49 protein-coding genes, 1 tRNA gene and 1 pseudogene (2 of these 51 cut by a window edge) are annotated in these 57671 nt (G+C 59.7%); 27 read left to right on the forward strand and 24 right to left on the reverse strand.

Annotated features, from left to right (window positions below):
• The 6 genes from GTA51_RS04785 to GTA51_RS04810 form a co-directional block, all read left to right on the forward strand.
• Positions 1-22 carry the final stretch of a hypothetical protein gene (locus GTA51_RS04785; RefSeq protein ID WP_160959146.1) on the forward strand. Its footprint begins 215 nt before the window's first position, so 22 of the gene's 237 nt are visible here — the last part of the coding sequence; the start codon falls outside the window, past its left edge; it ends in the stop codon at positions 20-22.
• A gap of 339 nt (positions 23-361) precedes the next feature.
• Positions 362-973, forward strand: a complete 612-nt coding sequence (locus GTA51_RS04790) for a hypothetical protein (protein WP_160959147.1) — start codon at positions 362-364, stop codon at positions 971-973.
• 1 nt (position 974) lies between these two features.
• Entirely contained in the window at positions 975-1223 is a 249-nt protein-coding gene (locus GTA51_RS04795) for a hypothetical protein (RefSeq protein ID WP_160959149.1), read from the forward strand.
• 4 nt (positions 1224-1227) lie between these two features.
• Positions 1228-1560 (forward strand): hypothetical protein, encoded by a 333-nt coding sequence (locus tag GTA51_RS04800; RefSeq protein ID WP_160959150.1) that lies wholly within the window; start codon positions 1228-1230, stop codon positions 1558-1560.
• Between the two features lie 604 nt (positions 1561-2164).
• On the forward strand, positions 2165-2851 hold the full coding sequence (locus GTA51_RS04805) for a hypothetical protein (RefSeq protein ID WP_160959152.1): 687 nt from the start codon (positions 2165-2167) through the stop codon (positions 2849-2851).
• A gap of 92 nt (positions 2852-2943) precedes the next feature.
• Positions 2944-3477 carry a hypothetical protein gene (locus GTA51_RS04810; protein ID WP_160959153.1) on the forward strand — a complete coding sequence of 178 codons (534 nt, stop codon included), beginning with the start codon at positions 2944-2946 and terminating at the stop codon, positions 3475-3477.
• Positions 3478-3613: 136 nt separating this feature from the next.
• Here GTA51_RS04810 and GTA51_RS04815 read toward each other — a convergent pair whose 3' ends face one another.
• From GTA51_RS04815 to GTA51_RS04825, 4 genes and pseudogenes are all read right to left on the reverse strand, one after another.
• Positions 3614-5209 carry a DNA modification methylase gene (locus tag GTA51_RS04815; RefSeq protein WP_160959155.1) on the reverse strand — a complete coding sequence of 532 codons (1596 nt, stop codon included), beginning with the start codon at positions 5207-5209 and terminating at the stop codon, positions 3614-3616.
• 121 nt (positions 5210-5330) lie between these two features.
• Positions 5331-6863: a site-specific integrase gene (locus GTA51_RS04820; RefSeq protein ID WP_160959156.1), complete on the reverse strand. Its 1533-nt coding sequence runs from the start codon at positions 6861-6863 to the stop codon at positions 5331-5333.
• 30 nt (positions 6864-6893) lie between these two features.
• Positions 6894-7085, reverse strand: a pseudogene (locus GTA51_RS21485) (DUF6538 domain-containing protein); the annotation flags it as partial.
• A 97-nt stretch (positions 7086-7182) separates the two neighbouring features.
• A tRNA-Leu gene (locus GTA51_RS04825) sits at positions 7183-7269 on the reverse strand.
• 199 nt (positions 7270-7468) lie between these two features.
• On the opposite strand from GTA51_RS04825, the gene GTA51_RS04830 reads away from it, so the two are divergent.
• The 5 genes from GTA51_RS04830 to GTA51_RS04850 all read left to right on the forward strand — a co-directional run bounded on the left by GTA51_RS04830 (position 7469) and on the right by GTA51_RS04850 (position 16368).
• Positions 7469-8407, forward strand: coding sequence for a bifunctional riboflavin kinase/FAD synthetase (locus GTA51_RS04830; protein WP_160959158.1), 939 nt, complete (start codon positions 7469-7471; stop codon positions 8405-8407).
• A 6-nt stretch (positions 8408-8413) separates the two neighbouring features.
• On the forward strand, positions 8414-10261 hold the full coding sequence (locus GTA51_RS04835) for a chloride channel protein (RefSeq protein ID WP_160959160.1): 1848 nt from the start codon (positions 8414-8416) through the stop codon (positions 10259-10261).
• A 256-nt stretch (positions 10262-10517) separates the two neighbouring features.
• Positions 10518-12608, forward strand: coding sequence for a methyl-accepting chemotaxis protein (locus GTA51_RS04840; protein WP_160959161.1), 2091 nt, complete (start codon positions 10518-10520; stop codon positions 12606-12608).
• 206 nt (positions 12609-12814) lie between these two features.
• Positions 12815-14923 (forward strand): SpoIIE family protein phosphatase, encoded by a 2109-nt coding sequence (locus tag GTA51_RS04845; protein ID WP_160959163.1) that lies wholly within the window; start codon positions 12815-12817, stop codon positions 14921-14923.
• A gap of 158 nt (positions 14924-15081) precedes the next feature.
• Positions 15082-16368 (forward strand): diguanylate cyclase, encoded by a 1287-nt coding sequence (locus GTA51_RS04850; protein WP_160959164.1) that lies wholly within the window; start codon positions 15082-15084, stop codon positions 16366-16368.
• 76 nt (positions 16369-16444) lie between these two features.
• Here the strand turns inward: GTA51_RS04850 and GTA51_RS04855 are convergent, their stop codons facing one another.
• Both GTA51_RS04855 and GTA51_RS04860 read right to left on the reverse strand, forming a co-directional pair.
• Complete coding sequence (locus tag GTA51_RS04855) at positions 16445-17305, reverse strand: class I fructose-bisphosphate aldolase (protein WP_160959166.1); 861 nt, start codon at positions 17303-17305, stop codon at positions 16445-16447.
• 24 nt (positions 17306-17329) lie between these two features.
• Positions 17330-18607 (reverse strand): RsmB/NOP family class I SAM-dependent RNA methyltransferase, encoded by a 1278-nt coding sequence (locus GTA51_RS04860; RefSeq protein ID WP_160959168.1) that lies wholly within the window; start codon positions 18605-18607, stop codon positions 17330-17332.
• Positions 18608-18755: 148 nt separating this feature from the next.
• On the opposite strand from GTA51_RS04860, the gene GTA51_RS04865 reads away from it, so the two are divergent.
• Positions 18756-19421 (forward strand): DedA family protein, encoded by a 666-nt coding sequence (locus tag GTA51_RS04865; RefSeq protein ID WP_160959169.1) that lies wholly within the window; start codon positions 18756-18758, stop codon positions 19419-19421.
• Here GTA51_RS04865 and GTA51_RS04870 read toward each other — a convergent pair.
• Complete coding sequence (locus GTA51_RS04870) at positions 19418-21097, reverse strand: alpha-L-arabinofuranosidase (RefSeq protein WP_246197988.1); 1680 nt, start codon at positions 21095-21097, stop codon at positions 19418-19420. The genes GTA51_RS04865 and GTA51_RS04870 overlap by 4 nt on opposite strands.
• Before the next feature lie 302 nt (positions 21098-21399).
• Between GTA51_RS04870 and GTA51_RS04875 the strand changes: the two genes are divergently transcribed.
• The 7 genes from GTA51_RS04875 to GTA51_RS04905 all read left to right on the forward strand — a co-directional run bounded on the left by GTA51_RS04875 (position 21400) and on the right by GTA51_RS04905 (position 29330).
• Positions 21400-23061, forward strand: coding sequence for an FG-GAP-like repeat-containing protein (locus tag GTA51_RS04875; protein ID WP_160959171.1), 1662 nt, complete (start codon positions 21400-21402; stop codon positions 23059-23061).
• Positions 23062-23149: 88 nt separating this feature from the next.
• Positions 23150-24016, forward strand: a complete 867-nt coding sequence (locus GTA51_RS04880; RefSeq protein WP_160959173.1) for a branched-chain amino acid ABC transporter permease — start codon at positions 23150-23152, stop codon at positions 24014-24016.
• 3 nt (positions 24017-24019) lie between these two features.
• A complete protein-coding gene (locus tag GTA51_RS04885; RefSeq protein ID WP_160959174.1) occupies positions 24020-24925 on the forward strand; it encodes a branched-chain amino acid ABC transporter permease in 906 nt (301 codons plus the stop codon).
• 167 nt (positions 24926-25092) lie between these two features.
• Entirely contained in the window at positions 25093-26097 is a 1005-nt protein-coding gene (locus GTA51_RS04890; protein ID WP_160959176.1) for a hypothetical protein, read from the forward strand.
• A 3-nt stretch (positions 26098-26100) separates the two neighbouring features.
• Positions 26101-26751: a hypothetical protein gene (locus GTA51_RS04895; RefSeq protein WP_160959178.1), complete on the forward strand. Its 651-nt coding sequence runs from the start codon at positions 26101-26103 to the stop codon at positions 26749-26751.
• Positions 26752-26901: 150 nt separating this feature from the next.
• Entirely contained in the window at positions 26902-28071 is a 1170-nt protein-coding gene (locus GTA51_RS04900; protein WP_160959179.1) for an ABC transporter substrate-binding protein, read from the forward strand.
• A 155-nt stretch (positions 28072-28226) separates the two neighbouring features.
• Positions 28227-29330, forward strand: coding sequence for an RluA family pseudouridine synthase (locus tag GTA51_RS04905; protein ID WP_160959181.1), 1104 nt, complete (start codon positions 28227-28229; stop codon positions 29328-29330).
• Here the strand turns inward: GTA51_RS04905 and GTA51_RS21375 are convergent.
• The gene (locus GTA51_RS21375) at positions 29287-30807 is read right to left on the reverse strand and encodes a TrmH family RNA methyltransferase (RefSeq protein ID WP_343039467.1); all 1521 of its coding nucleotides are present in this window, start codon (positions 30805-30807) and stop codon (positions 29287-29289) included. The genes GTA51_RS04905 and GTA51_RS21375 overlap by 44 nt on opposite strands.
• 174 nt (positions 30808-30981) lie before the next feature.
• On the opposite strand from GTA51_RS21375, the gene GTA51_RS04915 reads away from it, so the two are divergent.
• On the forward strand, positions 30982-33144 hold the full coding sequence (locus tag GTA51_RS04915; protein ID WP_160959183.1) for a LysM peptidoglycan-binding domain-containing protein: 2163 nt from the start codon (positions 30982-30984) through the stop codon (positions 33142-33144).
• Positions 33145-33360: 216 nt separating this feature from the next.
• Here the strand turns inward: GTA51_RS04915 and GTA51_RS04920 are convergent, their stop codons facing one another.
• The 8 genes from GTA51_RS04920 to GTA51_RS04955 all read right to left on the reverse strand — a co-directional run bounded on the left by GTA51_RS04920 (position 33361) and on the right by GTA51_RS04955 (position 39835).
• Complete coding sequence (locus tag GTA51_RS04920) at positions 33361-33858, reverse strand: DUF1499 domain-containing protein (RefSeq protein ID WP_160959184.1); 498 nt, start codon at positions 33856-33858, stop codon at positions 33361-33363.
• Complete coding sequence (gene aroE / locus GTA51_RS04925; RefSeq protein WP_160959186.1) at positions 33855-34700, reverse strand: shikimate dehydrogenase; 846 nt, start codon at positions 34698-34700, stop codon at positions 33855-33857. Before aroE ends, GTA51_RS04920 begins: the two co-directional genes overlap by 4 nt.
• Before the next feature lie 287 nt (positions 34701-34987).
• Positions 34988-35539, reverse strand: a complete 552-nt coding sequence (locus GTA51_RS04930; protein WP_160959187.1) for a 2-oxoacid:acceptor oxidoreductase family protein — start codon at positions 35537-35539, stop codon at positions 34988-34990.
• Positions 35536-36294: a thiamine pyrophosphate-dependent enzyme gene (locus GTA51_RS04935; RefSeq protein ID WP_160959189.1), complete on the reverse strand. Its 759-nt coding sequence runs from the start codon at positions 36292-36294 to the stop codon at positions 35536-35538. Before GTA51_RS04935 ends, GTA51_RS04930 begins: the two co-directional genes overlap by 4 nt.
• Before the next feature lies 1 nt (position 36295).
• Positions 36296-37357 (reverse strand): 3-methyl-2-oxobutanoate dehydrogenase subunit VorB, encoded by a 1062-nt coding sequence (locus GTA51_RS04940; protein ID WP_160959191.1) that lies wholly within the window; start codon positions 37355-37357, stop codon positions 36296-36298.
• Positions 37357-37596, reverse strand: a complete 240-nt coding sequence (locus GTA51_RS04945; RefSeq protein ID WP_160959193.1) for a 4Fe-4S binding protein — start codon at positions 37594-37596, stop codon at positions 37357-37359. The genes GTA51_RS04940 and GTA51_RS04945 overlap by 1 nt, the downstream gene beginning before the upstream one ends.
• Positions 37597-37690: 94 nt before the next feature.
• The gene (queA, locus tag GTA51_RS04950; protein WP_160959194.1) at positions 37691-38803 is read right to left on the reverse strand and encodes a tRNA preQ1(34) S-adenosylmethionine ribosyltransferase-isomerase QueA; all 1113 of its coding nucleotides are present in this window, start codon (positions 38801-38803) and stop codon (positions 37691-37693) included.
• A 99-nt stretch (positions 38804-38902) separates the two neighbouring features.
• Positions 38903-39835: a DHH family phosphoesterase gene (locus GTA51_RS04955; RefSeq protein ID WP_160959196.1), complete on the reverse strand. Its 933-nt coding sequence runs from the start codon at positions 39833-39835 to the stop codon at positions 38903-38905.
• A gap of 165 nt (positions 39836-40000) precedes the next feature.
• Here GTA51_RS04955 and GTA51_RS04960 point away from each other — a divergent pair, with 165 nt between their 5' ends.
• Complete coding sequence (locus GTA51_RS04960) at positions 40001-41212, forward strand: hypothetical protein (RefSeq protein WP_160959198.1); 1212 nt, start codon at positions 40001-40003, stop codon at positions 41210-41212.
• 157 nt (positions 41213-41369) lie between these two features.
• Here the strand turns inward: GTA51_RS04960 and GTA51_RS04965 are convergent, their stop codons facing one another.
• Complete coding sequence (locus GTA51_RS04965; RefSeq protein WP_246197981.1) at positions 41370-42080, reverse strand: methyltransferase domain-containing protein; 711 nt, start codon at positions 42078-42080, stop codon at positions 41370-41372.
• A 188-nt stretch (positions 42081-42268) separates the two neighbouring features.
• Here GTA51_RS04965 and GTA51_RS04970 point away from each other — a divergent pair, with 188 nt between their 5' ends.
• Together GTA51_RS04970 and GTA51_RS04975 are read left to right on the forward strand one after the other, a co-directional pair.
• Positions 42269-43726, forward strand: coding sequence for an MBOAT family O-acyltransferase (locus GTA51_RS04970; RefSeq protein ID WP_160959201.1), 1458 nt, complete (start codon positions 42269-42271; stop codon positions 43724-43726).
• Between the two features lie 8 nt (positions 43727-43734).
• On the forward strand, positions 43735-44910 hold the full coding sequence (locus tag GTA51_RS04975; RefSeq protein WP_160959203.1) for an alginate O-acetyltransferase AlgX-related protein: 1176 nt from the start codon (positions 43735-43737) through the stop codon (positions 44908-44910).
• A gap of 30 nt (positions 44911-44940) precedes the next feature.
• Here the strand turns inward: GTA51_RS04975 and corA are convergent, their stop codons facing one another.
• The 4 genes from corA to GTA51_RS04995 all read right to left on the reverse strand — a co-directional run bounded on the left by corA (position 44941) and on the right by GTA51_RS04995 (position 48403).
• Positions 44941-46032 carry a magnesium/cobalt transporter CorA gene (gene corA / locus GTA51_RS04980; protein WP_160959204.1) on the reverse strand — a complete coding sequence of 364 codons (1092 nt, stop codon included), beginning with the start codon at positions 46030-46032 and terminating at the stop codon, positions 44941-44943.
• Between the two features lie 28 nt (positions 46033-46060).
• Positions 46061-46729, reverse strand: coding sequence for a (d)CMP kinase (gene cmk, locus GTA51_RS04985; protein WP_160959206.1), 669 nt, complete (start codon positions 46727-46729; stop codon positions 46061-46063).
• Entirely contained in the window at positions 46719-47828 is a 1110-nt protein-coding gene (gene hisC, locus GTA51_RS04990) for a histidinol-phosphate transaminase (RefSeq protein ID WP_160959207.1), read from the reverse strand. Before hisC ends, cmk begins: the two co-directional genes overlap by 11 nt.
• 125 nt (positions 47829-47953) lie before the next feature.
• Positions 47954-48403 (reverse strand): universal stress protein, encoded by a 450-nt coding sequence (locus tag GTA51_RS04995; RefSeq protein ID WP_160959209.1) that lies wholly within the window; start codon positions 48401-48403, stop codon positions 47954-47956.
• A 282-nt stretch (positions 48404-48685) separates the two neighbouring features.
• On the opposite strand from GTA51_RS04995, the gene GTA51_RS05000 reads away from it, so the two are divergent.
• Both GTA51_RS05000 and GTA51_RS05005 read left to right on the forward strand, forming a co-directional pair.
• Positions 48686-49174, forward strand: a complete 489-nt coding sequence (locus GTA51_RS05000) for a hypothetical protein (protein ID WP_160959211.1) — start codon at positions 48686-48688, stop codon at positions 49172-49174.
• Between the two features lie 209 nt (positions 49175-49383).
• Positions 49384-49857, forward strand: coding sequence for a chemotaxis protein CheW (locus GTA51_RS05005; RefSeq protein WP_160959212.1), 474 nt, complete (start codon positions 49384-49386; stop codon positions 49855-49857).
• A gap of 27 nt (positions 49858-49884) precedes the next feature.
• Here GTA51_RS05005 and GTA51_RS05010 read toward each other — a convergent pair whose 3' ends face one another.
• A complete protein-coding gene (locus tag GTA51_RS05010) occupies positions 49885-50493 on the reverse strand; it encodes a tetratricopeptide repeat protein (RefSeq protein ID WP_160959214.1) in 609 nt (202 codons plus the stop codon).
• Positions 50494-50850: 357 nt separating this feature from the next.
• On the opposite strand from GTA51_RS05010, the gene GTA51_RS05015 reads away from it, so the two are divergent.
• Entirely contained in the window at positions 50851-54207 is a 3357-nt protein-coding gene (locus GTA51_RS05015; protein WP_160959216.1) for a PAS domain S-box protein, read from the forward strand.
• Positions 54204-55496, forward strand: a complete 1293-nt coding sequence (locus GTA51_RS05020) for a GGDEF domain-containing response regulator (protein WP_160959217.1) — start codon at positions 54204-54206, stop codon at positions 55494-55496. Before GTA51_RS05015 ends, GTA51_RS05020 begins: the two co-directional genes overlap by 4 nt.
• A gap of 577 nt (positions 55497-56073) precedes the next feature.
• Here the strand turns inward: GTA51_RS05020 and murI are convergent.
• The gene (gene murI / locus GTA51_RS05025) at positions 56074-56880 is read right to left on the reverse strand and encodes a glutamate racemase (RefSeq protein WP_160959219.1); all 807 of its coding nucleotides are present in this window, start codon (positions 56878-56880) and stop codon (positions 56074-56076) included.
• A gap of 78 nt (positions 56881-56958) precedes the next feature.
• A protein-coding gene (locus GTA51_RS05030) for an ATP-binding protein (RefSeq protein ID WP_160959220.1) crosses the window boundary here: on the reverse strand, positions 56959-57671 show its 3' end. It continues 2020 nt past the right edge of the window; the window shows 713 of its 2733 coding nt (coding positions 2021-2733); the start codon falls outside the window, past its right edge — the gene reads right to left on this strand; it ends in the stop codon at positions 56959-56961.

The raw sequence follows: 57671 nt of genomic DNA on the forward strand, positions 1-57671 counted from the left end.
GAAGCAAATGCACCACCAATAACATTCCCGGCCGCCACCCCGCATAATTCGCCATTAGCGCCGCCCTGGTGCGTTTCATTTCCGGGCGACCCAATCATCACCCCGACCATTTCGGGCCGTCCTGGTGGCCCATATCCACGCATTTTCCAGCCACTACCCGCCGAGGCCCAAGCCGCGCATCATCCCGGACCATTTCCGGGTGGTGGTATATTTTATCCATTCAATTTATCATTTCCAATTTTGGCATCTATTACCATGTTAAAAATTATTTGCTTTCAACGCTTGTCACTTTCACTTGTCATTTTCATTCTTATCATTAGGTGGCGGTAAAACATTTACAAAACAATACTGGAGGAACTGAATGAGCAAAGAAAATGATATATTTATGAACCTGGGGTTAATAGATAAAATAGTTTGGGAACAAGCAACATCCGACACTGAAACTATTATAATAATGCCATCACGAGATGACACATATGACGTAATGAGCAAAACAGGATATAAAAGTGTATCCCATTTTGCAAATTACAAAATCAACAATGACCACATTGACATACTACAAAAATCAAAAGTCGAAACAATTGTACTGTTATCATTGCCAAACTACCAAGAACTTGCATTTAAACTAATCAACGAAGGCTATACAATAGTCATTTTAAACCAATCCATTAAAGATATCACCAACTCTACAATAGATAGTATCCACAAAAGTATCAAGACTAAATCAACGCCATACTATGATTATATATACAGTGAGTTTGCTAGATCCAATGACGTTCTAACATTCCCGGCAAAATTAGAAAGCTTTCTGACCCAACTAATTGAAAAAATTGATTTTAACCGTGCCAATCATATACCATTCAACAATTTTTTGATTCATATGCTTGGCTTGGACAACGGATGCGGCGAACCACTGCTTTTCAATTTGATAAAAAAATCATTGATAACTACTTTAAACAAAAGAGGTAAATAAAATGAAACTGAAAAAGAAATCAGGCCAAAGAGTTAATATAAGCAAAACAAAGGGGCTTGCCCTGTCACTTTCTGCACAATCGATCATGTTAGAGAGGGTTAAATTCAAAATTGAAATGAAAAAATTGCTCAATTTATTAAGTAGTTACGGGCTATCCATTATCAGCCTGGAACAAATCAGTCTGTTAAACCAGTCGTTGTCCGACGTCGTAAAGCGTCACGAAGATCTGATCGCCAAAAGGAGAAAGTAAAATAATGCCAGCGAATAAAGAAACTACCAAACGCATCAACGTATATCTAACTATTGCACAGCATAATGCTATTAGTAGGTTTGTCAAAACAAATGGAGTGTCATTATCATCTTTATATTCTATGATGACAGATTCATTTTTATCAAATGAAACCAATCACAGTAACACCTGGATATTATCGCCTGATAGCAAACCATTAACAAAAATCACACCCACCGACAAATCATGCATTACAACCGAACAACTTACTGAAATTATTAACGATAATACCAGGGACGATTACGCTATGGAAATCGCAAGTGTCTGGAATTTATTTAATAATTCGTTGATTGAATAAGAATTGCCGGGCTGATATGGACCCGGCAACTCAATATAAAAGGAAACAACACCATTGAAGTTAAATAATGTTTTTATAGAAAAATTAATTTTAAAAGTAAACAAATTGCACCCACGATTGAATAGTCTGGTGCCACCACCAATTCACCGAAATGGTATCAGCGTATTGACCATTTCCAGGTACCCTACTGGCGTTCACTCTGTTATAGATATGCACCCCAAGTGTAATTTGAATCAATTGAATATCAACAATTTCTTATATGATTTCCTGGAATGGATAATCAAAACAATTATATTGCTTGATTCCACTTATCTCAAACTTAGCACTAGTACAAGTACATATATGATATTAAATCTACCAGTGCAATTGATTAAAGGCGTAAGCGATTTGCTCGGTCCATTCAACACCGAGCGATATCACACCACTATACCATTTAATAATTCTCCATTAAATTTTTACAAAATATTTTGCCATGTTCAGCGTCGTTTATTTTCACAAATTACATAAAAAGATGGCAATTAAATATGATTTAATATATAAATAATACAAATACCGCCATACAATGTGCAAATTATATGGCGGTTAAAACAAAGGAGATACTATTATGACCACGCTTGATAAATATAACGTAGTTTTTAACATTTTGCAAGACAAACTAAACCAACTATCTGAAAACAACAATGAAATATCTTGCGGCATAGATCAGATTGAAGGAATTTGGCATTCTAATGCCAACACCGTAAATTCAATCACAAATCAAATGCATCTTAATGGTGACAAGTTTGTATTATTAATTTCAAAAAAATCACTTGTATGCCATACCATTAAATATGGTACTGGATTTAAAATTACATTAACTCCTGAAAATATAATATTTACATTTACATCAAATTTTTTGAGAAAGATTGGATCGCCTAGCGTTACCATTAAGTGCGTCCAATACTTTTTTTCATCCACCGGCATTGACTATACAACTGATTATATTGAAAAAAAATTACAGACAAACTACGTAGAATCCTATACAGACATCTTGTCTACTCCAACCGTTTTAAAAGACTTAAATAAATTATGCAAATTGATTCATACCGATTTGCTTGGCGAAGCGCCCCCACCAATCAAACGAATTAAAATTGACCAGTTGATAAATCACCGTTCCGCGCAGGATGAAATACAAGCTCGTGCCGGGGACAATCTGAAGTTACTGCAACCATTTTATTCTGAAAATGAAAATGGTGAAATCAAAAAAATGCTCGTTGCCGTGCAAAAATCTACAATAAACTATATCAAATAACTAAGTGTTATAAAAAAACCCGGCATTGGTGGAAATGGTACAAAGAGTATTTCAATTTTTCAGATCATGAATTTCAAATCTTTGACAAACTAATGCAAGATTTACCCCCAAGTTATCTAAAAAAAATTTATAAAAAATTTATCTCAAATTCATTTTCTATTGTACGCCTGGAGTACTGTTTAACCGGAAGCTACATTAAGCAAATAATAAAAAAAACAGGTGATGTACGCTATGAGCAATTCAGTTACCTTATCAATTGCTTAAATAATTTTGCAGATTTATTTTTATTGTCAAGTGCTACATGGGAACCAGAAATCATCTCAGATGATGCAAAATATCATTTACTTCCTATTGTTTCAGATGCAAAAACTAAAATTATTAATGGTGCATACAAATCAATGCCACCCATTATAGAGGAAGATGAAAACTTAATGGAGAAAGTAAAAATACAAAAAGAAAGACAGCTAAATGGTTACTGTACAGGTATCAGCAATATATATTATAACTCGGGTGATTATACAAAGAATGCGGATGAGCGCATTAAGTTGTTACAGGACAGCATGGCAAATCTATCCAGGTTAATGGAGACTGGCCAAGAGATTATCAAAGAGCTGCGTGATAAATAAATCAGTTAAGGTCAGCATCGGTGGGTAACCATTTTACCAGCACAAGACTAGTGCCACCATACCAGTGTAACCAACCGAAATAATTATTTATCAGCGGGCACCATTTAAAAAAAGGTGCCCGCTCTTTAATGGTCAGTTAAATAGCTACCGCAACATTACTTTCATCATCACAAAAAAGATTACAGTAAGCAGTGTTATAAAAATTTTCATCAATTTCCGCACCAGCTATCAATCTATTTTTGTTCAAACAAGCCTTCAGAATGGTTCCTGAGCCACAAAAAGGGTCTATAATCAGATCATTTGGCGAAGAAACTGCATCCACGATAGATTCAATCATTTCAATTGGCTTTTGCATTGGATGCAAGCGATTTGACGGCACAGGATACACAAAACAATTATATGCACCTGTAAGCCAAACAGGATTCCCTTTTTTAAAAATAAAAAAATGCTCACATTTATTTAGCGGTGATGATATCAAATTTCCTTGCCCGTGCCCGTTCTTTACCCATGTCATCTGGTCGCTAAGTGTAAATTGTGCATTCACAAAAGCAGTAACTACAGGTACAATAAATTTTGGAGAGTAGAATACAACAACATACGAATTTTTTTTCATTTTTGCATACAAATTCTTTGCAAGATTTTCATACAATTTCATAGCTTGTTCTGGTATATCATTAACGATTGGAGACGTATTACTTATTCCAATATCATGGAAATTTATCCCGAATGGAGGGTCACTGATACATGCGGTCACACTTTCATCCGCAAGACTTTTAACAAATTCAATCGCATCACAATTGACGAAATTCTTATCAGTGTGATTATTTACATTTAAAATATCACGACAATGATTAATTATTTGACGAAAATTAAAAAAAGTGCGCCCACCCTGGACACGGAATGCATTTTCATTCAACCATTGCTTTAAATCGTTTATTTCATCACCACGCCCGCTTTCCATTAATACTTCTACAGTTTTATTCAATTCTCTAAATGTAGGCTTGATCGTCATTTCACCCGTTTGGTCCTTTAGACTCATTTCCACCATTTTAGAAAAAGGGAAGAAACAATCGCGCCAAACTTGATTATTTTCAATGCTTTCAACAGTTTTAACAAGATTAATGGATTTAGTCAATTTCTCTGCATCAGTGTTATTGGCTATATATTTTGCGAATGAAAACCATGTTTCATTAGGAAAATTTTTAATTTTGCATAAAACAGAACATTTACGAGCTAAAGATCTTTTTTCATCACAATTCAAATTATTTTCTACATGTTTATATATAGTGGCGGCACTGATATATTTTGACAATGACCCCTTATCTATCCCAGTACATCTACATAACCTTGTTCTATCACTAACATTCCCACGTCCTCCCAAACCATTTTCTATCAATAGTCCCGCCAATCCAACAACCAATGGGGTCAGTTCGTGTTGGGTATTTTCACTTAAAAATTCATAAATTCCATCAGTTTCAGAAATATTTTTAACAATACATGGCAGCTTTTCAATTCCAATTTTTTTTGCAAGAATATATCTCAAATTCCCATTGACAATTTGATATTGGTTATTTCCTATTTCACGGACAATGATTGCGTGACTTAAGTCCAAATTTCCATTTTCTTCTATATCCTTACGAATTTTGTTGATTATATGCTCTTCATAAAAATCACTTCTATCACAGGGGGGTGCACTGATATTTTCAATGTTAATCATTCTTATTTGATTCATTGCAACGTCCCGCCCTTGACCTTTTTCAAAAATTTATATATAAGAATCAGGATAATGTCAATTCAATTCCCGTTAAACTGTTGAAAATTTCAACGGTTTTATCGGTAACTTATTGAAATTCCTAGCGAACAATAAATTTGGATCGCAAGACGTGTGAAAAGTCAACAGCATCAAAATTAATTTTAACTATTATATTTTCATATAATACACTTGGCGAGAATTCATTAGCATAAACATCAGCAGTAATATCATTAAGTGCGTGCCCTAAAATTCTTTTATACATGTGCTCATCCAAGTTCAGTCTAACCTTATTCTGCTTACAAAAATTGGCGTACGTCTTTCTAAAAGAATGAAAATTTACACTTCCATTATCAAGCCTCAAACCATTTTTGAGACGCATAAACCAATTGACCAAAGCAGCATTATATTTATTAGAACTTGATAGTTTTAACTCTGGAAATAAGCGGGCATTTCGTGACCTCCGTAATTTATTGACATATTTCAACAACTCCAACTCGGTCAATAAAAATGGATGGATTGGTATTAGTCTTCTGGACGCTTCATTTTTTATCTGCTTGTCAGGCATATTGTTATTTACGTCAAATACCCAAACGCCTTCTACTTCACGGATATCATCTAGATACAATTGACATATTTCATTAGATCGCGCGCCCGTAAACAATGCAATCAATGGAATCCAATAACGATAAGCAAAATTATTATTATCATTTTCTGCATGCACTGATGACGAAAATATTTTATTTAATTCATCGCTTGTAAATGGACGAGCGTCTTTTTTCATCTCATTGCCACCAACTTGCCGAATCATACCTGGAACAACTGGATTACGTTCGATAAACGCTTCGCGAACAGCATAATTAAAATAACTTTGCAGAACACCAAGATACTTATTGACTGTTGTCAATGATATTCTTTCTTCTTCAGGGATTTCAATTTCTTGCAATTCTTTGATTGTTTTGTTTTTGTATTCTTTATGCTTTATTCTGTTTTTTGGCAATTTCAACAGCAATTGACGATAATCACGAATCACTGCACCATTTATTTCATCTACAGGCACATCACCAGCAAATTCAATAAAAAAATTAAATATAGCTCTAAACTCATTAAAACTTGCTTCACGCTTATGTTCGACTTCAATTTTTTCTTTTTGAAATTTTTCCCAAATACATGTCAACGAGTGCTTAGATTTATTTGTTTTTTCTTGTAATTCAATAACTGATTTTTCGTTACTATCATTCTTTGCCTTTAAAACATATTCATTCATTGCGTGTTCAAATGTTTCAAGCGATATTTCCCCATCAACTTTTTCTACTTCGTTATGATACAACTTATTATAGTTTAAGATTACACCGTGTTTCAATATTTTGTACTGATTTGATTCTTTGTCAATTTCAACGCTCAATTCATTCAAGAACCCGTCAATTATTTCTTCTACCACAATATCATTTTCTCTTTTTTGAAGAAGTCTGTTGAAATACCCCTTGCCATATTTAATGGCATTGCATTTTTCTTCAAATTGCCCATCCGTCATCATTCCACTATCAAATATAGCGGCGTTTTCGTTCACTCTCTGAATATGATTAAGATGCTTCTTTATAATTTCACGAATCATTTCAATGCTTAATTCATCCATTATTTTTCCTCCATTTTCCCGCAGCATACCGAACAAGCTATCGACCTGTGCAGTAATACATGTAGCCCGTGACCGGGCCGCCTTGATGCCTACGGCACCCAAGGAATATTTGATTTCAGTCACCCCGAAAAGGGGGCGTAGATCAACCGGGATGAGGCGGCGGAAATAAAACCGGCCGCCCTTGCAAAGGAGGTGATGAGGCGACTTCGAAAAAAATGACACCGCCGTTACCTCTTTGTACCCAATTGAGGTACATTGACGGTAACGGCGGTGTCGAAAAAACGAAAAGTATAACTATCTAAACTTGTTACTTTTCTCTTGGTGCCGAAGGGGAGACTCGAACTCCCACCCCCTTGCGAGGACTAGACCCTGAACCTAGCGTGTCTACCAATTCCACCACTTCGGCGATGCGGTGCAGAAGAAGGTGTTTATAGAACCCGCCCGCCCTTGGCAAGAAAAAAATTCGCCCCGCTCCCATTTTCTTTTCCTGCCCCCAAAATCGCTCTGCCAAAAGCACCCCGGGTTGAAGCCGGTCGCCTTTTGGGATAGCACCATGGGCGAAACGGGCGTTCGTCCGCCACATCTCGCCCATCGGACCACCACCAATGATTGTCGTCACCCGCGTCGAGGAAATCCACGAAGCCCTGCACGGTGCCTGCCTGACCATCGGCAATTTCGACGGCGTGCATATGGGCCACATCAAACTGCTCCAGCGCGTGCGCGACCGGGCCGCCGCCGCCGGACTGGTCAGCGTCGCCCTCACCTTCGACCCCCATCCCCGCCGGGTGCTCCTGGGCAGCGCCGCACCGCCGGCCATCACCCTGCTCGAACACAAGCTCGAATGCATCGAGGCCAGCGGCGTGCAGGTCTGCGTGGTGCTGCCCTTTACCCGCGAACTGGCCGCACGCGAACCCGAAGCCTTTGTGCGCGAAATTCTGGTCGAGGGCCTGTATCTCAAGCATCTGGTCATCGGCTACGACTACGCTTTTGGCAAAGGCCGGCGGGGCAATTTCGAGCTGCTCTCGGCCCTGGGCCAAAAATACGGCTTCGGTGTCGAGCGCCTGGACCCGGTCATCATCAACGGCGCGGTTGTCTCCTCCACCCGCATCCGCGACATGGTGCAGGCCGGCAATGTCTGGGACGCCCGGCCGCTTCTGGGCCGGTTCCATCAGGTACGCGGCTTGGTGGTCCACGGCCAGAAACGCGGCCGCCAGCTTGGCTTCCCCACGGCCAACGTCGGCGTTCGCGACGAACTCGTGCCCCTGTCCGGCGTCTACGCCGTGTGGGTGGAGGTGGACGGGGTCGTGCGCCCCGGGGTGGCCAACATCGGCAAGAACCCCACCTTTGGCGACTTCGAGTTGTCCGTCGAGGCCCATATCCTGGATTTCAAAGGTAAAATCTACGATCAGCCCATCCGGGTCCATTTCGTCCAGCGCATCCGCTCCGAGAAAAAATTCTCCGGTCCCGAGGAACTCATCCTCCGCATCCGCGAAGATATCGGCCTGGGCCGCATGATCCTGTCCGCCCCTGACGCCCGGCCGTAAGCCGCCATGGATGCCGCACCAGCCAGGGCAACGCCCCGCCCGTCGTTTTTCCGGCGACCCCGAATTGTGTGGCGGCGCCTTTCCCGCCGCTACATCCGCGTCGGTCTGGTGCGCTGGCTGGTCCTGGGCATCGTGGCCGGCCTGGGCTCGGGTTTGCTGGCCATCGCTTTTCACGCCGGCCTGGAGGGCCTGACCCATCTGCTGCAAGTCCATCTGGCCGGGCTTTCCCTGCCCCAGCCCTCGGGCGAGAGCCTGGGCGGCGGCCTGCCCGGTCCCTACCGGCCCTGGCTCATCCCGATCTTCACCACCGCGGTCGGGCTTATCACCGGCCTGCTCGTCTCGCGCTTTATTCCCGAGGCCCTGGAAGGGGTCACCGACGGCACCGACGCCATGATCCGGGCCTTTCACCAACAAGGCGGCGTTATCCGGCCGGCCGTGCCGGCCCTGAAAGGCGCAACCGCCATTATGACCATCGCCGCCGGTGGCAGCGCCGGCCAGGAAGGCCCGATCTCCCAGCTCGGGGCAGGGCTGGGGTCGCTTGTCGCCCAGAAGCTGCATCTGACCGCCCGCCAGCGCCGCATCCTGCTCCTGGCCGGGGCGGCCGGCGGGCTGGGAGCCATTTTCCGCGCCCCGCTTGGCGGGGCCATAACCGCCGTGGAAGTCCTCTATTCCGAGGACTTCGAGGCCGAGGCCCTGCTGCCGGCCGTCGTCTCGTCGGTGGTGGCCTACACCCTTTTCGCCTTTGTCTTTGGCGGCAAGGCCATCCTGGCCGCCCCGGGCTACGTGTTTACCAACGCCTTGGAGTTGCCGTTCTACCTCGTGTTGGCCGTGGTCGTGTCCCTGGCCGCGCGCCTGTTTATCCGCACCTTTTTCACCTTCAAATTTGAACTCTTTGGCAGGCTCAAAAAACGCTTCGGGCCGACCCTGCCCATGGTGCTCGGCGGTCTGTGCGTGGGGCTTTTGAGTTGGCGCTACCCGCAGTTGTGCGGTGGCGGCTACGGCTGGCTTGAATTGGCGGCCAACGGCCGACTGGACATGCTCTTTCTGGTGGGGCTTTTTTGCGGCAAGCTCCTGGCCGTTTCGCTGACCATCGGTTCGGGCCTAAGCGGCGGCATGTTCGCCCCGGCGCTGTTTCTGGGCGGCACAGCCGGCAGCATCATCGGTCAGGCCGGGCATATGGTTCGCCCGGACATCGTGACCCAGCCCGGCGGCTACACCCTCGTCGGCATGGCCACCTTTTTCGCCGGCGTGGCCCACGCCCCCATCGGCCCGCTGATCATGGTCTGCGAGATCTCCCAGGGCTATGGCCTGCTGGCCCCGCTCATGCTCTGTTCCGCCGTGGCCCTGGTGCTGTGCGACGACATCCATCTCTATGAAAACCAGGTGGACAACAAATTCGCCTCCCCGGCCCACACCGCCGACGCCACCAACAATATTCTCGAATCCGTGCCCGTGGCCTCGGTCTTCACCCCGGGCCGGCCCACAATCCTTGAGGAAAGCGTGACGTTAAAGGCCCTGGCCGACGTTATTGCCGGCACCAGCGCCTTTGTGTTTCCGGTTAAAAACCACGACGGCTCCTTGACCGGCATCCTGGCCGTGCAGGATGTCCGCCGGGTGCTGTTCGAAGCCAGCCTGCACGAACTGGTGCTGGTGCGCGACCTCATGCGCGCGCCGGTGGTCATCCACCCGGACATGTCGCTCTATGACGCCTTGATGCTGTTTGTCGAAACCGATCTGGGCCAGTTGCCGGTGGTGGACGCACAACAGCCGGACACGGTGCTCGGCCTGCTCGATCGCCGCCATGTCTTTACCGCCTATTCCAGTACACTCAAGGCCCTTAAAAACGAGGAATAAGCCTCGTTGTCCGTTCGGTCGCCCGCACTGGCCGAGCCGAACTGGCCGAGCTGTCAATGCGCTTGACAGTTTGCCCAGCCTCCAGTTAAGGGTATTCTACTGGATATCATATCCTGCATTTGGCTGTTCCTGCGTTGGCGTGTCGCCGCTTCAGTCCGCGTGACCGCTTGTGCCATTGGGTGCTGGCATCCCCTTTGCTTGGAAACGCGATCCATTTTGCACCATTTAAAGCTCAAGCGTCACAGCAGGAGTACGCATGCAGTTAAAAGCGAAATTCATCATACCAACATTGTTGCTAATTGTGTGCGGCATGTCCTTAACCACCTGGCTCACCTACACGCGCAGCACGGATACGTTAGCGGCGCTCTCCGTTGAAAAAGCCAAGACCAACCTGTCGGCCCTGCTGTCCATGGTCGATCTTTGGGTGGACGGCGCGCAAAATGAAATCATCACCCTGGCTCAAACAGACGACATCGCCCAGGCCCTGACCAACGGCGACGCCGCCAGCAAAGCCAAGGCTTTGTCCCTGACCAAGGATGTCGTGGGCCGCTACCCGTCCTTTGACAACATCCTTCTTCTCGACGCCAAGGGCCTCGTCGCCACAGCCACCAACCCGGTCCTCGTGGGTGCCAACCTCTCCGGGCGGGAGTATTACCAAAAGGCCATCACAGGGCAGAACTTCATCTCCAGCCCGATATTAAATAAGGACATCGGCAAATTCGTCTTCGTCATCGCCGCCCCGATCCAGCGCGACGGCAAGACTATCGGTGCCATCGCCGTCGGCGTCCAGATCGAACGCTTCACCGACCAATTCGTCTCCCCCCTGGACAGCCCGGCCGGCAACGCCTTCATCGCCACGGCGGACGGCCTGACCCTGGCCCACCCGGACCGGTCGCTGGTCGGCAAAGTGAACCTCTTGACCGACACGGATTTCGGCCGCCAGATGGCCGGCCAGCCAAGCGGCATGCTCGACGTCATATCCCTGGGCCAACCCAAGCTCATTTTGTTTGAAAAATCGAAACGAACCGGCTGGATGCTCGGCATAACCGTCATCAAGAACGTGGCCTTCGCCGGTGCCCGCAGCCTGGGCCTGCTTATTGTGTGGCTCTCGGTCGGGGTGGCCCTGTTTCTCGCCGCCGGCGTCTGGGTTATCCTCTCCGTCAACGTCTTGCGCCCGGTAGGGGCCTTGGTCGCCGCGGCCAGACGCATCGCCGCTGGCGACCTGGATACGCCGTTGGCCGCCGACCGCCGCGACGAAATCGGCAGCCTCCAGCAGGCCATGGCCGTCATGGTCGTCAACCTCAAGGCCAAAATCGGCGAAGCCGAGGGACAAAGCCTGCGGGCCGCCGAGGAGACCGAAAAGGCCAAAACGGCCACCCACGAAGCCGAGGCCGCCCGCTCCCAGGCCGAAAGCGCCCGGGAACAAGGGATGCTCCAGGCAGCGGCCACCCTTGAAGACATCGTGGCTGCCGTCAGCGACGCCTCCGAGGCAATCGCGACTCAGATAGACCACGTCAGCCATGGCTCCCGCGAACAGTCGCACCGGGTCGGGGAAACAGCCACAGCCATGGAAGAGATGAACGCCACGGTCCTTGAAGTGGCCCAAAACGCCTCCCAGGCCGCCCAGACCGCTGATAATGCCCGGCACAAGGCCAACGCGGGTTCGGACAGCGTCGCCCGCGTCATCCAAAGCATTGCCGAGGTCCAAAACCGGGCTGCACGCCTCAAAGAGGATATGACCGCCCTGGGCCAGCAGGCCGAAGGCATCGGCCGCATTCTGGGCGTCATTTCCGACATCGCCGACCAGACCAATCTGCTGGCCTTAAACGCCGCCATTGAAGCGGCCCGGGCCGGGGACGCCGGACGCGGCTTTGCCGTCGTTGCCGACGAGGTGCGCAAACTGGCCGAAAAAACCATGACCGCCACCAAGGAAGTCGGCCAGGCCATCCGCGACATCCAGCAGGGAACCCGCTTAAATATCGACAACGTCGAAATGGCGGCTGAAAAAATCAACGATGCCACAACACTGGCCAAGGATTCCGGCCAGACCCTGGAGGCCATCGTCGCCCTGGTCGACGCCACAACCGATCAGGTCCGCAGCATCGCCACGGCGGCGGAACAACAATCCGCCACCACAGAAGAGATCAACCGCAGTATCGTGGACATAAACCGTCTGGCCGAAGACTCGTCCACGGCCCTGGAGCAATCCTCCCGTTCGGTGACCGAACTGGCGGAACAGACCCGCATGCTGCGCGGCCTTATTGACGAAATGCAGGCCGGCGGCTCCGGGGGCAACAGCCTGCCGGCCGTGCGCCGTCGCCCGGCCTTGCCGGCAGCGCGCCGCTAAAGCCGTCCGCCGCCCGGACTCCCGCCAGTGGCGGGAGTCCCCAAACGGCCAAGGGACAACAGGCCCTTGGCCGTTTGGGCAGGCCTGTGTCCAGGCCGCCTTCCCGCCCCGGCAACCGCCTGCCCGCAACCGCCAGGATGCTTGCCCCCAGGCCGCTTCCAGCCTATGCCTTTTGGACAATCCCAAAACAGATTCCCGGAGCGGCCATGCGCATACGGACCAAGCTGCTGTGTTTCCTGCTGGTGGTGGTCATAACACCCCTGTGCGCCCTGGGCCTCTATGCCTGGCGGCAGACCGAAACGCTTGGCCAGGAACTGGCCGAAAAAACCGCTGAAGCCCTGGAAGCCAACGCTGCCGGGGAGCTGGTCCAGACCGCCGACATGTTTGGCGAACACTGCGCCGCCACCCTTGACCTGCTGGAAACCTCCCTGGCGCTGACCGCCGACGCCGCCATGCATCTGCTCGACGTGCAAAGCCCCACGCCCCCGCCGCCGCTGATGCCCATGGACAGCGATTTCGACGCCGGGACCGTCACCGACGCCGTCCTCACCCCCATCGGCGGGTCCGACGTGAACGCCAGTTACGACCACATGGTCTTCCATCTCGCCCCGGGACTGACCAAGCAAGCCGCCCTGCCGGAAATGCGGGCCATGTCCGGCCTGACGCCCTTTTACCGCACGCTTTTCGCCCACCACAAAAGCCTCATGCAATTCGGCTACGTGGGACTGGCCTCGGGCCTGCACTGCGCCTATCCCGGCCACGGCGGCTATCCCGTCGACTACGACCCCAGGCGGCGGCCTTGGTACCAAAACGCCGCAGCCAAGCCCGGCGTCACCTGGGACGTCATGACCGACGCTGCGACCCGGCAGGTCGTGGCCTCCATGGCCCTGGCCCTGCGCACGGACAGCGGCCGGGTGCTCGGCGTGGCCGGGCTGGACATCCCCATGGCCCGGCTGTTTCTCCAAAGCGACCTGTCCCGGACCTGGAGCGATAAGATGCGGTCCATGCTCGTTTCCCTGGATACGCAGGGGATGGCAGGCAAGCCGGAACTGGTCATCGTGGCCTGCCGCGACTATGCCCAGAAAAGCCGCGACTGGACCGCGCCGGTGGAACTGGAGCGCATCGATTCCCCGGACACCGCAGTCCTTAGCGAGGTGGCCCATGAACTCGCCGCCGGACGCAGCGGCGTGCGCCGGCTGATCTACCGGGGCGAGGACACCTTCCTGGCTTTTGCCCCGATCGCCAACAAGCGGCTGGCCGTGGTGCTGGCTGCACCGCGCGACGAGGTGGTGGCGGCGGCCGAGCAGGCCGAGGCCCGGGTCATCACGGCCGTTTCAGGGCTGGCCGGACAGATCGGCTGGTTTCTGATCGGGGCGGTGCTGCTGACCGCCGCCCTGGCTGTCACGGCCTCCAAGACCGTGACCCGGCCGGTGCGCGAACTGGCCGAGGCGGCCCGCAAACTGGCCTCCGGCGATTTCTCGGCCCGGGTCGCCCGGTGCGGGCGCGACGAATTGGGCGAGATGGCCCAGTCGTTTAACGACATGGCCCCCCAGCTTCTGGAACGCATGAAACTCAAAAACGACATGGCCCTGGCCATGGAAGTGCAGCAGCATCTGCTCCCGGGCCGCCCGCCTGCCATGGAAGGCATGGATATCGCTGCCTTAAGCCTCTACTGCGACGAAACAGGCGGCGATTACTTCGACTTTCTGGAATTTTGCCAGGACGACGCCACCCACGCCGACATCGTCATCGGCGACGTCACCGGCCATGGCGTGTCGGCCGCCCTTTTCATGGCCACGGGCCGGGCGCTGTTGCGCGGTCGGGCCGTGGGCCAGCCCGGCCCCGGTGCCCTTTTGACCGAAGTCAACGCGCTGCTGTGCCAGGATACGCATCTCACCGGCCGGTTTATCACCCTGTTTTTCCTGCGCCTGGACCGCTCGTCCAAGGAGATGGTGTGGTGCCGGGCCGGGCATGATCCGGGCCTGCTCTACGATCCGGCCGGCGACGACTTCGAGCAGCTCCAGGGCACCGGCATCCCGCTGGGGGCGGTGCCGGACTGGACGTATGCCGAAATGCGCCGGCCATGGATCAAGCCTGGGCAGGTGCTGGTGCTCTATACCGACGGCATCCACGAGGCCAGGAGCCCGGGCGACGCCATGTATGGCAAGGAGCGCATGGAGACCGTGGTGCGCCGGGAAGCGGCCGGGCCGGCCTCGGCCATCGTCAACGCCCTGGTGGCTGATCTCAAAGACTTCAAAGCCGGGCTGCCCCTGGAGGACGACGTGACGCTGGTGGTCATCAAAGCCACGTCCTGATAGCGGCCCGGACCACCGGGAAACGACGCTTTTTGCCCCTTTTCATACGCACCACAACGGCCTATAATCGCCGCGCAACGCGGCATTCCCTTTTGTGGTACCGGGGAGACGCCGCATATTCCCGCCCAACAGATCGTACTGTCGGCAATGGGGACGCCATGGACTCGACCTGCCCTCCCCCGCCCGATCCGGCCCCGCGCCACAGGGTGCTCATCGTTGACGACAGCAAGACGTTTGTTGCCCTGCTGACCCGGCGAATCCAAAACGAACTGGACATTGATTGCGATGTGGCCCGGGACTATGCCACGGGCGTGGCCTTGGCCGCGACGGGCGGCGCGTCCTATCTGGCCGCCCTGCTGGATCTCAATCTGCCCGACGCCCCCAACGGGGAAATCGTGGACGCCGTTTTGGCCCAGGGTGTCGCGCCGCTGATCTTTACCGCCGAAATCAACGACGATATGCGTGATCTGTTCTGGTCCAAGCGCATTATCGACTATGTGCTCAAGCAAAACATCGCCAGTGTCGATTACATTATCGATTCCCTGCGGCGTTTGCGCGACAACCCCAAGCTCAAAGTACTGGTGGTGGACGATTCGAGCATGGTGCGCAACCACCTCTCCGCCTTGCTGGCCGCCCACCGCTACCAGCCGCACTGTGCCCGCAACGCCGGCGAAGCCATGGACGCCCTCGCGGCAGACCCGGACATCAAAATAGTTATCATCGATTACAATATGCCGGACATGGACGGCGCGCAACTGACAAAAATCATTCGTTCGACGCACAGTAAGAAAGATCTGGCCATCATCGGCATTTCCGGCCACGGTGGCGCGTCCATGTCCGTGCGTTTTCTCAAAAATGGTGCCAACGACTACATCACTAAGCCATTTTTGACAGAAGAGTTCTATTGCCGCGTCTCCCAGAACGTGGACATCCTAAATCAGTTCCAAACGATTAACGATTTGGTGAACAAGGATTTCCTAACGAAGCTGCATAACCGGAAGTATCTGACCGAGACGGGCGAAAAGTTTTACGCCAACCTCAAGCGCAACAACATCGGCATGGTGGCGGCGCTTATAGACATCGATGATTTCAAACGCATCAACGACGCCCACGGCCATGACGTGGGCGATGCCGTCCTGCGCCACACCGCAGCCCTCATCCGCAACCGCTTTCGGGAGTCGGACATCGTGGCCCGCTACGGCGGCGAGGAATTCTGCGTCGTCAACATCAACATGGACAAGACCAAGGCCTACGACGTTTACAACGAGCTGCGTCTGGCCATCGTCCAGGAACCTTACATCCATAACTGCCTGCCCGTTCCCCTGTCTGTCAGCATCGGCGTATGCACCAGCCACGAAGACTCGTTTGGACAAATGGTCGCCGTGGCAGACCATTTGATGTACGACGCCAAGCATACAGGGAAAAATCACATTCTGGTGCGCTGAGACGGGCGGGGGTGCCAATGCAAAAGGCCGGGTCGCCCCGGCCTTTTGCCATTCCAAAACGCCAGACGCGCCGCCCCTAATCCCCGGCCGCGTCCCGGGCCGCTTCCGCTGCGGCCGCGTCGGCCGAGACGTCTGCAACGCCCAGCGCCCTCAAGGCTTCTGCAGCCATCTCCAGCACCTCGCGGCCATGCACGATCTCGACAATGCGCCGCATGGCCTCCACCGGATTGGGATGCTGAAACACGTTGCGGCCAATACACGTCCCGCACGCGCCCGCCCCCAAAGCAGCCTCCACCATGGTGGCAAAACTCTTGAAATCCGGCCGCGACGGCCCACCCGTCACCAGCACCCGGGCCGATGAGGCCGCAACCGCCCGGCCAAAACTGCGCGCATCGCCGGAATACGGCACCCCGGTCACATCCGCCCCAAGCTCGGCCCCCAGCCGGATGCAGTGGTTTATAAGGCTCGGGTCCGTCTCGTTGATCACCCGCTCGCCCTTGGGGGCGATAAGCGCCAAGACCGGCACGCCCAGGCCATGGGCCTCGTCCACGATGGCCCCCATGTCGGCCAGCATCCGGTCCTCGAACTCGTTGGCGATATTGACCTGCACCGCCACCATGTCCGCCCCCAGACGCAACGCCTCGGCCGTGGAGCACATAAGGCTTCGGGCATAGGGCGGCTGGCAGTGCCGCGTGCCGCCGGAGAGTTGGGCAATGGCCATGACGTCCACCGGCACGTCGGCCAGATGCGCCCGCAGGGCACCTTTGTTCAGCATGATACCCTGCACCGGAAAATCCCCCACCAGCTCCAACAGCCGTGGCAATTCCTCAAGCCCGGTCAGCATCCCTTCCATAACCCCGTGATCCAGGGGCGCAACAACCGCCTTGCCCGTGACAGGGTGAAAAAGCCGCGCCAGCTTGCGATCGCTCCCGTGCATGCATCCTCCCAAAAAAACCAGTCGTTATCGATCAGACCACAAGGCCCGCGCGCCCTTTCGGGTCAAAAACCCAAGCGGTAATCCGCGCCAATACAGGCCCGCCCGGGACGGCAGATCGCCGGCCGGCAAACTCTGGCCGGCAAGCAGCGCCTCGATACGGGAAAGCGAGTCCTCGGTAAACCCCGGCCCGCCAGCCCCAAGCAGCACCCGCGCCCGGGCCTGGGGGCGAAACACCCCGCTGCGGTACGTGCCCAGGCCAAAGCCCTGGTAGCGCAATCCGGCCGGCAGCAACGCCGCCCCGGCCGGCAGAAAAAACACCTTCTCCCCAAAAGCCCGCACCGCCCCCGGCGGCAATCCCGACGGCTCGCAACCGGCGGCCAAAAGCGCCTTGTCCGGCACAACCTCCCCGGGCAAGGCCCCGTCGGCGTCATACGCCTCGCCCCCGGTCTTTTCATAAAGGGCCATATAAAAGCCCTGGGCCGCCGAGGCCGCGCTGTCCACCCGCAACACCCCGCAGACGTCGCTGCGTTGCGGGGCTTCAAAGACAAAGCCCGCCGGCGCGGCCAGCGGCACGGTCTTTAAAGGAAGATGATCCAGGGCAAAGCGGGTCTGCTCCTCGTTTTCCGCCACATTGGTGGTGCAGGTGGAATAAAGCAGCCGCCCGCCCGGTGCCAGCAGGCCCGCTGCCGTGGCCAGGAGCTTGCGTTGCAGGCTAGCCAGCGGCGCGACTTTGTCCCCGGCCCAGATTTTGGCGGCCTGGGGATTTTTGTCCAAGGTTCCCCAGCCGCTGCACGGCGGATCAAGGAGAATATGGGTAAACGAGCCGGCCGGCAAAAGCGGAGCCAGATCGGCCGCAGCGCAGGTGGCCGTGTTGGCCAGATTTTCCCGGGAAAGCGTTTGCCGCAGCGTGGCCAGCCGGTCCGGCGACGGCTCGTTGCCCAGGACAAAGCCCGCCCTCCCGACAAGCTGGGCCAGAAAACCCGTCTTGCCGCCAGGGGCCGCGCACATGTCGAGCACCCGCGCCCCGGCCGGCGGGTTAAGCAAAAGCGGCGGCAGCATCGACGAGCGATCCTGAATATGGATGTAGCCAAAGCGGGCCGCCATGGACGACCCCAAGGGCGTCGGCTCGGCCACGATGCGCCGGCACCACGGCGAAAAAGGCTCCGGCTCGGCCACATGCCCCGTGGCCGCCAAAAGCGCTTCCACAAGCGCACGCTGCCCCGCCTCGCACACCAGCCGGAAACTGCGCCCGGATGTTCTGCCTGCCCCCGCCGCTGCTGCATCGTCTTCGCAAAATGCCATGCCCGCACCCTACCCCGGCGGCCACGCCTTGAAAAGCCCCGACCCAGCCACACCCCGTCCGGCCGGCGGCGCGAAACGTTCTTGCCAAACGCCATCCCACTGCATAGGTAGAGGCCGCCGACCACAACAATGACCGCGAGGAGCCTGCATGGAATATCTTACGCACATAATCGACGTGATCCTGCACATCGATAAATATTTAAACACCATCGCCGCAGACTACGGTCTGTGGACCTACTTCATTTTGTTCCTGATCATTTTTTGCGAAACCGGATTTGTCGTCACCCCGTTTCTGCCCGGCGACTCCCTGCTGTTCGCGGCAGGGGCGTTGTGCGCCGGCAGCGTCCTGGACCCCCACCTCATGACCGGCCTGCTCATCGCCGCCGCCTTTATCGGTGACAATGTCAACTATTGGATCGGCCGCCGCGTCGGACCGGCCATCTTCGAGCGCGACCACATCCGGTTTTTTAAGAAAGAGCACCTCCTCAAAGCCCACGCCTTCTACGAAAAACACGGTGGCAAAACCATCATCCTGGCCCGCTTCGTGCCCATCATCCGTACCTTCGCCCCCTTCGTGGCCGGCATCGCCCGCATGACCTATCCCAAATTCCAGGCCTACAATATCGTCGGTGCCGTCGTCTGGGTCGCCCTGTTCATCTATTCCGGCTACTTCTTCGGCAATCTGCCCTTTATCAAACGCAATTTCAGCGTTGTCATCCTCGTCATCATCATCATTTCCGTCCTGCCCGGCCTCATCGAATATCTGCGCCACAAACGGGCTGCCACCGCTGCGGCTGCGGCCAAAGCGGACTAAGAACCGGGACGCTGTCCCGGACCCGGCCAGGGCAGCGCCCCGATCTTCTGCCTCCCCGCCTCTTCTTTCTTCCACTTCCCCGCGCTACCTCGCCTCAGACTCCCGTACCGCTGCTCCGCGCCCTCCGCTGACGCCAACGGCACGCTGACGATGGTGAGCGACACGGCCGGCAGGGTGAGCCGCAGTTGGCCGTCGGCCACGGGGACGGCGCGTTGTCCGTGCAACTGCGGCGCTTGATCATCCGGTCCGTTGCCGGCCCAGACGACGCTGGTGGCCGTCTTGCCGGGCCGGGCGCCCTGCACACGGATGACCGCCGGCCGGGAGGCGTCTTTATTGATGAGCAGCAGATCGAGTGTGTTTGTTTTGTCGTTTCGGGTGGCGAAAGTGCGGATTTCCGGGGCGTCGGTCGTGGCGACGATGCGCGTGCCGAGATGCCCGGCCAGAATTTTCAGCGCCATCCCGGTGGGCAGGAGGTTGTTGCGGGCATCGAGGGCATCCCAGAGTTCGGGAGTATTGACGTTATTAAGCCACCTCGTGGCCCAGATCTGGGCCGTGACGACCCGTGGATCGCTGACGGCCTGGGCGAGCATATCCAGAAGCACCAGGGCATGGCCCAGGGTGTTTTCATGTTTCCAGCCGGGGTTTTGGGGGTGTCCGTACCAGTCGGCCGAATTGACTTCGGTCAGCAGGTAGCGCAGCCGCCCGGCCAGATCGGGAGGGCCGTAGGTCCGGGCCGCCTTGTCAATTTCGGTGACGCCAAGCATGGGGGCCGGCTGGGTGCGGTAGGCGTCGTAGCCAAACCACGCGTAGCAAGGGTATTCGTGGACGGACACAAAGTCGATGCTCGCCCCGGCTTCGGCAAAAACGGCCTGCCACCAGACGGTCTGATCGCCGGCCATATTGTCGAGACTCCCGATGTCGGTTGCGCCCGCCGGGCCGTTGGCACCAATTTGGATCGACGGATCGACACCTTTCATGGCCGCGGCAAACAATTTGAGGTCGCGGGCGTAGTCCATGGCCCGGGAACCGCCGTCATAGACATAGAAATACGATTCGTTGCCGATCTCAAAGTATTTGACACCGTAGCCGCGTTCGATATTGGCGTAGCGCACCAGCGACACGGCGTTTTGCAACAGCGTGGCCTTATCCGGGATCACGGAGCCGTCCTGGGCCGGCCGGTACATCGCATCGTGGGGGATGACGACCACGGGTTCGGCCCCGGTCTTGCGGCACAGGCGGATAAAGGCATCGAAATCCATGGGTTTGTGGACGTACTGCCTGGTCTCCAGATTGTAGACGCGGCGGTCGTTGGCCGGCCATTCTGCGGGTCCGAGCAGGGCCAGGGCGGGGCCGGGCTTGCGAAACGGCGGCGTGGCCCACAGGGTGACATCGGATTTGGCACCGCCGGGATAGCGCAGGGAGCCGACGCCAAGATCGGTGACGGCCTGGGCCAGGGGGCGCGCCCCCGGGGGACGGTTGACGTCGTTATCCAGCAGATAATTGAGGTTTATGCCGAGCAGTTTCCGAGTCGTCGGCCGCACGGTTTTGTCGGCGGCGACCGTGATAATTTCGGGTTCGGCGGCAGTCGTCCCGGCCTGGGCGGCGGCCGGAGACGCGGACACGGGAAACAAAAAGGCGACGCCAAGCGCCGCTGCCAGCAACACCATCCGAGCCATGGACACATTTCCCTCCAAAGCAAACGCGCAACGAGGGGTAGCCCTGGCGGCCTGTTCTGGCAAGGCCTGCCCGACGTCGTTTGGGTTACAGCGTGACAAAAGACCGCGCCCCGGGCGCGGCCGGGTGTAACCAGGACGCGCCAAACGCGACATGACGAAACCTGGGCAGCCCAAAGCGCATTGCCGGGCCTTGCAACGCCCCTGGCTTGATAGTAATGCAGGGCCTCGCGGCGATCCGGCCCCGTTTGCCGTCGTCACGCTCCCGGACAACACGGTCCACTACGGACCCGGAGGAACCCCCTATGACGATTTTCCGTCGCCTTGCCTTGCTGGTTGCGGCCTTGCTGTGCCTGCCGGCGACCGCCCTGACCGCCGAGGTCAAAACGTTCGCCGTGGCCCCGTTTACCGTGCACGGACCTGAAAAATACCAATATCTGGGTCAGGGCGTGCAAAGCATGCTCGAATCGCGGATGAACTGGCCGGGCCATCTGGCCCCCATGGACAAGGCCAAAGCCGGGGCCAGATTGGCCAAATCCCCGGCCTCGGAGTCCGATGCCAAAAAGATCGCGGGCGAGCTTGGCGTGGACTATCTGGCCTATGGTTCGGTCACCGTCTCGGGCGAACAGGCCAGCGTTGACATCATGGTCGTTGGCCGCGACGGCAAAAAATGGCCCAAGTCGCTCAACACCAAAGTCTCGGAGTTGATTCCGGCCATGGAGCGCACCGCCCAGGCCCTCAACAACGAAATATTCAAGCGCCCGGCTTCGGCCGCTGCCGGCGGCAAGGGCGGCGAACCCACCTCGCAGCTCAATCCGGATTTCGTGGTCAACCAGACCACCGAAGGTGCCCAGAAGACATACCTCAATCCGAACTTCCGCTATGCCGGCCCGGCCGACACTGCGGGCGTGTGGCGCAGCCAGTCCATGCCCATCGTGTCGCGCGGCATCGCCGTGGCCGACTTCAACGGCGACGGCCAAAACGAAGTGGCCATCCTGGCCCAGCACTCGGTGGAGGTCTTTCAGTACAAAGACCGCCAGCTCATGCCCATCGCCAAGTACGAGACGGCCCCCAACTTTAATCTGCTCAACATCAGCACCTTGGACATCAACGGCGACGGCAAGGCCGAGATCATCGTCTCGGTCAGCTACTTTAAGGAGCCGCGCTCGTTTATCTTAAATCTTGAAGGCAACAAGTTGAGCGAGCTGTACAAAGACATCAAGCTCTATCTCAACGTGGTGCCCGTGGCCCCGGACTTCAACCGCCAGTTGGTCGGCTCCAGGGGCGAACAGAAGGAAATCTTCGTCCCGGGTGTGCACAACGTCATCTTCTCCGGCGGCCAGCCCCAGCTGTCCACCCGCATCACCCTGCCGAGCAAGGCCAACCCGTTCAATTTCGTCTTTATGCCGGAAAAAAGCGGCTACAAGGTCATCATAAACGACGACCAGGACCACATCGTGGTCTACACCGCCAAGGGCGAGCGCGTGGCCGCCACCGAAGAACAATACTGCGGCTCGGCCATCGGACTGGAATTTGACCCGCTCATGGCCCCCATGGAAAAACCCAAGACCGACCACCTCTGGACCTACTACTATATCCCGCTGCCCATGATCGTGGCCAATCTGGGCCAGGACAATCGCTCCGAAGTGCTGGTCAGCAAGAACATCTCCCTGGCCGCCCAGTTCTTCGAGACTTTCCGCACCTTCTCCCAGGGCGAGATCCACTCCCTGTACTGGGACGGCGTGGGCATGAACCTGTTGTGGAAGACCCGGCGCATCAAAGGCACCGTCACCGGCTACGCCCTGGCCGACATCGACAACGACGGCCAGAAAGAGCTGGTGGTCTGCATTACCACCTGGCCCGGTGCCGCCGGACTCTCGGCCCGCCGCACCATTGTCCTGGCCTACAAGCTGGACGGGTCGAGCATGAGCCAGCCGGGCGAGTTCGGCATCGACCAGTCTGAATAGTCCGACCCCTTGACGCCACGACGGGGGAACCGCATTCTGCGGCGGTTCCCCCGTTTTTACGTTTCCAACCCTGGTTGCCGAGGTCGCATTGCTCGCCTTGTATCTGGCCCAGATCATCAATTCGGGACTGGCCCTGGGGGCCGTCTACGGCATCATGGCCCTGGGCTTTTCCCTTATCTTTTCCGCCAGCCGGCTGATCAATTTCGCCCAGGGCGAGCTGTTGCTGCTTGGCGGGCTGTCGATCATGACCCTGGCCGGCGTCATGCAGCTCTCCCCGCTGGTGGCCCTTTTCGCCGCCGGTGCGGCCGGCTATCTGCTGGGCCGGGCGCTGTTTGCCACCACGCTTGGCCTGACGCTTCGGGCCTCGCCGCTGCGCCAGCTCATGCTCACCGTGGCCGCGAGCCTGGTCTTTCAGGGCGTGGCCATCCTGGCCTGGGGCAAAAATCCGCTCATGCCGCCGCGGCTGCTCCCCATCCCGGATCTGCGCCTGGGACCGCTGTTTTTGGGCCGCGATACGGCCACGGCCCTGCTTTTGGCCGTGGTCAGCATGGTGGTGCTGGGCCTGTTTTTAACCCGCACCCGGCTGGGGCGCGCCCTTCGGGCCACCTCCCAAAACGCCGTGGCCGCCCGGCTGCAAGGCGTGGACACGGTATTCTGCCATGCCCTGTCCTTTGCCCTGGCCGGGGCGCTGGCCTCCCTGGCCGCCCTGGCTGTCGGACCGCAGACGGGCCTTCGCTACGATATGGGGCTGGGTCTTGGCCTCAAAGGTTTCGCAGCAGCCACCATCGGCGGCTACACCTCGCTTGGCAAAGTCTTTGCCGGCGGCATCCTTCTCGGGCTTATCGAGGCTGCGCTGGTGCTGACGCTGTCCGGGGAATTTAAGGAAACCGCCACCTACACGCTCATCATCATCCTGCTCGTGATTGCTCCGCGAGAGCACGACGAGCGCCCCTAAGCCATGGCCGTACCGCGCAACGTATCCCTGGCCCTGTTCTTCGCCGCCCTGACCGGGGTCGGCCTTTTCACGCCGGGCTTTGCGCTGCTGGCCGTCAACCAGCATTTGTTTTTGGCGGTCAACGTCCTGGCGCTCAATTTCTGTCTGGGCCTTGGCGGGCAGATTTCCCTGGCCCAGGCGGCCTTTGCCGGGCTCGGGGCGTACGGCTCGGTGCTGCTCCATGCACTCTTCCCCGGGGCCAGCCTGCTCATTGCGCCGTGCGTGGTGCTGGGCACGGGCCTGCTGGCCGCAGCGCTCAGCCGCCCCATGGAACGCCTGGGCGAAGGCTTTCTGGCCATGGCCACCTTGTGCGTCTCCCTGGTCTTTACCAATCTCGTGCTGACCCTGGAGAGCGTCACCGGCGGTTCGGCCGGGCTTATGGTCGAGCGGCCGCTGGCGCTGCCCGGCATCGGGGCGCTTGGGGGCGACAAGCTGACGTTTTTTCTGTTTCTGGGGCTGCTTGCCCTGGGGTCGTATGTGTTTTTGACCCTGCGCGACAGCCGGTTGGGCCGGGCCTTGGCGGCTTGTCGCGACGACGGGCAGGCGGCGTCAAGCCTGGGTATCGACCGGGCAGCGGTGCGGTCCTTGTCCTTTGGCCTGGGCGGCGGCCTTTCGGCAGCGGCCGGGGTGGTCCACGGCCACTACACCGGCTTTATAAGCCCCGAGCAGTTTCATCTGGAACTGTCGCTCAAAGCGCTTTTATTCCTGGTCATCGGCGGCCCGGGCAATCTGTTGCGGCCCCTGGTGGCAGCGCTTGTCCTGGAAACGGCCATGGGCTGGCTGTCGGTGCTTGGCGACGCCCGCACCCTGGTCAACGGCCTGCTCCTGGGCGCCGCACTCCTCGCGGGCTATTGGCGTATCAAAAAATAATCTCCCTTCTTTTCAGCAGTTTCTCGCCTTTTCTCCCCCTTTTTCTGCAAGAGCCATTGACTCTGGTTCTCTATTTGGTATGAAGCGGCCATATATCAAATTGCTTATACTATAATTTATTTACTAGTTATATAATTTAATTAACACTTTTTACGGGAGGCACCACGATGAACGGACTTTGGCGCCAGGAGAGGTCATTATTACGCTGTCTCGTACTTTTGAGTTTCTACCTCGTACTTTTTGGGATGGCAGGCTGTACGTCAACACCTAAAAATGCTGCCAGCCGGTTTGACAGTTTCCAGAAAGTGACGGCATCAATTACGCAGGATATCCCGAAAATAGACCTACTCAGTCTGCCCCAAGCCCAGTACCATGAAACAGATCAGCTGCTCAAAGCGATAGACGACGGAAAGCAACGCCTGAATGTCCTTGAAGATGACTATGGCATCAAAAACTTGAATCCGTTCAAAACAACTTATGCAGAAAATTTTCAAGCCAGAGTTTCCTACCTCCAGTATCTCTCAATGTATTCAAATTCTCTCAAATCAATAATGTCCAGCTCAAGCATATCAGAGCTCAACACAAATATTAAAGATTTTGGCAAAACAATGGATGCGTTCAAGACCAATGTTATGATAAAAGTTGAACCCAGCCTTACAACAACATCATTCTCAGAAATTGCTAATGGCGCAGCCGCAATTATTACGTTTGGCCTTGAGAAAGCCAGAAATGAAAAAGTTAAATACATAATAACCCAAACGACGCCGCCTCTGCGGGATGTTCTTGGACGAATGGCCATGCATATAGGGTCATGCACGTCGAAGAATTTGCCGTCTGGTTCAGTGGCGTTAGCGGTTACCAACTATTACAACGAATCACTAACTCAAGACCAAAAAAAATTTGATGCAATAAATGCACTGGACAAGGAGAAAACTCGCGAAAGATTCAATGCGCTCCAAGCATTAATACAAAAGAAACAAAAACTCCAACTCACTTGCACACTTCTTGATGCGACAAACACCATGCTCGCCAACTATGCCCAGCTTCACGCCGATCTCGAAAAAGCTTTTGATAAAGATAGCGGGGATCTTACTACCTCCATAACAAACGTTTCTCTTCAAATCCAAACCATCGAAACGGCCCTGAACATTCTTGGGGCTAAGGAGAAATAAATTATGAATACGAACATTCAAACGCTTATTCAAAAAGCAATCCATGACGTTAAGATAGAAAAGGATGACCACATTAATGAGGCTAGCAACATAGATGCAGTCATCCATGCTCTTACGCGTTTGAATATTTTAACTAACGACAGCGTGACGAAGTATTTAATTGGAACTCTTATCGATGCACATAAAATTGATTGCAAACTATCAGATATTGAAAAAACTATCACACAAATAAAATCATCAAAAGAAATTAAAGAGCTTCAAACACAAATTATCGAATACAAAAATGCGATATCGGTACCTGACAACTCCACAACTCAGTATAAATACATTTCAAACATGGCTACAAAGGCTACTACACTTGCAACAAGCCTCAACAGTGCATATATTGTTACAAATTACAAACACGACTCGCTGAACACAACTGCAATTTACGCCGCCTCCCTCGCTACGGACCTGTCGACGATAGCCAGCAATATGGACAACCCTATCTTCAATGCGGCCAGCAGCACCCTTCATGAATTTGCCCGCGAACTCAACGCGCTGGATCAAAAGATTAAAACCGTCAGCACAGGCATCGCAAAAGCCTCTGAAATAATAACAACAATCCTCAGCACATTGCCATTTCTAGCGAAATTTTTCCCCTTCCTGTCTTAAGCGCCATTCAATTCGACCCCATCGCCCGCCAACGCCCCTGCGTTGGCGGGCTCCACCCCCGGCCTTGCAAAAAAGATTTACAACGCCCGCCGATACGGTAAAAATTCGCTGCCACGCTCGTCCAGATCATCCCGTATCGGAGGCTTCCCCATGGTCCATGTCCTGCTCCTGCTTGCTGTGCTCCTGTGCTGGCCCGCCACGGGCGTCCTTGCCCAGGCCACCGGCGATCCTATCGTCATCGGCGGCCTTTTCGCCCAATCCGGCCCGGCCGCCGTGGTCGGTACGCCGAGCAAGCTCGTGGCCGAAATGACCGTTGCGCAGATCAACGACATGGGCGGCGTGCTCGGCCGTCCCCTCAAGCTCATCGCCTACGATACCGAATCCTCCCCAGACGTGGCCCTGCGTCAGGCCAGACAACTCGTCGAAGGCGACAAAGTCCTGGCCATCATCGGCCCCACCTCCACCGGTGAAGGACTGGCTGTCAAAAAATACACCGAGGAAAAGCACGTCCCCATCATCATGACCGTGGGCGGCGACGCCGTTATTGCCGGCGGCAAGTTCGGTCCCTATGAATGGACGTTTAAGGCCCCCCAGCGCACCGCCACCGCCGTGGCCAAGATTTACGACTACTTACAGGGTAAAAAAATCACGAAAATCGCGGTGTTAAACTCAAAAGACGCCTTTGGCCAGGACGGCCTGGCAGACCTTAAAGCCAACGCCGCCAAATACGGCATCGAGATTGTGGCCGAAGAGAGCTTCGACAACAAAGGCACGGACTTCTCGGCCCAGGCCTTTAAATTGCAAGCCGCCAAGCCCCAGGCCGCTGTGGTCTGGACCATCGGACCGGCCGGGGCCATCGCTGCCAAAAACTTCGCCGCCCTGCCCGGCGAACGCCCGCTGCTGGTGCAAAGCCACGGCCAGCCCGGCCCCAGTTACCTCGAGCTGGCCGGTGAAGCGGCCGGCGGTACGGTGCTGCCCGGCACCAAGCTCATGGCCCCGGAATCCCTGGCCGACGAAGATCCCCAAAAGATCGTCATCGAGTCCTTCGTCAAGGCCTACAAGGATAACGGTATCCAGGAGAAGTTTCCGCTCAACACCCACTCCGGCTATGCCTACGACGCCCTGACGCTGTTGCGCGCCGGCCTGGAGAAAGCCGGCAAGGCCGACCCCGAAGCCTTGCGCGCCGCCCTGGAAAAACTCGAACGCGTGGTCGGCGTCTCCGGTGTCTACACGCTGTCCGCCCAGGACCATAACGGCCTGGGGCCGGATTCCATGGTCATGCTTATCGTGGATTCCAACCGCTTCAAGCTCGCCCCGTAGGCGCGGCGCGTCGCGGCGAAGCGCAAAACGAAGATGCGAGGGAAACCCCTTTTTGAAAAAAGGGGTTTCCCTCGCGCTCCCTTCCCCAAAAACTTTTCAAGGGGGGTTTTCCAGCCCGACTCCCCGCGCCAATCCGCATCATCCGCCGCCGCACTATGAAAACTCCTGTCCAGACCTTCACCGTCACCCCAGCCGAGGCCGGCCAGAAGCTGTTGCAGTATCTGGCCCGGCGTCTTGGCTCGGGATTGCCACCGGCCGCCTTGCAACGCTTTATCCGCACCGGGCAGGTGCGCCTGGACGGCAAGCGCTGCAAACCCTTTGACCGGGTCAGCCAGGGCCAGCTTGTGCGGGTGCCGCCCTATGAAACCGATGGCACGGGCGGGCCGGTCCAGGCTGTCCCCAACGCCCAGGTGTCACCCCCCGGCGCTGGGGACCGGGCGCAGCAGCGGCCAACGGCCACGACGCCAGGCCCGGCGAAGCAAACGCGGCCAGCCCACACTCCGGCCAAGCCGGCGGCTGCCCGGACCAAAACGCCCCAGCATGTGACGCCGCCGCTCGACATCCTCCACGAAGACGACGAACTGCTGGTGGTCATCAAACCGGCCGGCCTGCCGGTCCATCCCGGCTCCGGCCATCCCTTCGCCCTGACCACGCTGCTGGCCGACCGCTATCCCGATGCGCCCTTTCGCCCCACCCCGGCCCATCGCCTGGACCGCGACACCACCGGCATCCTGCTCGTGGCCAAGAGCTACCGCGCCTTGCGCCATATCCACGACGCCATGCTGACCGGCGAAGCCCGCAAGGACTATCTGGCCTGGGTCTGGGGACGCTGGCTTTTGGGCGAGGTAAACGAATGGGTGACGCTGCGCGACAGGCTGGCCAAGGAAGGCGGACCGGGCCGGGAACGGATGGCGGCGGGCGAGCTGGGCAAGGAAGCCGTGGCCAAGGTGCGCCTTGTTTCGGCCATCCCCACAGCCAGTCTGGTGGAGGTGCGTCTGGAAACCGGCCGCACACATCAGATACGCGCCCAGTTGGCGTCACGGGGCTATGCCATTGTCGGCGACCCCAAATACGGCGGCGGCGCGCCGCCCATGCGGCTGCATGCCTGGCGGGTGCAGTTGCCCGGGGCCGCCTACTGCGCCCCGCCGGCCTGGGAAGCACCCTGGTCGGTTGCCCGACCGCGGCGCGCTTCCCAGGCCGCCTGCAGCGAGGCGCTTAGCTCCCCTGATCCAGAAGCGAAGCCAGACGTCCCAGAATGATCGCCCCGGCCTGGGCCACGTTTATGGAATCGAGCGGCCGGGCCTGGGGGATGCGCAACAGCGCCTGACAGCGCTTTTGTACACCGGCCCGGATGCCCTCGTCCTCGCTGCCAAGCACCAGGATGATCGGGAAAGTCGGGACGGTCGTATAGACGTTGTGGGCCTGGGCATCGCCAGCCGCGCCCAGGATGGTGAACCCGGCCGCAGCGGCCTCGTCCAAGGCCCGGGACAGGTTGGACACCTTGGCCACGGGCAGACGGGCCAACGTGCCGGCCGACGCCTTGGCCGCGCCCGGTCCCAGACGCGCCCCTTCGTGCTTGGGCACAATGAGGCCGCCGCCGCCGAGGGCAAACAGGGTGCGGGCCAGGGTGCCGACATTGCCGGGGTCCTGCACCCGGTCCAGGGCCAGGGACACCTGCAGCGGTGCCGCCTTGGTGGCGGCCAGCACATCTTCCAGGCTGGCCATCTCGCCAGCGGCCAGACGGGCCAGGAAACCCTGATGGTTGCCGGGATAGAGGCGGTCCATGTCGCCGGCGGGCATAAACCGGTAGCGCACGCCGGCAGCGGTACAGGCGGTGACAATGGCGTCCACGTCCGCGCCGCGAAGGCCCTGGCGCAAAATCACATCATCCACGCTCTTCGGGCTTTGCTCGATGATTTCGCGCACGGGCTTGCGGCCCGGCAGGATATCTTCGGGCAACGCCACGGCCTCGGCGCGGCTCTGCATCGGACGCTGCTCGGCCTCGCCACCAGGGCGTTCACCATACCGGCGGCCGGCGTCGTAGCGCTGCTGGCGGTCGCTTTCGGGCTTGCCTTGGGAACCGTCGCGCCGGTCGGACTGACGCTCGGGCCGTTGATCGCCGGTGCGCTCGCGGGAATCCCCCTGCGGGCCGCCGGAGCGGGCCGGACGCTGGTCGCTGTCATAGCGAGGACGCTTCTGGTCGCTGTCGCGCTCACGCGCATCGTTGCGCGCACTACTCGGACGATCAGAGCGCTGGTCGCTGTCGTAGCGGGGACGCTTCTGGTCGCCGGTGCGCTCGCGGGAATCCCCGCGCGGACCGGTGGAGCGGGCCGGACGCTGGTCGCCGTCACGACGCGGGCGTTTTTGGTCGTCGGTGCGGTCGCGCGAATCACCGCGTGCAGTATTCGGGCGGGCCGGACGCTGGTCGCCGTCGCGACGCGGGCGTTTCTGGTCATCGGTGCGGTCGCGCGAATCGCCGCGTGCACCAGCGGGACGGGCGGGTTTCTGGTCACCGTCGCGCCGGGGGCGGCGATTATCGTCGCGCTTGCCGGCACCGGGACCGGACGGACGACTGGACGGACGACCGGGACCGGAGGTATGGCGTTTCTCGGAGCTGGAACCGGACGTCGTGCGTTTATCGGAACCGGAGCCTGCGCGGCTGTCGTCGCGCTGTTGGGAAGGGCCGTCAGACCGGCGCTTGGGAGCTGGCCGGCTATTGCGTTCATTTTTGGTCATGCCTTAAAATGACCCAAACCAGCCAGGACCACAAGCTTTTTTCCTTGCGTTTTCGTCAAGATTCGACTAAACAGTATGGAATTATTAATAGATTAAGTCTATTAAGACACTTTCGACAGACTTCAGGGACGGCGAAACCGCCCCCCGGTCTTTTTTCCTTTTGGAGTAAGGTGCATGGGCCGATCTCTCCTCTACGTCCTTCTTCCCGCCTTCCTGCTGCTGGCCGGGTGTTCCGGCAAGCAATACGACAAATCCAACGCTGACATGAAAGCCAACCTGGAGCCGGAACTCTGGAATACCTCACAGATTCTTGACAATCTCCAGCGCGGCCGGCCGCTGACCGAACAGGAGAAAAAGGCGCTCGCCTCGCGCGGTGCCATCCAGTTCGATCTCGATGTCAAAGAAAATGAAGAAGTGCAGGTGTTTCTCCAGTACTTCTCCATCGACAAACGCGGCTCCATGGACACCTGGCTGCGCCGGGCCGAACCCCATCTGCCCTATGTGCGGGCCGTGCTGGCCAGCTACAACCTGCCGCCGGACCTGATCGCCCTGCCGTTTATCGAATCCGGCTACAACACCATGGCCTATTCGCCCGTGGGCGCGGGCGGCATGTGGCAGTTTATGCCCTACACCGGCCGCCGCTTTGGCCTCACCGTTGACTGGTGGGTGGACGAACGCCGCGATCCCTACAAATCCACCGTGGCCGCCGCCAAATACTTAACCAAGCTCTACCAGATGTTTGGCGACTGGAATCTGGCCCTGGCCGCCTACAACGCCGGCGAAGGCAAGATATCCCGGGTCATGGCCGCCAGCGGCCAGTGCGACTTCTTCGACATCGCCAAAGACCCCAAGCTGCTCAAGGAAGAAACCCGCCACTACGTGCCAAAATTCCTGGCTGTGCTCAAAATCTTTCAGAATCTCGACTCCCTGGGCTTTAAAAAGGTCAACTGGCAGGCCGGCCCCAATCTCAAGGAAGTACCGGCCCCGGGCGGCACCGATCTGGCCGCCCTGGCCCAGGCCTGCTCCATGCCCTGGGAGCAGTTTCGCGAATACAACCCGGGTTTTCGCCGGCAGGTCAGCCCGCCGGACATGACCGTCAACGTCTACGTGCCCGTGGCCAAGGAACAGGTCGCCCTGGCCTTTCTTAAAAATCCCGAGAACTCCCAGCCGACCGGGGGGCAAGTCTACACTGCCCAGGCCGGGGAAACCTGGTGGAATATCGCGCGCAAATCCGGCATGCCCGTGGCTGAATTGCGCCAGTTAAACGCCGGGTTGCCCGAAACCCTGCCGCCCGGACAGGCCGTTCGCATCGCGCTGAGCGCCTCGGGTGCCGACAACGCGAATCTGGCCGAAGGCCCCGATGCCTGCGTCCCCAAACCCCTGGCCGCTTCCGGCAAACCCCAGCGCCACCACGTCAGCAAGGGCGACACCGTCCCCGGCATTGCCCGCAAATACGGCGTGTCCACCCAGGATCTGCTGGCCGCCAACAAGATGAAACGCGCCGGCCGCCTGACCCTTGGCTCCTGGCTCAACATCCCCGGTTCCCAACCGGCCGCACCAGCCCAACCGACTCTCGCCGCAAAGCCCAACGCCGTCCCCGTCCCGGGCGAGGCCGGCAAGACACACACCGTGGCCAGGGGCGAATCTGTCGGCTCCATCGCCGCCAAGTACGACGTGACGACACAGGAACTCATGGCCGCCAACGGCCTGCGCTCGCCCAAGGAACTGCTCGCCGGCAAACGGCTGGCCATTCCGGGCAAACCCGGCCAGAAAACGCCCGAAAGGGCCGCCCCGGAACCGGTCCAGATCGCCTCGGCCGGCTCCTACGTCGTGAAGCCCGGTGACACGGCCCACGCCATCGCCCGCACCCAGGGGGTCGATCCCAAACAGCTCGCCGCCGCCAACCCCGGCCGCCTGGACAAGTTGCGCCCCGGCGACCGGCTCACCCTGCCGGCCTCGGCCAAAGCCCCGGCCCAGGTCGCAGCCGCCCCGGCCAACCGCGAGCCGGCCAAAAACGATACCCCGGCCAAACCCATCGCCGCGCCCCAGTCGCCGGCCGCCAAGACCGTTGCCCAGGCACCGATAGTCCCGGCCGCCAAGGCGTTTGCCCAGGCCTCCAGCCAGCCGGCCCCGGCCGCCAAACAGCCCGCCGCACCCCAGGCCCAGGCGAGCAAAGCCGCTGGCAAGTCCGTCAATTACAAGGTCGGACCCGGTGATACGTTGTGGGGCATCGCCAAAAAATTCAACGTCGATCCGTCGTCGCTCATGGCCTGGAACAACATCAAAAGCAGCAACGCCCTGCAAACCGGCTCCCAGTTGACCATCCATAGTCAATAAAAGAGAAGAGTAGATAAGATAAGAGAAGACGAAGATGCCTCCGGCGGCCAAAGGGGTGGCCCCTTTGGAAACCCTCCTGGAAGGCAAGGGGTTAAAGGGGAACGGCATTGTCCCAGCCCCAGTAACCCCCTAAAAAACTTCTCCAAGTGCAGGGGTCCGGGGGGATCATCCCGGCCGCCGGAGGCATCCGTCTGGAAGGCAACGAGGCGACTTCTGCTACAGCCCGGCTTCCTTAAAAATCTCGGTCAAACGACGACGGTTCATGCCCAGATCGCTGCGCCCCACCCGGGAGGCCGAGCGGGCATGGAGCAGGCCGGCGGCCGGATCGTAGAGAAATTCCATGTCGTCAATGAAGCCAAAGCGGGACGAACGGGCCGTGGCCTGGATGTAACGCTCGGTGACCGCCACAACGGCATAGCCGCCCTGGCGCAACACCGCTTCCAGGGCCGGGATGGGATTTGCCACGCAGGGGCGCGGGGCGATGTAGTGGAGCACGTCGCGTTTCGGGGCCGTGCTCGACACCCAGTTGGGCTTGCTATCACCCGTGCGCAGCGGTCCCCCTGTCGGCGACACCGAGGCCGGCATTTTGCGGCTCACCATGCCAAGCCAAATGAATAAAACCACGCCGACCACCACCGCCACCAGCAGCACAACCGCCGCAACCTGCCCCACTGACTCGAAAAACCGCACCAGGGCGCGAAGCGTATCCATCATGTGATGTCGTCCTCTGTCTCCCCGGGGGAGTCGTTGCCGTACAGGGCTTCCATGATAAGCGGCCGCAATTCATCATCCGGCAGCGTCAGCCCGGTCCACAGCCGAAACTGCTCCACCGCCTGATACAGAAACATCTCGATGCCCGGCACCACGCAGGCCCCGGCCGCAACGCCGTCCAGGACCAGCCGGGTGTCGTGGGGATTATAGACCAGATCGTAGACCACGGTCCCGGTCGTCAGAGCCTCGGCCGGAAACGGCGAGACACCCTCGAACCGCCCGGCCATGCCTATGGGCGTGGCATTGGCCAGCAAATCGGCTCCGTAGCCGCCCCGGTCGTCCCAGGGCACGGCGGCCACACCAAATTCCGTGGCCAAAGCTTGACCCTTGTCCAGGCTTCGCCCGGTCACCCCGACCTCGGCCACGCCCAGGCGCACCAGCCCGGCAACAACAGCCCGGGCCGCGCCGCCGGCCCCAAGCACCAGAGCCTTTTTCGGGGCAATACCGCGCACCAGCAGTGGCCGGCTAAACCCTTCGACATCCGTATTATCGGCCCAAAGCCGGCCATCACGCCAATAGAGCGTGTTGACCGCCCCAACCGAGCGCCCCAGGTCCGTAATCTCGTCCACGTAGGCCATGACCGCCGTCTTGTGCGGTATGGTAACGCTTAAGCCCTCAATGGGCGTCTCCCGAAACCGGGCCATAAAGGCCGGCAAATCCTCGGGCAACGTCGGCCAGGGCCGGTATCTGGCGTCCAGGTCAAAACGCGAAAACCCCCAGTTGTGCACCAGGGGGCTTAACGTATGGCCCAACGGATGGCCAATAATCCCAAATTGCCGTTGCATGGCGAGCACGTCCTTGGGGGGGAGTGAGAGGCGAAGACGTGGGGGAGGGAACCCCTTTTTGGGAAAAAGGGGTTCCCTCCCCCACACCCCCTCCTTCCCCAAAAACTTTTAAAGGGGGGATGGGCAATACCGACTGTCTCGCCAAGGCGGACAATCACCGAAACAACGACCGCAAAACCAAACAGATGGCTTACCCCTCAACTTTTTCCTGGCAAGGGGGTCCGGGGGGGATTATCCCCCCCGGCCGCCGGAGGCATCTTACTGTATTCTCTTCCCTTCTCTTCTTTCTACGCCTTGCCCACTGCCGCAGCGCCGGCGCGCAGGGCTTCGGCGTTTTTGGGGATGAGGTGGCTGTAGTGCTTGGCGATGACGTGGCCGAGGCTGTCTTCGACGGCCGAGAGCGGCAGCACGCCGGTGGCCTCGACGTAGGCACCAAGGGCCACCATGTTGGCCATGCGGGTGTTGCCGAGCGAATCGGCGATTTCGTTGGCGGCCACGGGCACGAGGCGCACGCGCGAAGCGTCGGCCAGGGCCGGGTCCACCAGCGAGGAGTTGACGACCAGCACGCCGCCGTCGATGAGTTGCGGCTGGAACTTGTCCAGGGACGGGCGGTTCATGATGATAAGGCTTTTGGGGCTGCGGATGATGGGCGAGCCGATGGCGTCGTCGGAGACGACGACGGTGCAGTTGGCGGTGCCGCCGCGCATTTCCGGCCCGTAGACCGGGATATAGGTGACGTTAAGCCCATGTTCCATGCCGGCGTAGGCCAGCAGGTTGCCGATGAGCATGACGCCCTGGCCGCCGAAACCGGCGATGATAACGTCCTGGTAGAGGCTCACGACTCGTCCTCCTTGGCTGCGTCCTTAAAGACGCCGAGCGGGAATTCGGGAATCATTTCCTTGCCGATGCGTTCGTTGGACGCAACAGACGAGAGCTTCCAGTTGGTGGGGCAGGTGGCCAGGATCTCGACGAAACCGAAGCCTTCATCGTTTATCTGGGTTGCAAAGGCCCGGCGGATGGCCCGTTTGGTCTGGGCCATGTTTTTCATAGTATTGACGGCCGTGCGGGCGCAGTAGGCCACGCCGCCGAGTGTGGCGATGATTTCGGCCATGTGCATGGGACCGCCTTCGCGTTCCAGGCAGCGCCCGCCGGGGCAGGTGGTGGTCTTTTGGCCGATCATGGTGGTGGGGGCCATCTGGCCGCCGGTCATGCCGTAGACGGTGTTGTTCACGAAGATGACCGAGATGCGTTCGCCCCGATTGGCGGCGTGCATGATTTCGGCCAGGCCAATGGAGGCCAGATCGCCGTCGCCCTGGTAGGCAAAGACAAAGGCGTCCTTGCGGGCGCGTTTGACGCCGGTGGCCACGGCCGGGGCGCGGCCGTGGGGGGCCTCGACGGTATCAACGAGAATGTAGTTGTAGAGAAACACCGAGCAGCCAATGGCGCTCACAGCAATGGTTTTCTCCACCACGCCGAACTCTTCCAGGCATTCGGCCACGATGCGATGCACCACGCCGTGCTGGCAGCCGGGGCAGTAGTGGGTGGGCACGTCGGCCAGCACGTCCGGCCGTTTAAAAACGAGTTGTTCCTGCATGTCAGGCCCCCTTCACGGCGGCGCGGATGGGCGCGTCGAAGTCTTCGGGTGTGGGCATGTTGCCGGGGAGAAAGCCGAAGAAGTCCGAATCGGTCAGGCCGCGCACGGCCAGACGCACATCATCGACCATCTGGCCGAGGTTGTGCTCGATGGTGAGAAACCGCTTGCCCTGCCCGGCCAGGGCGCGCAGCTCGGCCTCGGGGAAGGGAAAGAGCGTAATGGGGCGGAAAAGCCCGACCTTAAAGCCCTGGGCCCGCAGCGAGCGCACCGTGGACTTGGCGATACGGCCGATGGAGCCAAAGGCCACCACGATCAGTTCGGCGTCAGCGGTTTCGAAGGCTTCGTAGCGCACTTCGGCCTGCATGGACCGGTATTTTTGCTGCAGATGCAGATTCTGGCCGGCCAGGGCGCCGTCGTCGAGAAAAAGCGATTTGAGGATGCGCGGAGCGCGCTCGCCGCGACCGGTCAGTTTCCAGTCGGCCCCGGCTTCGGGGTCAAGGGGCAGGGCCGGGCGCGGGGTCACCGGCTCTTTCATCTGGCCGACGATGGCGTCGCCAAGAAGGAGGACGGGGTTGCGGTATTTAAAAGCCAGATCAAAGGCTTCAAAAGTCAGATCGTAGCATTCCTGGCAGGAGGCCGGGGCCAGGACCAGGGTGCGGTAATCGCCGTGGCCGCCGCCCTTGACGGACTGGTAGTAGTCGCCCTGGGAGGAACCGATATCGCCAAGGCCCGGGCCGCCCCGGTTCATGTTGACGATAACGCCCGGCAATTCCGAGCCGGCCATGTAGGAAATGGCTTCCTGCATGAGCGACACACCGGGGCTGGACGAGGTGGTCATGGCCCGCACGCCGCAGGCGGCAGCGCCGAGCAGCATATTGGCCGAGGCCACTTCGGATTCGGCCTGGACAAATTCGCCGCCAGCGGCGGGCATGGCCGAGGACAGCATTTCCGGGATGTCGTTTTGGGGGGTTATGGGATAGCCGAAGTAGCAACGGCAGCCGGCGTCCAGAGCGCCTTGGGCAATGGCTTCATTGCCCTTTATAAAGATGCGTTTGGCCGACATCACTCATTCTCCTTGGCTTTGCTTTTGGCCGTGCGCCAGACCGTGATGGCCACATCCGGGCACATCTGGGCGCAGGAGGCGCAGCCCGTGCATTTGTCCATGTCGGTTTCGGGCAGTTCGGCCACTTTGTAGCCTTTGGCGTTAAACCGCGTTGAAGCCACGACAATGGACTTGGGGCAGGCCTCGACGCAAAGCAGGCAGCCCTTGCAGCGCTGCTCGTCGATGACAATCCGCGACATCTGTTTCTCCTTGGGGGCAGGGGATCGGCGCGACTCCTCCCATGGAGCGCGGCCCAGGCCCAAATAGGCAAGGCGGTGGGGAGACGCCGGCCGGTTACAGCACCAACATGGCGTCGCCGTAAGAAAAAAAGCGGTAGCCGGAAGCGATGGCCTGTCCGTAGGCCGACAGGATTTGCTCACGCCCGGCCAGGGCGGCCAGCATAATCACCAGCGATGATCCAGGCAAATGGAAATTCGTGACCATGCCGTCAACCACGGCGAACTGGTGGCCGGGCCGGATAAAGATATCGGTTTGCCCGGCAAAGGGGGCAAACGCGCCGGTTTCGCGCACAACCCCTTCCAGGGTGCGCGCGGCGGTGGTGCCAACGGCTATGACCGGCCGGCCATCACGCTTGGCCTGGGCCACGGCAGCGGCCGTTTCCGGGGAAATTTCGATCCATTCCCGGTGCATGGCGTGGTCGCGCAGGTCAGGCACGCGCACCGGGGAAAACGTGCCCACGCCCACATGGCAGGTGACGGTGGCAAAGCCAAAGCCGCGCGCGGTCAACGTGTCCAGCAGTTCGACGGTAAAATGCAGGCCGGCGGTGGGGGCGGCGGCGCTGCCGAGCTTGTCATCCCGGGCATAGATGGTCTGGTAGGTGGTGCGGTCGCTAGCGTCATCGGGCCGGCGGATATACGGCGGCAGGGGCACGTGCCCGATGCGGCTGAGGATTTCCGGCAGGCTGCCGCGCCAGGACAGGGTCACTTCGGTGTGGCCATAGGCTCCCCGGGAAACGGTGGTGATGGCCAGATCAGGGGCAAATTCGAAGCGATCCCCGGGCCGGGGCGGCCGGGAGACGCGCAACAGTCCGGCAGCCGGGGCCGATGTCCAGCCCGTGGCCGGATCAGTTGCGGCGGTCAGCAGGGCGACGGGGGTTAAGAGCAGAAATTCGACTGCGCCGCCGGTGGGGCGCTGGCCCAGCAGGCGCACCGGGGCCACCTTGGTGTCGTTGGCGATAAGGAGCGCGCCCGGGGGCAGGAGATCGGGCAGCTCGGAAAAAACGGCATGGCCGGTGGTCCCGGCCGCCCGGTTGACCACCATCAGGCGACAGGCGTCGCGCACCGCGCAGGGGCGCTCGGCGATCAGGCCGTCAGGCAGATCGAAATGGTAGGAAGCGAGCAGATCGTCACCAAAAGCTGGGGACGGGGGGGAAAGCGGCTCGGACAAGGCGGATTCCTGGGGAGAGACGGTTACGGGATCAGGGGAAACCGCGGCGCAGCGGAACGCGTTCCGCTGCGCCGCGAGAAACGTCAGGCGTGCGCGCGCTCAGGCGTTGGCGGCCGGGGGGGCGTCGCCATTAAGCACGGCCACCACATCGGCAATAATCTGCTCGGCCTGCTCCTGCGGCACCTGACAGGTGCCGACGTTTCGATGGCCGCCGCCGCCGTAGGACAGCATGAGCCGGCCGATGTCGGTGGGGTTGGAGCGGTCGAAGATCGATTTGCCCACGGTCAGCACCACATTCTGCTTGGCCTTGCCCCAAATGACCTGGACGCTGACGTTGGCTTCGGGGAAAAGGGCGTAGGCCGAAAAGCGGTTGCCGGTAAAAATTTCTTCCTGCTCGCGCAGATCAATGAGCAGCACCTTATCCACCAGCTTGGAGCGCTCCCAAAGCATGGCCGTAAACTGCTCTTCCTGCTCGAAATAGCGTTTGACCCGCTCGGCCACGTCAGGATCGGCCAGGATGTCTTCCACTGACGCGGTGCGGCACAGTTCGACCAGTTGCATCATGAGCTGGTAGTTGCTGATGCGGTAATCGCGGTAGCGGCCAAGGCCGGTGCGCGGGTCCATGAGAAAGCTTACCAAAATCCAGCCCTGGGGCGCGTCCACTTCCTCGGCGCGCAGATCGCCGCTGTCGCAGCGGTCCACATAGGCCAGCATCTCGTCAAAGCGTTTGGGGAACCGGGCATGGCCGCCGTAATATTCCCAGATGACCCGGGCGCAGCTCGGCAGAGGCTTGGAAACGCCGGTAAATTCAAAATCGCCCAGGCGGTCGGCCTCGCTGGTGTGGTGGTCGAACCACAGCCCGCAACCCGGCGCATACGGCACGTTGGCCAGAATATCGTTCGGGCCGCATTCCACTTTGCCATCCTGGACGTCTTTGGGATGCACAAAGACCCATTCGTCCATGACGCCGGCTTCCTTGAGCAACACCGCGCAAATCAGCCCGTCGAAATCCGATCGCGTCAAAAGCCGCATGTCCCCAACCTCCTTGGCTGCCGCGTCCGCGTTGGCGCACGTTTGCCCTGTTTAGCCCAAGCACCGCGCCGAAGCAACCGCCCCCAAAACGGCGCGCCGCCGGGCGAAACGATATTTCCTTTGCCAGCCGGGACGTTTTGCGGTGAAATACCCTGAGGTAAACGTATGCACCAGCCCCCGCCCCACGCCCAACGCCTGACCAGCCTCGATGACCTGACCAGACTCATGGCCCAGGTCGCAGTCCTTCGCCGCACCGCTGTCGCCGCCCTGCTGGCCGGCCGGCCCCTGCCGACGGAGGTGACGGCGCACTTGGCCCACTCCCTGGAGGAATTGCGGAAAGCCGCCGGCCGCGACCATATCGCCGAACTGACCCGGGGCGACGATGTCTCCCTGCGGCTTGATCTGGCCGAGGAAATCCGCCAGCTCGAAAACGACGGCGTCTACCTGGAAGACGGCCGGGAAGCCCTGGTCAAACGCCTGGGAAAACACCGCTCCGGCCTTCGCGACGCCATCCGCCGCGGCCTTAAAACCATTGCCGGCGAAACCGTCAAGGCCCTGGTGTGCGACTGCGACGCCTTGTTTCGCGCCCCGGACCAACGCGTGCGCACCGCTGTCCAGCCGGCCTGGAACGCCGTGGCCGCCTGTCGCTTCGCCATGGCCCGCAGCCGCAAACCGCTCTTGTGGTCCGAAGCGCCGCTGACCGGTCCCGGCATCGTTGACCGGGCCGTCGTGCCGCCTCAGACCTTTGCCTATGCCGGCTCCCTGGGCCGCCAGTGGCAGGACGCCGAGGGCAATCAGGGGCAGGCCCCGCTCTCGCCGGAAAAAACCGCCCTGCTCGACGCCATAAACGAACGCCTGGCGTCGCTCATGGCCGATCCGGCCTGGCTGGCTTTTACCTATGTCGGCGCGGGCCTGCAATTTCGACGCGGTGAAACCAGCATCACCCGCCAGGACCACGCCAATTCCATTGACGAGGACGCCTCCCTGGCGCTTTTGGAGCACGTCCACGACGTCATCGACGCCGTGGACCCCGAACGCCAGCATTTCCGGGTCGATGACGACGGCCACGACATCACCGTCACCCCCACCGCCGCCAAACGCGATCTGTGGAACGACTTCTCCCCGGCCGAGGGCCTGCGCCACCTTGATGCGGCCTTGGGCCTCAACCTCGCCCACGGACCGCACCTCGTCTGCTGCGCCGGTCCCCAGGGCGTGGCCCTGCTGGCGGCCATGGCCGAATGGAGCACCGATCTGCGGGCCATCCTCGTCACCGACCGCGACGATCTCGCAACGCGCGCCACAGCAATTTGCCCGCGTACCACCGTGGTGCGCCACCCCGACACCGTGGCCGCCATCTTGTCGGCGGCAGCACCCTAAGCGGAAAGCGAAAAAAATCAGGCAGGCGACGCAAGCCCCTCAGAAAACGGTCCGGCCGGAGTCTGGGCGATGCCACGTCCTTTTTCGTAAGCGGGGTCGGCGCTTAAATTCGCCGCGCGTGGCGTCGGGTCTGGGCAATGCCCCTGTTCCGTCGCCGTTAGCGGGAGGCGTGGCGGGTAAACAGCAACGCGGCCTTGTGGCAGCGCTGATCGACGCTTGCGGCAAAGCGCCCGTCGGTCAAATAACGCAATGACCAGTCCGGCCCCAGGGCGTGGGCCAGGGCATCAGCCAGGTAAAACGCGTCGCCGCGCACGAAGCCGGGGTAGTGGGCCTGCAGCAGGTCGGGCGAAGCCGGCAGATCGCTGAGCTGATAGATGGGACGCAGGGTAAAAAAGAGTTCGTGGGCACCCCAGTGTTTGGCGGCGGTGGCGACAAGCCCGATGCGGCCTTTGGTGATGATCCGGCGGCCGATGAAATCGATGAGCAGGGCCATGTCGCAGGGCGATGGCGGGGCTTGGCGCAAAAAGTCGCAGGCAGTGAAGGTGACGTCGGTGAGACGATGCAGCGTAGCGAGTTGGCCGGCGATGTGAATAATCTCCGGGTCGCTGTCCAGGCCAAGGACGCGGGTGGCCCCGCACCGCCGGGCCAGGAACGTAAAGTAGCCCAGATTGCAGCCAAGATCGGCCACAGTTTTCCCGGCCACGTCGAGGTTGCCGAGATAGCCTTCGAGATCCCTGAGGTCGCAGCCGTCGCCCGGGGCCAGCAGGCTGCCGTCCGGGGCCGGGACAGGCCGCCAGATGCGCTCGGGGCCAAGGGCGGCAAGGAGTGTGCGGATGTGGGACAGGGGCGGCGGCAAAGGTGAATCCATAAGCATGTGCCTGGATAACGGACAACAGGGAGTCTGCCAAGGGCACCGGGATGGGGAGTTGTCAAAGCCGGCCGCCTTGAGTAAGAGCGATCACCCGCGTGCCAAACAGCTTTGGCGAGCCTGTCAAGGCTGCCCCGTTGGCGTGGGCTTTCGTTTCGCGTCGGCCAACCCCCTACCCCAGAAGCACCATGGTATTTAGCTCCGCATCTTTTTTATTCTATTTCCTGCCCATCGTGCTGGCGCTCTATTTTGCCAGCGTGCGATTCGTGCATTTGCGCAACTGGATTCTCCTGGCTGCCAGTCTGTTTTTTTACACCTGGGGCGAAGGCGAATACGTTGTTGTCATGTTGCTTTCCATCCTTGCCAACTATCTGTTCGGCATATGGGTTTACAAGTCACATGAACGCAACAACGCCAAAATGCAAATGGCGGTCGCCATCACGTTTAATTTGCTGTTGCTTGTTATTTTCAAGTACACAAATTTTCTCGTCGCCAATGCCAATCTTCTGCTCCAGGCCGGCGGCCTGCCCACCATGACCATCGGGCAGGTGCATCTGCCTATCGGCATATCCTTTTTCACCTTCCACTGCATATCCTATCTGATGGATATCTACCGCCGACAGACGCCGCCCCAGATGTCGTTGCCCAATACGGCCCTGTATATTTCGCTTTTCCCCCAGTTGGTGGCCGGTCCCATCATCCGCTATAAAGACATCGCCGCCCAGATCACCCATCGCAGCGTTGATGTGGAACGTTTTTCCAAGGGCATTAACCGCTTCATCATTGGCCTTGGCAAGAAAGTGCTCATCGCCAACGTGGTGGGCCTGCCGGCAGACAAAATTTTCGCCATCCCGGCCGAGCATCTGACCACGCCGGTGGCCTGGCTCGGCATCCTGTGCTATACGCTTCAAATCTATTTCGATTTTTCCGGCTACTCGGACATGGCCATTGGCCTGGGCCACATGTTCGGGTTCAAGTTCATGGAAAACTTCAATTACCCCTATATTTCCAGATCCATCCAGGAATTCTGGCGGCGCTGGCACATTTCGCTGTCCACCTGGTTTCGCGACTACCTCTATATTCCTTTGGGCGGCAACCGGGGCGGCCAGGCGCGGATGTACCGCAATCTGGTGGCGATCTTTTTTCTGTGCGGCCTGTGGCACGGGGCCAGTTGGAACTTTGTCATCTGGGGCCTGTTCCACGGCTTTTTTTCGGTGCTGGAACGCTTTCCCCTGGGCAAGCGCCTGACCCAGGGCTCGCGGCTGGTGGCCCATACCTACACCATGCTGGTGGTGATGGTGGCCTGGGTGTTTTTCCGGGCCGACACCCTGCCAACGGCCCTGGCCTATATTCAGGCCATGGCCGGTTTTGCCAAAGGCTCCGGGGTGGAATGGCACATGGGACTGTTTCTCAACCCCAAGGTGTTTATCGCGCTCGTCCTGGGCCTGATCGGGGTCACGCCCATCGTGCCCTGGCTTTCCGCCTGGCGCGAGCGGGTGCTGCGAACCTGGCGGGTGGGGCCGCTGTTGGTGGACGACGGGCTGGAATGTGCGGTGAGCCTTGTCATCATGCCGGCAATGTTTGTCCTGTGCGCCATGTCCTTAGCCAGTGGCACGCATAACCCTTTTATCTACTTCCAGTTTTAGGATCGGGCATGGCACTGCCCCAGATATTTTGCCGTCGGGCCATCCATTGGGCGGCCGTGGCCGTTTTTTGTGTCTGTATCGGCCTTCCTGCAGCAGACAATCTGTTGCATTTCGCGCCCCAGGTCGATCTCATGGAGAACGCCCCGACGCCCTTGCCAGATTTTTCCATATCCGAGGTGTTTCGGACGTTTAATGTCCTGCAACGCGGCTTTCTGGACAAGACCTATGGGTTTCGCAAGCAGCTTGTGCGCTGGCAGAACATGCTGGATATATACGTCCTGCACTCCTCGACCCAGTATCAAAGCGTTGTCGCCGGCCAGGGCCAATGGTTGTTTTTGGCTCAGGAAAACCCCGAACTTAACGTGGTGGAGGATTACCGGGGGAGCCGGCTTTTTACGCCCGAGGATCTGGCCTGGTGGGTGAACGTCTACCGGGAGCGACAGGACCGGCTGGCAGCCCAGGGCATCCGCTATTTGATCGTGCTGGCACCCAACAAGGAAACGATCTATCCGGAATTCCTGCCGCCGCAGTATAACCGGGTCAGCCCCATCAACCGCACCGACCAGTTGGTCCATGCCCTGGAGACGGCCGGGGTGGCCGTTCTGGATTTGCGGCCGGCCCTTTTTGCGGCCAAGCAAGGGGGGCTGCTCTACTACCGCACCGACACCCACTGGACGACGTCCGGGGCGTTTGTCGGCTATAGTGAAATCATGCACCGTCTGGCCCGGATGCCGTGGGATTTTGCGCCGACCATCCGGGGGGATTACGACATCCAGATCACGCCGGGACTCGCGGGTGGCTTGTCCAGCATGCTGGCCTTGGCGGATTTGTTTCCCGAGGATCGGGTGACGTTTGCGCCCCACACGCCGCGCCAGGCCGTGGAAGTCGACAACCCCCTGGCCCCCAAGTCCTTGTTCCAGCCAACGGTGACCACCGAAATCAACGATCCCAGCCTGCCCACGGCCGTTGTGTTTCGCGATTCCTTTGCCCACGAACTCATGCCCTTTCTGTCCGAGCATTTCAAACAGGCCGTCTACCTGTGGCCCTACCCGTCCAACCCGCGCGAGAGCCGCGTCTTTGACTGGGCCACGGTGGAAGCCACCAAACCCGATCTGGTCATAGACGAATTCGTGGAGCGCTATTTCACCGAGTTCCCGCCCAAACACCGGCCGGCCACCCCCTGACCCGCGCCCCCTGCCGGCGCAGGCGCGGTTTTACTCTCCTTGCTCAGGCCCCGAAGGCAGCCAGTGCCTGCGGTTAAAATACAGCGCCATGCCGATGACCATGACGCCCATGAGCCCCAACAGGCCATAAATGCCCCATTCTTCCTGCTTAAAAGGCAAATTGTCGAAATTCATGCCGAAAAAGCCGACCAGGAAGTTGAGCGGCAAAAAGATGGTGGCCACCAGCGTCAGATACTGGCCCACGGCGTTCATGCGCAGTTCCGCCTTGGTCATGGACAGGCCCACCATCTCCGATAGCATTTCACGCAACGTCTCCACCGCATCAAGCACCTGATAGACATCCTGCTGGATGTCGTTCCACAAAACCGCAGCCGCCGGGTCTGAGGCAATGGACTCGTCCTTGACAAAGCGTCCCAGCACCTCGCGCAAGGGCCACAAGGAGCGGTGCAGGAAGAGCACCTCGCGCTTGAGCCGGTAAATCTCGGTCAGAAGCTGGTCGCCACCGTTGGACAGCAGCGCTTGTTCCAGGCCCTCGATCTCCTCGGCCAACTGCCCCAGCGTCAGGATGTAGTCATCGAGAATGGCGGAAAGAAGGGCGTGGGTCAGCTGCGGCTGGCCGCGCCGGGCGGATTTGTTGCCACCCTTTTCCAGACGCAGGGCCACGTCGTCCCACAGGTTGGTTTCGCGCTCCTGAAAGGTCAGGACAAAGCCGTCCCCGGCCGCCAACCCCACCTGCTCGGCCAGCACCCGTTTTTCCTTGGCATCAAAGGCCAAAAGGCGCAGCAGGATAAAGATATGCTCGTCGTAATCCTCAATGACCGGCCGATGGCCGGTGTCGAGCACGTCGTCCAAGAGCAGGCTGTGCAGTCCAAAGCGCTTGCCCACCGTGCGCACCAGCCCGACGTCGTGGACCCCCACCACGCGCACCCAGGCCACGCACCCCGCCGGCAGGACCGGCTCGCCCTCGGCCAGGGCGTCGTAGCGCTGAATGGTCACGCCGTTGCCATTGAGCGAATAGACCACGATATGGGGCGTAAAGCCCGACCGGGACGGAAAAGGCGAGGCGGCTTCGGCCGAAAGCCCTTTGGCCCGGCGGGAGCGTTTCTTGAAACGGTCGAGCATGGAGCGGACTCCTTGGCAGTGGGACGGTTTACGTGCCGACGGCCGCAACGATGCGGGCCACCACGGCGTCTTCGGTCATGGCCGAGGTGTCGATGACCAGGGCGTCCGGGGCGGCGCACAGGGGCGCAACCAGCCGGTTGCGGTCATCATGGTCGCGGCTGCGGATGGCGGCCAAAATGGTTTCGTAGTCTTGGGGCCGGCCCAGGGCGGCAAGCTGGCGCACCCGGCGGGCGGCCCGCACTTCGGGCGAGGCGTCGAGAAAGAACTTGTGGGCGGCCTCGGGGAAAACCGCCGTGCCCATGTCGCGGCCTTCGGCCAGCAGATCGGTTTCCCGGCCAAGGGCCTGCTGGGCCAGCTTGAGCCGGCGGCGCACCACCGGCAGGGCGGCCAGTTTCGAGGCCCTGGCCCCCACTTCCTCGGTGCGGGCGGCGTCGGGCAGCGCTTCGCCGTTGAGAAGCAACCGGGTGTCGCTGCCGCAGCCCGAAAGCGAAAAGACAATGTCGGCCAGGGCCGCGTCAATAGCGGCCTCAGGCAGCAGATGCCCCTGCGGCCCCAGGCGCAAAGCCAGCCCCCGGAACATGGCCCCGGTGTCGAGGTAGGCCAGGGCCAGTTCGCCGGCAACCCGGCGCGAGACAGACGTCTTGCCTGCCCCGGCCGGTCCGTCCAGGGTGATGATGCGGCGCGCCTTAGTTGGCATGGTCGAGGATATCCTTAAACGCTGCCAGAAAGGCCTCGTTTTCCTCGTCGTTGCCGATACTCACGCGCAGCAGGTCGGGCAGGCCGTAGCTTTTAAGCGCCCGCACGATGATGCCGCGCCGAAGCAGCCCCTCAAACACCTCGGCGGCCGGATACGGCGGCTTAAACATCAAAAAGTTGGCCTGGGACGGATACACCCGGCAGCCAAACCCGGCCAGCGCCTCGGCCAGCCGAGTGCGCCCCCGGCGCACGGTTACAAGGCTTGCCCCGATAAAATCCGCGTCTTCCAGCGCCGCCAGCCCGGCGGCCTCGGCCAGCAGGTTGACGCTAAAAGGCAGCCGCACGCGCAGCAGATAATCCGCCAGCCAGGCCGGCATGACGCCAAAGCCCAGGCGCAGCCCGGCCAGCCCGTAGAGCTTGGAAAAGGTGCGCAGCACAACGACGTTGCCGCACTCCCCAAAGCGGGCCAGCATGGAATAGCGCTCGGCCGGCTCGGCAAATTCGGCATAGGCCTCGTCCACCACCAAGAGCGCCTTTTGGGGCAACGACCGGGCCAGGGCGAGGATCTCTTCGGCCGGCACGGCATGGCCGGAGGGATTGTCCGGGTTGGTCAGAAACACCAGCGAGGTGTGCTCGTCGCAGGCCCCGGCCAGGGCCGGCAGGTCGAAGGTGAAATCCGGCCCAAGCGTCGGCTGGCGCAAGGCAACCCCGCACAGGCGCGTCTGCTGGACATAGATGGAAAAACACGGGGCAAAGGCCACCACGTTGTCCACGCCCGGCCGGCAGGTGACGCGCACCAGCAGGTCAATGATCTCGTCTGAGCCGTTGCCGGCCACCACGCAGTCTTGCGGCACATTGTGATAGGCGGCCAGGGCGGCGGTCAGGGCGGGATTGCCGGCCCGGGGATAGCGAAAGACCATGTCGGCCTTGCGTCCCAGCACCCGCTTGACCAGGGGCGAAGCTCCCAGCGGGTTTTCATTGCTGGCCAGCTTGATCACGCGGGTCAGGTTGTACTTTTCCTTGATCTCTTCCATGGAGAGGCCGGGAGCGTAGGGCGTAAATTCACGCACATCGTCCCGGACCCGGTCGCTCGGCTGCATCGGCGTACTCCAAAGTGGGTTTGCCCTGCCGCGCCACCACAACGGGAGCAACGGGGGGCGTTGTCCTCATTGTGGCGCGGGCGCGGCAGGCAGGGTCTGTGGCTGGCTGCATGGGCAGCAGACGGCTACGCGGCCTCGTGGGGCTTGATCGTCAACACCGGACAGACGGCGGCCTTGACCACCTTTTCGGCCACGGAGCCAAAAATAATGCGGTCAATGCCGGTGCGGCCATGGGTGCCCATGACGATCATGTCGACTTGCTGTTCCTCGGCGGCGGCCAGGATCTCCTCGGCCGGATAGCCGGCCAGGACCAGGCCCTTGGCCGGCAAGCCCGGGAAATGAGCGGCCACGAAATCGTCCATGGTCGTGCCGGCCGAGGTCACGACGTCGCCGACAAAGGTGTCCAGCGCCGCCTGGGGCACGTTAAAGCCTACATATTCCGCCAGGGACGGAGCGATGTAGACGCACAGGATTTCGGCTTTGGTGGCGGCGGCCAGGGTGGCGGCATATTCGGCCACCTGGGGAGAACTTTCCGAGAAATCCACTGCACACAGAATTTTTTTTACGCTCAGCATGCTGCGCTCCTTTTTTCCGGGCGTGGGCACTTCCCGCGCTCAAGTTTCCGCCGGGCCGGCCGAAAAGGGGACAACGGCCCGGTTAGGCCAGGATGCCAAAGTGAATGGCAATAGACAAGGCGTTTCCGGTGTCATATGGAGTGGGGGCAGGCCAGAGCCTAAGAGGCAAAATTTTCCGCCTGCCAAATTTAATTTATCCTTAAATTGCATGATGTTGACATATAATAGGCCAGTGGCAAGCTTTTTGCTTGTAACTTGCAAACGTCAACAGGGGGCAAGGCGATGAAGATCCAGACCGACCAACTGACCGCCCTGCGGCAGACCACGGAACAGTCCAAGGGGACACAGGACAGTTCGGATGCCTTTGCCGCCCTTTTGGCCCAGCAAACCGGTACCGCCAGCGTCGCCCCGTCTTCGGGCCTGACCGTGCCGCCGCTTTCAAGCCTTTCCGGCATCGATCTCTCCAGTCTCCAGGGCATCGACTCGACCGAGGCCTCGGAGGAAATCAACGAACAAGAGCGCGCCGTTATGGAAAACGTGGACACCTTGCTGACCAAGTGGGAGAGCTACGCCGACAAATTGGCCACCGGCTCCGGGAGCGATTCCCTCAAGCAGGCCTACGGCATCCTTGATCACATCGAAAGCGGCGTGAAGCAGCTCAAGGAAGATCTGCCCGCCGGCACCAGCTCCGGTCTCGGTTCCCTGGTCAATGAACTGGAAGTCATGACCGTTACCGAAAAGTTCAAGTTCAACCGGGGTGATTACATCTAGCCCGGTTGCGGCATCCGAACGTTCCCGTCAGGTCGTAGAGACTGTTCCCAGGCCGCCTGCGTCGTCCCCGCGCAGGCGGCCTTTTTCGTTGTCCCGGGGGGCGGCGTACGCCCTTGGCGGCGAAGGCCTCGCCTTCGGCCGCGACTTGGCGTACGGAAGGGAAGGCGTAACTTTTCCTTGGCCTGACCTATCCCTATATGGAGGCGCGTATGGACGACGAACCGGGAATCAAGCAAGAGAACGAACTGCTGCAACTTGTCACGTTTGCCATATCCGAGGAAGAATTCGGCATCGAGATTTTGCGGGTGCAGGAAATCATCCGCATCATGCCCATCACCAAGGTTCCCAACTCGCCGCCGGCTGTGGAGGGCGTGATCAATCTGCGCGGCCGGGTCATTCCGGTGATTGATCTGCGCAAACGTTTCGGCATGCCGGAGCGGGATTACGACAATCAGACCCGGATCATCGTCATTGAGATCCACGGCATGATCATCGGGTTCGTGGTTGACGGCGTTTCCGAGGTGCTGCGGATCAAAGCCGATACGGTGGAGGCCCCGCCGGCAGTCGTGGCCGGGGTGGAGTCCGAATACATCAAAGGGGTCGGCAAGCTCGATGATCGCCTGCTGATCCTGCTTGATCTGGACAAGCTGTTTTCCCGCGAAGAAATGCGCCAGGGCCGCTAGACCGCGCCCTGCCTCCTTCCCCTCCCGCTACGGCTTGCCGCCCCCTTGGCCGACTTTGGCGCAGGCGGCAACGGCGGCGCGGTATTCTTTGAAGGCGTCGCCATAGGTCGGGTCTTTGGCCATGGCTTTGCGGTAATTTTCCAGGGCGGGCGGACAGTTTCCGGCCTGCATGGCCAGATTGCCCAGGTAGTAATAGGTTTGGGGGTTGGCTGAGCCAAGCGCCGCCGCCCGGGTCAAGGCGTCTTTGGCTGCGGGAAAATTTTGCTGGCCGTAGCGCAGGATGCCCAGGGCTTCCTGGGGCCTGGGATTGCCGGGATCGAGGCTGGCAGCCCGGGAGAGGGCCGTTTCGGCCCGTTCGGGCTGTCCCTGGCGGGCACTGCACAGCCCCAGCAGCAAAAAAGCTTCGGCACTATCGGGCATTTGGCCCACAAGGGCAGCCAGGGCCGGCACCGCCTCGGCACAATTGCCGGCGGCAACGGTTTGCTTAAGGCTTTGCAGCCGCTCGGCCGGGCTTGGCGGCGGCGGACTGCTCGGCGGCGGCAGTTGCTTTTGGCAACCGGCCAGAAGCAGGAGCAGCAGCAGAACGGCTGGCAGGATTCTGGGTCGCGACTGGAACAAGGTGGACAATGGGGACATGACGCGCCTCCCGTATCAAACGAACCCGCTGGGCGAACCCGCTGGGGTGAACCCGCTCCCGCGCGGCCATCTGAAACATTCGCTGAAACACCCGAAAAATAAAGGATTAATCCCGACTCAAAAGGCTGTCAATCCCCTTTGCGCGGCCGTTGCGCCGCCTCGGCCGGAGAAACTTGACGGCCATACCCGACCAACGTAGAGGGTAATAGTCTTAGGAAGGCATCGTCCCTTTTTTCGCATTGGAGTGGCTGTGCGTCGTTTTTCCGAGTCGTTTCCAGACATTGCCATCCCCCGTGTACGTCTGACGTTTCCGGCAGGACAGCAGCCGGCCTTGCTCCCGGACCGCCCGTAACACCCATGCCGACACCTCCCAGTCCACCACCGCCCTTTCCCACCGCCACCCTGACCAAGGATCTCTGGCTGCTGGGCTCGGTTGTGGCAGCCCTGGCCGTTGTGGGCTGCTTTACGTTGCCGCTCTTTGCCATCCTGGCCGATCTGGCCTGCGCCCTGACCGGAGCCGCCACCTTTCTGGTCGTGTGGAACGCCAGACTCCATGTGGATGAGGATTTTTTTCTGATTCTGGGTCTGGCCTTCCTGGCGGCGGCGTTCTTTGACGGAACCCGGCCGGTCCTGGTCGCCAGCCAACCCGGCCTGTCCGCGTCGGCAGCAATCCTGGCCGGTCTTCGCCCGGCCGGCATGCTGCTGCTGTCCCTGGCCCTGTGCTTTGGGGCCTGGCGTCCCCAGCGCCGACGGATTTCCATTGCCCTTGTCGGGGTCTGGCTGGGCTGCGCCGCCGTGGTCCTGGCGCTGGTGTTTCTGCCGTGGGAGCCGTTGGCTGCGCTGCGCGTCTGGGAGGTGCCCGGAGCCGGCCCCGGCCAGCAGGGCCGGCCCCTGCTCGAAGCGACTGGAAACGGCCTGGCTGCGCTGCTGTTCGCGGCCGCTGCCGTGGGGGTCTGGAGCACCCGGACGCTGTCGCCCGGCCCCATTGGCAATCTGCTCCTGGCCTCGTTGTGCTGTCTGGCCATATCGGCGGCCATTTGCGCTGCGGGCCGTCCCGGCGGGGCGATCAGCATGCTCGGGCACACGTTTAAAGTCCTTGGCTATTGCCTGAGTTGCCAGGCTATTGTGGTGATCGGCATCAGCCGGCCCCACGCTCTCCTTTTCCGCGAGATCAACCGCCGGGAGCAGGAACTGACCGGGCGCATGGTCCGTTTGAGCGCCCAGGCCCGGGCCATCTTCGATCTGGGCGGCGTCAAATCCCTGGAAGGCGGCGATTTCAAGGATTTTGCCGCGGCCCTGTTGCAGCGGGCCACGGCAGTCATCGGTATCGGGCGGGCCGGGGTGTGGGTGTTCTCGCCGACCCATGACCGGCTGGTGTGCCTGCTCGGCAGCGGCCCCGCCAGCCAGGACGAGGGCGTCTCCCTGGCCTGCGGCGCGGCGCAGGATTATTTCGAAGCCGTGGCCCATGAGCGGGTCATTGCCGCCGTCGATGTCGAAAACACCTTGCTGCTGCGCTGTTTTCTCGAGCCCTACCTCAAACCGCGCGGCATCGGTTCGCTCCTCGACGCCCCTTTTCGCTTCTCCGGCCGGGTGGCCGGGGTGCTGCGCCTGGAGCATCTGGGCAGCGCACGCCATTGGTCCGACGACGAGCAGGCCTTTGCCGGCTCCATGGCCGACATGCTGAGCCTGGCTCTGGAAACGTCGGAACGCCGCCGGGCCTCCCAGGAACTGGCCGAAAGCGAACAGCGGCTGCGCTCGCTGCTCGACGCCATGCCCGACCCGGTCTGTTTCAAGGACGCCGAAGGACGCTGGATCGTGGCCAATCAGGCCCTGATCGAGGACTTCGGCCTGACCGGCATCTCCTGGCAGGGGCGCACCGACGCGGAACTGGCCGCAAAATCCGCCAGCGGCGGCGAGGCCTTCGCCGCCGCCGCCGCCACCGACGCCCGGACCTGGGCCAGCCGCGCCGTCACCATCTACGGCATCTCCATACCCACCCCCGGCGGCCAGATACGCCACTTCGACGTCATAAAGGCCCCGCTTTTCAATGCCGACGGCAGTCCCAAGGGCCTTGTCGTCCTCTCCCGGGACATCACCGCCTACCGCGACGCCCTGGCCCGGCTGCGGGAAACCAACGCGGAACTCGAAGCCATCTACAACGAGACCTCCGACGGCCTGGTCATCGCCGACGCCACCGCCCAAACCATTATCCGGGTCAATGCCGCCGCCTGCCGGATGTTTGGCTACGCACCGCACCAGTTCACCGCCATCCGGCCCGGCGAGCTGCACCCCGAGGCCGAACGCCACAGCGCCGAAAGCCGCTTCGCCGACATCGCCGCCGGCAACCGCCGCCTGCTCGAAGCCATCCCCTGCCGCCGCCAAAACGGCGAAACCTTTCACGCCGACATCTCAGGCCAGGCCATCGCCTACGGCGGCCAGCCGGCCATCCTGGCCTTTTTCCGGGACATCTCCGAACGGCGCAACAACGAAGAGCGGGTGCGCAATTCCGAAGACCACTTCCGCAAGGTCTTTAACAGCACCTACGACGCCATCTTCCTGCACAACGCCGACGGGACCATCCTCGACGTCAACGACAAGATGCTCGAACTCTACGGCGTGCGCCGCGAAGAAGCCGCGACGTTTGGCATCGAGGCCGACTACTCCAGCCAGGACAACCCCAAGGACAAATTGGCCGAATACTGGCGCGACGTCATGGCCGGCGAAGAACGCTTCTTTGAATGGAAAGCCCGCCGTCCCCACGACGGCAGCCACTTTTTTGTCGAAGTCTATCTGCGCCGCCTGTCCGTGGGGCAAAACAACGTCATCCTGGCCAACGTGCGCGACGTCACCGAACGCAAACGCGTCCAGGCCGCCCTGGCCGCCCGCCAGGAGGAAATCTCGGCCCTTAACCGCGATCTGGCCCGGCGGGTGCGCGTGGAAACCGAGAAAAACCGCCAGAAGGATATCCTGCTCCTCAATCAGACCAGGCTTGCCGCCATGGGCGAAATGATCGGCAACATCGCCCACCAGTGGCGGCAACCCTTAAACGCCCTGAGCATCCTTTTGGCCAATCTGCGCTTTGAATACGACGCCGTGTGCGACGACACCCGCGCCCTCGATGTCGCCCACAAACAGGCGTTCGAAATTCTGCGCAAAATGTCGTCCACCATCGACGACTTCCGCAATTTCTTCAAACCCGACCGCAAACGCGAACCCTTCCTGGTTGTCGACGCCATCGGCGACGCCCTGCTCCTCATCGAAGCCAGCCTGGCCCAACACGGCATCGCCCTGCACTTCGTCGCCCGGCACAACCCGCGCGTGGAAGGCTTTCGGGGCGAATTCTCCCAGGTCATCCTCAATCTGCTCAGTAACGCCAAGGACGCCATCCTGGCCCACAAACCCGCCCTAGGGTGCATTGCCATCCGCGTCATGGAGCGCAAGGGGCAGGCCGCGATCCACATCAGCGACAACGGCGGCGGCCTGTCCCCCGAAATCGTGGATCGCATCTTCGACCCCTACTTCACCACCAAAGGCAGCCAGGACGGCACCGGCCTTGGCCTGTACATGTCCAGGACCATCATCACCGACCATATGTCCGGGTCGCTCACTGTTGCCAACCACAAACACGGCGCGCGCATGGCCATCCGCCTGCCGCTCGCCCCAGCAGCCCGCGGACCGCTTCACCGGTCCGATACCCCAGGAGACGGCTCATGACCCCGCCCAGACTGCTGCCCGAACGCCTGCGTCCGCTGCGCTCCATGCATATCCTCGTGGTCGAGGACGACCGTTTCGCCCGCGAGCAGTTAAGCCTGCTCCTGTCCCGCTTCGCCGCCCGCCTGACCACCGCCGCCGACGGCGCGCAGGGACTCGAGACCTACAAGTTCGAGCGGCCCGACATCGTTGTCACCGATATCAATATGCCCCGCCTCGACGGCCTGGACATGGCCCAAGCCATCAAGGCCATGGACCCCAACACCCCGGTCATCCTCGTCACCGCCCACAGCGACACCCGGTTCTTCCTGCGCTCCATCGATATCGGCATCGACGGCTACGTCGTCAAACCCATCGACGCCGACAACCTCCTGGCCCTTTTGGCCAAGGAAGCCAAAACCCTGCTCGACGCCAGAGCCGCCGAAGACCGGGCCGGCATGTTCCGCTTTATCCTCGACATCAACCCCAATTTCATCCTCACCCTGCACGCCGGCGAAGTGGACTACATCAACCGCACCTTCCTCGATTTCCTCGGTGCCCCGGATTTGGCGACTCTCAAACTCGGCCAACACGCCGGGCGCTTCCTGGAACTCGACGGACGCGGCTTCGATGCCGCCGACCTGTCCTGGACTGCACTTTTGGGGCAGCACGAAAACCATACCCACCAGGCCGTTTTCACCCCCCTGCCCATCGGGTCCGACCGCGCCCGGACCTACCTCGTCTCCTCGGCCGGCTTCCCCGAACTCGGGCGCACCATCATCACCTTCACCGATATCACCCCCCTGGCCGAGGAACGCCGCATCCTGCGCATCCGCGCCGCCACCGACGCCCTGACCGGTATTGCCAACCGGGCCGAACTGGCCGAAGCCCTGGAACGCGAATGCAACCGCACCTCCCGGCACGCCGACAACCTGTGCGCCATCATGTTCGATATCGACCATTTTAAAGTCGTCAACGACACCTACGGCCACCCCGCCGGCGACGTCGTCCTCACCACGCTCACCCACCTGGTCTCCCGCCATGTCCGCGACCACGACACGTTTGGCCGCTACGGCGGCGAGGAATTCCTCCTCATCACCCCCCAGACCGGCATTGAGGCGGCCCGGCAGCTCGCCGAGCGCCTGCGCAGCGAAATCGAAAACCACTCCTTTCCGGCCATCGGACAGGTGACCTGCAGCTTCGGCGTCACCGCCAACCGCCCCGACGACACCCCCAACTCCCTTATCGCCCGGGCCGATACCGCCCTCTACGACGCCAAGGAAGCCGGCCGCAATTGCGTCGTCGTCCGCTAGGCCGGGCGCTGCCTCCCAGGGACGCAGCGGGCGGGAGTAAGATCGCGTCGGACAGATCGGAGAGAGCGGGATCGCGTCAGTTTGGGTCGAAGGGAACGAGATTGCGTCGGTCTGGATTGAATGGAGCGAGATCGCGTCGGTCTGACTCGGAGGAAACGGGATAGCGTCAGTTTGGATCGGGAAAGCGATCACGCCCAAGCAGAAACCGGGCCGGTTCCCCCAGCCAATCTGGTTGCTCCTTCTCCAAGCAAATGCGGCCCTTTGGGCCGCTGGCGACTTGGCGGTCGGGATTTGGGGGGCTGGGCCAGCCGGGCTTTGACGGCTGACCCAGCCCCCCAAATCCCGACCGCCATCCGTTCCCGCTCCCGCTCCCCCCACGCCCACGCCCACGCCCCCAGAGCCTCCCTCAACCCGCTTCCCATCCCCTGCTCCCCTGCCGGGGGGTCCGGGGGGATCATTCCCCCGGTGGGGTTCGGGGCAAAGCCCCGATTCTCTTCTGCCCTCTGCCTTCTGCCTTCCACCGTCCCGCCTTCCGCCTTGCGCCTCCCCACCGTCCCACCCGCGCTTACGCGCTCGCTTAAATCGTCTCCAGGTGGACGTTGACCATGGCCTGTCCCAGAAACCGCTGGCCGATCTCTAAAAAGCGATGCGGCATGTCGGTGACGTGGAAATCGTAGCGGGGCTGGCGGCCGGGGTTGCGCAGTCCTTGCTCGTTAAGGATGGCGGCGGCTTGGCGGGCCACGGCGGTGGCCGAGTCCTGGAGGCGCAGGCCGGGACCGACAACATCGGCGAGCAGGGGTGCCAGCAGCGGGTAGTGGGTGCAGCCGAGGATGAGGGTATCGAGGTTTTCGGCGGCCAGGGGGGCCAGGTATTCGACGGCCACCAGCCGGGTGGCCGGGTGGTCGAGCCAGCCCTCTTCGACGAGCGGGACGAACAGCGGGCAGGCTTTGGCTACGGTATGCACGTCCGGGCCGCCAAGGCGCGAAAGTGCTCGTTCGTAGGCCTTACTGGCAACGGTGGAGGGGGTGGCGATGATGCCGATGCGTTTGGAGCGGGTGACGGCCAAGGCGCTGCGGGCTCCGGCGTCGATGACTTCGAGCACGGGCACGGGCGAGAGACTGGTAATAGCCGGCAGGGCCACGGCGGCCATGGTATTGCAGGCGACGATGAGCAGTTTGACGTGGCGCTCAAGGAGAAACCGGGTGATCTGGGCGGCGTAGCGGGCCACGGTTTCGGGTGATTTGACACCGTAGGGAACGCGGGCGGTATCGCCGAAATAGATGATGTTTTCGTCGGGGAGCAGTTCCATGACGGCGCGGGCGACGGTGAGGCCGCCGACACCGGAGTCGAAAATGCCGATGGGGCAGGACGGATCGTGATGCACGGGCGATACCCTTTGGGGACGATTTGGCGACGGACGGCGTCCGGCCAAGGACGCTTGGAACGCTGCGGGGGGGCGGCGTCAAGCCTTTTCTTGCGGCTCGGTCCCGGCGTACGGGCGGCAGTCGATTCTGCCGGGCCGGCGCTCCAGGGCGCGTCGCATCACGTCCAGCAGCTCCGAAACGTTGACAGGCTTGGCCAGATAGTCGTCCATGCCGGCCTCAAGGAATGTCTCCCGGTCACCGGGCATGGCAAAGGCGGTCATGGCAATGATGGGAACGGTGGGATCGAAAAGGCCTGAGACATCGGCCCGGATGCGCCGGGTGGCTTCAAGACCGTCCATAACGGGCATTTGGACATCCATGAGTATGAGACTCACCGGTTCCCGGGCCAGAATAGCCAGAGCGGCCGAGCCATTGGGGGCTTCGCGGACGGCGTAGCCGACCTTGTGGAGCATCCGGCTGGCGGCACTGCGGTTCATGTCGTCGTCCTCGACCAAAAGGACCGTGCAGCCCGGGGGGGCCAGCGGCAGGTGTTTCGCTTCGGCGGTCGGGGCAACGACGGCCTCAATGGGGGTCAGCGGCAGGGTGACGCACATGGTGGTTCCACTGCCGACCCAGCTCTGCACGTCGATGGTCCCGCCCAGGAGTTCGGTGAGGCGTTTGACGATGGCCAGTCCCAATCCGACGCCGCCCTGGCGGGTGTAGGTGCCGTCCACCTGGACAAAAGGCTTGAAAATGGCATCGAGTTTGTCGGCGGGGATGCCGCGCCCGGTATCGGCCACGGTAAAAACGA

Origin of the sequence: Solidesulfovibrio aerotolerans, assembly GCF_009856865.1 — a bacterium.
Lineage (GTDB): Bacteria > Desulfobacterota > Desulfovibrionia > Desulfovibrionales > Desulfovibrionaceae > Solidesulfovibrio > Solidesulfovibrio aerotolerans.

Bases quoted from the DNA above. Each gene is read 5' to 3' on its own strand.
- GTA51_RS04805 (WP_160959152.1), top strand. From the start codon at position 2,165: ATGACCACGCTTGATAAATATAACGTAGTTTTTAACATTTTGCAAGAC.
- GTA51_RS04810 (WP_160959153.1), top strand. From the start codon at position 2,944: ATGCAAGATTTACCCCCAAGTTATCTAAAAAAAATTTATAAAAAATTT.
- GTA51_RS04935 (WP_160959189.1), bottom strand. From the start codon at position 36,294: ATGCAGGAACAACTCGTTTTTAAACGGCCGGACGTGCTGGCCGACGTG.
- GTA51_RS04885 (WP_160959174.1), top strand. From the start codon at position 24,020: ATGGCCGTACCGCGCAACGTATCCCTGGCCCTGTTCTTCGCCGCCCTG.
- GTA51_RS04965 (WP_246197981.1), bottom strand. From the start codon at position 42,080: ATGGATTCACCTTTGCCGCCGCCCCTGTCCCACATCCGCACACTCCTT.
- GTA51_RS04845 (WP_160959163.1), top strand. From the start codon at position 12,815: ATGCGCATACGGACCAAGCTGCTGTGTTTCCTGCTGGTGGTGGTCATA.
- GTA51_RS04995 (WP_160959209.1), bottom strand. From the start codon at position 48,403: ATGCTGAGCGTAAAAAAAATTCTGTGTGCAGTGGATTTCTCGGAAAGT.
- GTA51_RS04895 (WP_160959178.1), top strand. From the start codon at position 26,101: ATGAATACGAACATTCAAACGCTTATTCAAAAAGCAATCCATGACGTT.
- cmk (WP_160959206.1), bottom strand. From the start codon at position 46,729: ATGCCAACTAAGGCGCGCCGCATCATCACCCTGGACGGACCGGCCGGG.
- GTA51_RS04795 (WP_160959149.1), top strand. From the start codon at position 975: ATGAAACTGAAAAAGAAATCAGGCCAAAGAGTTAATATAAGCAAAACA.
- GTA51_RS04850 (WP_160959164.1), top strand. From the start codon at position 15,082: ATGGACTCGACCTGCCCTCCCCCGCCCGATCCGGCCCCGCGCCACAGG.
- GTA51_RS04855 (WP_160959166.1), bottom strand. From the start codon at position 17,305: ATGCACGGGAGCGATCGCAAGCTGGCGCGGCTTTTTCACCCTGTCACG.
- GTA51_RS04835 (WP_160959160.1), top strand. From the start codon at position 8,414: ATGGATGCCGCACCAGCCAGGGCAACGCCCCGCCCGTCGTTTTTCCGG.
- GTA51_RS04945 (WP_160959193.1), bottom strand. From the start codon at position 37,596: ATGTCGCGGATTGTCATCGACGAGCAGCGCTGCAAGGGCTGCCTGCTT.
- GTA51_RS05020 (WP_160959217.1), top strand. From the start codon at position 54,204: ATGACCCCGCCCAGACTGCTGCCCGAACGCCTGCGTCCGCTGCGCTCC.
- aroE (WP_160959186.1), bottom strand. From the start codon at position 34,700: ATGCAACGGCAATTTGGGATTATTGGCCATCCGTTGGGCCATACGTTA.
- GTA51_RS04920 (WP_160959184.1), bottom strand. From the start codon at position 33,858: ATGATGGATACGCTTCGCGCCCTGGTGCGGTTTTTCGAGTCAGTGGGG.
- GTA51_RS04955 (WP_160959196.1), bottom strand. From the start codon at position 39,835: ATGCGGCTTTTGACGCGATCGGATTTCGACGGGCTGATTTGCGCGGTG.
- GTA51_RS04970 (WP_160959201.1), top strand. From the start codon at position 42,269: ATGGTATTTAGCTCCGCATCTTTTTTATTCTATTTCCTGCCCATCGTG.
- GTA51_RS04790 (WP_160959147.1), top strand. From the start codon at position 362: ATGAGCAAAGAAAATGATATATTTATGAACCTGGGGTTAATAGATAAA.
- GTA51_RS04820 (WP_160959156.1), bottom strand. From the start codon at position 6,863: ATGGATGAATTAAGCATTGAAATGATTCGTGAAATTATAAAGAAGCAT.
- GTA51_RS04905 (WP_160959181.1), top strand. From the start codon at position 28,227: ATGAAAACTCCTGTCCAGACCTTCACCGTCACCCCAGCCGAGGCCGGC.
- GTA51_RS04900 (WP_160959179.1), top strand. From the start codon at position 26,902: ATGGTCCATGTCCTGCTCCTGCTTGCTGTGCTCCTGTGCTGGCCCGCC.
- GTA51_RS05015 (WP_160959216.1), top strand. From the start codon at position 50,851: ATGCCGACACCTCCCAGTCCACCACCGCCCTTTCCCACCGCCACCCTG.
- GTA51_RS04870 (WP_246197988.1), bottom strand. From the start codon at position 21,097: ATGGCTCGGATGGTGTTGCTGGCAGCGGCGCTTGGCGTCGCCTTTTTG.
- GTA51_RS04800 (WP_160959150.1), top strand. From the start codon at position 1,228: ATGCCAGCGAATAAAGAAACTACCAAACGCATCAACGTATATCTAACT.
- GTA51_RS05005 (WP_160959212.1), top strand. From the start codon at position 49,384: ATGGACGACGAACCGGGAATCAAGCAAGAGAACGAACTGCTGCAACTT.
- GTA51_RS05000 (WP_160959211.1), top strand. From the start codon at position 48,686: ATGAAGATCCAGACCGACCAACTGACCGCCCTGCGGCAGACCACGGAA.
- GTA51_RS04940 (WP_160959191.1), bottom strand. From the start codon at position 37,357: ATGTCGGCCAAACGCATCTTTATAAAGGGCAATGAAGCCATTGCCCAA.
- GTA51_RS04860 (WP_160959168.1), bottom strand. From the start codon at position 18,607: ATGGCATTTTGCGAAGACGATGCAGCAGCGGCGGGGGCAGGCAGAACA.
- GTA51_RS04830 (WP_160959158.1), top strand. From the start codon at position 7,469: ATGATTGTCGTCACCCGCGTCGAGGAAATCCACGAAGCCCTGCACGGT.
- GTA51_RS04975 (WP_160959203.1), top strand. From the start codon at position 43,735: ATGGCACTGCCCCAGATATTTTGCCGTCGGGCCATCCATTGGGCGGCC.
- GTA51_RS05010 (WP_160959214.1), bottom strand. From the start codon at position 50,493: ATGTCCCCATTGTCCACCTTGTTCCAGTCGCGACCCAGAATCCTGCCA.
- hisC (WP_160959207.1), bottom strand. From the start codon at position 47,828: ATGCAGCCGAGCGACCGGGTCCGGGACGATGTGCGTGAATTTACGCCC.
- GTA51_RS04840 (WP_160959161.1), top strand. From the start codon at position 10,518: ATGCAGTTAAAAGCGAAATTCATCATACCAACATTGTTGCTAATTGTG.
- GTA51_RS21375 (WP_343039467.1), bottom strand. From the start codon at position 30,807: ATGACCAAAAATGAACGCAATAGCCGGCCAGCTCCCAAGCGCCGGTCT.
- GTA51_RS04915 (WP_160959183.1), top strand. From the start codon at position 30,982: ATGGGCCGATCTCTCCTCTACGTCCTTCTTCCCGCCTTCCTGCTGCTG.
- GTA51_RS04875 (WP_160959171.1), top strand. From the start codon at position 21,400: ATGACGATTTTCCGTCGCCTTGCCTTGCTGGTTGCGGCCTTGCTGTGC.
- GTA51_RS04865 (WP_160959169.1), top strand. From the start codon at position 18,756: ATGGAATATCTTACGCACATAATCGACGTGATCCTGCACATCGATAAA.
- GTA51_RS04960 (WP_160959198.1), top strand. From the start codon at position 40,001: ATGCACCAGCCCCCGCCCCACGCCCAACGCCTGACCAGCCTCGATGAC.
- GTA51_RS04890 (WP_160959176.1), top strand. From the start codon at position 25,093: ATGAACGGACTTTGGCGCCAGGAGAGGTCATTATTACGCTGTCTCGTA.
- GTA51_RS04815 (WP_160959155.1), bottom strand. From the start codon at position 5,209: ATGAATCAAATAAGAATGATTAACATTGAAAATATCAGTGCACCCCCC.
- corA (WP_160959204.1), bottom strand. From the start codon at position 46,032: ATGCTCGACCGTTTCAAGAAACGCTCCCGCCGGGCCAAAGGGCTTTCG.